This is a genomic window from Actinoallomurus liliacearum (genome assembly GCF_039542035.1).
GTDB classification, from domain to species: Bacteria; Actinomycetota; Actinomycetes; order Streptosporangiales; family Streptosporangiaceae; genus Actinoallomurus; species Actinoallomurus liliacearum.
The window spans coordinates 1-57,671 of record NZ_BAABHJ010000027.1; the positions used below are offsets into that span (position 1 = coordinate 1).

49 protein-coding genes and 1 riboswitch (1 of these 50 running past the window's edge) are annotated in these 57,671 nt (G+C 70.9%); of the genes, 25 read left to right on the forward strand and 24 right to left on the reverse strand.

Going from position 1 to position 57,671, the window contains the following annotated elements; translation table 11 throughout:
• Positions 1-69 precede the first annotated feature (69 nt).
• Positions 70-549 (reverse strand): MarR family winged helix-turn-helix transcriptional regulator, encoded by a 480-nt coding sequence (locus ABD978_RS31595; protein ID WP_345362981.1) that lies wholly within the window; start codon positions 547-549, stop codon positions 70-72.
• 203 nt (positions 550-752) lie between these two features.
• On the opposite strand from ABD978_RS31595, the gene ABD978_RS31600 reads away from it, so the two are divergent.
• Positions 753-2,531 (forward strand): ABC transporter ATP-binding protein, encoded by a 1,779-nt coding sequence (locus tag ABD978_RS31600; RefSeq protein WP_345362984.1) that lies wholly within the window; start codon positions 753-755, stop codon positions 2,529-2,531.
• Between the two features lie 33 nt (positions 2,532-2,564).
• Here ABD978_RS31600 and ABD978_RS31605 read toward each other — a convergent pair whose 3' ends face one another.
• The 6 genes from ABD978_RS31605 to ABD978_RS31630 form a co-directional block, all read right to left on the reverse strand.
• The gene (locus ABD978_RS31605) at positions 2,565-3,125 is read right to left on the reverse strand and encodes a hypothetical protein (protein WP_345362986.1); all 561 of its coding nucleotides are present in this window, start codon (positions 3,123-3,125) and stop codon (positions 2,565-2,567) included.
• A 47-nt stretch (positions 3,126-3,172) separates the two neighbouring features.
• Positions 3,173-3,421, reverse strand: a complete 249-nt coding sequence (locus tag ABD978_RS31610; RefSeq protein ID WP_345362988.1) for a non-oxidative hydroxyarylic acid decarboxylases subunit D — start codon at positions 3,419-3,421, stop codon at positions 3,173-3,175.
• Entirely contained in the window at positions 3,418-4,839 is a 1,422-nt protein-coding gene (locus ABD978_RS31615; protein WP_345362989.1) for a non-oxidative hydroxyarylic acid decarboxylases subunit C, read from the reverse strand. Before ABD978_RS31615 ends, ABD978_RS31610 begins: the two co-directional genes overlap by 4 nt.
• Positions 4,840-4,912: 73 nt before the next feature.
• Entirely contained in the window at positions 4,913-5,524 is a 612-nt protein-coding gene (locus ABD978_RS31620) for a UbiX family flavin prenyltransferase (protein WP_345362990.1), read from the reverse strand.
• Positions 5,525-5,638: 114 nt separating this feature from the next.
• Entirely contained in the window at positions 5,639-6,274 is a 636-nt protein-coding gene (locus ABD978_RS31625; RefSeq protein WP_345362992.1) for a UbiX family flavin prenyltransferase, read from the reverse strand.
• A gap of 173 nt (positions 6,275-6,447) precedes the next feature.
• Positions 6,448-6,957 (reverse strand): MarR family winged helix-turn-helix transcriptional regulator, encoded by a 510-nt coding sequence (locus tag ABD978_RS31630; RefSeq protein WP_345362994.1) that lies wholly within the window; start codon positions 6,955-6,957, stop codon positions 6,448-6,450.
• 263 nt (positions 6,958-7,220) lie between these two features.
• On the opposite strand from ABD978_RS31630, the gene ABD978_RS31635 reads away from it, so the two are divergent.
• Complete coding sequence (locus ABD978_RS31635; RefSeq protein ID WP_345362996.1) at positions 7,221-9,944, forward strand: lectin; 2,724 nt, start codon at positions 7,221-7,223, stop codon at positions 9,942-9,944.
• Positions 9,945-10,035: 91 nt separating this feature from the next.
• Here the strand turns inward: ABD978_RS31635 and ABD978_RS31640 are convergent, their stop codons facing one another.
• Positions 10,036-10,653, reverse strand: coding sequence for a TetR/AcrR family transcriptional regulator (locus ABD978_RS31640; protein ID WP_345362998.1), 618 nt, complete (start codon positions 10,651-10,653; stop codon positions 10,036-10,038).
• Positions 10,654-10,787: 134 nt separating this feature from the next.
• Here ABD978_RS31640 and ABD978_RS31645 point away from each other — a divergent pair, with 134 nt between their 5' ends.
• The 4 genes from ABD978_RS31645 (at position 10,788) to ABD978_RS31660 (ending at position 14,613) form a co-directional block, all read left to right on the forward strand.
• Positions 10,788-11,879 carry a phenylacetate--CoA ligase family protein gene (locus ABD978_RS31645; RefSeq protein WP_345363000.1) on the forward strand — a complete coding sequence of 364 codons (1,092 nt, stop codon included), beginning with the start codon at positions 10,788-10,790 and terminating at the stop codon, positions 11,877-11,879.
• Positions 11,879-13,252: an aldehyde dehydrogenase family protein gene (locus ABD978_RS31650; RefSeq protein ID WP_345363002.1), complete on the forward strand. Its 1,374-nt coding sequence runs from the start codon at positions 11,879-11,881 to the stop codon at positions 13,250-13,252. The genes ABD978_RS31645 and ABD978_RS31650 overlap by 1 nt, the downstream gene beginning before the upstream one ends.
• A gap of 303 nt (positions 13,253-13,555) precedes the next feature.
• A complete protein-coding gene (locus ABD978_RS31655) occupies positions 13,556-13,963 on the forward strand; it encodes a hypothetical protein (protein ID WP_345363004.1) in 408 nt (135 codons plus the stop codon).
• Positions 13,964-14,139: 176 nt separating this feature from the next.
• Positions 14,140-14,613, forward strand: a complete 474-nt coding sequence (locus ABD978_RS31660) for an NUDIX domain-containing protein (protein WP_345363006.1) — start codon at positions 14,140-14,142, stop codon at positions 14,611-14,613.
• A 112-nt stretch (positions 14,614-14,725) separates the two neighbouring features.
• Here ABD978_RS31660 and nrfD read toward each other — a convergent pair whose 3' ends face one another.
• The 4 genes from nrfD to ABD978_RS31680 all read right to left on the reverse strand — a co-directional run bounded on the left by nrfD (position 14,726) and on the right by ABD978_RS31680 (position 20,845).
• Positions 14,726-15,778 carry an NrfD/PsrC family molybdoenzyme membrane anchor subunit gene (gene nrfD, locus ABD978_RS31665; RefSeq protein WP_345363008.1) on the reverse strand — a complete coding sequence of 351 codons (1,053 nt, stop codon included), beginning with the start codon at positions 15,776-15,778 and terminating at the stop codon, positions 14,726-14,728.
• On the reverse strand, positions 15,775-16,638 hold the full coding sequence (locus ABD978_RS31670) for a 4Fe-4S dicluster domain-containing protein (protein WP_345363010.1): 864 nt from the start codon (positions 16,636-16,638) through the stop codon (positions 15,775-15,777). The genes nrfD and ABD978_RS31670 overlap by 4 nt, the downstream gene beginning before the upstream one ends.
• Before the next feature lies 1 nt (position 16,639).
• Positions 16,640-19,867, reverse strand: coding sequence for a formate dehydrogenase (fdh, locus tag ABD978_RS31675; protein ID WP_345363012.1), 3,228 nt, complete (start codon positions 19,865-19,867; stop codon positions 16,640-16,642).
• A gap of 171 nt (positions 19,868-20,038) precedes the next feature.
• Positions 20,039-20,845: a polysaccharide deacetylase family protein gene (locus ABD978_RS31680; protein ID WP_345363014.1), complete on the reverse strand. Its 807-nt coding sequence runs from the start codon at positions 20,843-20,845 to the stop codon at positions 20,039-20,041.
• A gap of 165 nt (positions 20,846-21,010) precedes the next feature.
• Between ABD978_RS31680 and tatA the strand changes: the two genes are divergently transcribed.
• On the forward strand, positions 21,011-21,307 hold the full coding sequence (tatA, locus tag ABD978_RS31685) for a Sec-independent protein translocase subunit TatA (RefSeq protein WP_345363016.1): 297 nt from the start codon (positions 21,011-21,013) through the stop codon (positions 21,305-21,307).
• Positions 21,308-21,322: 15 nt separating this feature from the next.
• Here the strand turns inward: tatA and ABD978_RS31690 are convergent, their stop codons facing one another.
• From ABD978_RS31690 to ABD978_RS31705, 4 genes are all read right to left on the reverse strand, one after another.
• Positions 21,323-21,760, reverse strand: coding sequence for a nuclear transport factor 2 family protein (locus ABD978_RS31690; protein ID WP_345363018.1), 438 nt, complete (start codon positions 21,758-21,760; stop codon positions 21,323-21,325).
• A gap of 193 nt (positions 21,761-21,953) precedes the next feature.
• Positions 21,954-23,441 carry a flavin-containing monooxygenase gene (locus ABD978_RS31695; RefSeq protein WP_345363020.1) on the reverse strand — a complete coding sequence of 496 codons (1,488 nt, stop codon included), beginning with the start codon at positions 23,439-23,441 and terminating at the stop codon, positions 21,954-21,956.
• A gap of 136 nt (positions 23,442-23,577) precedes the next feature.
• Positions 23,578-24,531, reverse strand: coding sequence for an ATP-binding protein (locus ABD978_RS31700; RefSeq protein ID WP_345363021.1), 954 nt, complete (start codon positions 24,529-24,531; stop codon positions 23,578-23,580).
• Positions 24,528-25,454, reverse strand: coding sequence for an MEDS domain-containing protein (locus ABD978_RS31705; protein WP_345363022.1), 927 nt, complete (start codon positions 25,452-25,454; stop codon positions 24,528-24,530). Before ABD978_RS31705 ends, ABD978_RS31700 begins: the two co-directional genes overlap by 4 nt.
• A 413-nt stretch (positions 25,455-25,867) precedes the next feature.
• On the opposite strand from ABD978_RS31705, the gene ABD978_RS31710 reads away from it, so the two are divergent.
• Both ABD978_RS31710 and ABD978_RS31715 read left to right on the forward strand, forming a co-directional pair.
• A complete protein-coding gene (locus tag ABD978_RS31710) occupies positions 25,868-27,001 on the forward strand; it encodes a polysaccharide pyruvyl transferase family protein (RefSeq protein WP_345363023.1) in 1,134 nt (377 codons plus the stop codon).
• Positions 27,001-28,644 (forward strand): right-handed parallel beta-helix repeat-containing protein, encoded by a 1,644-nt coding sequence (locus ABD978_RS31715; RefSeq protein WP_345363025.1) that lies wholly within the window; start codon positions 27,001-27,003, stop codon positions 28,642-28,644. Before ABD978_RS31710 ends, ABD978_RS31715 begins: the two co-directional genes overlap by 1 nt.
• 89 nt (positions 28,645-28,733) lie before the next feature.
• Here the strand turns inward: ABD978_RS31715 and ABD978_RS31720 are convergent, their stop codons facing one another.
• Positions 28,734-29,165, reverse strand: a complete 432-nt coding sequence (locus ABD978_RS31720; RefSeq protein ID WP_345363027.1) for a DUF2267 domain-containing protein — start codon at positions 29,163-29,165, stop codon at positions 28,734-28,736.
• Between the two features lie 401 nt (positions 29,166-29,566).
• On the opposite strand from ABD978_RS31720, the gene ABD978_RS31725 reads away from it, so the two are divergent.
• From ABD978_RS31725 to ABD978_RS31770, 10 genes are all read left to right on the forward strand, one after another.
• On the forward strand, positions 29,567-30,412 hold the full coding sequence (locus ABD978_RS31725) for an LLM class F420-dependent oxidoreductase (protein WP_345363029.1): 846 nt from the start codon (positions 29,567-29,569) through the stop codon (positions 30,410-30,412).
• Between the two features lie 107 nt (positions 30,413-30,519).
• Positions 30,520-30,969: a DUF1931 family protein gene (locus ABD978_RS31730; protein WP_345363031.1), complete on the forward strand. Its 450-nt coding sequence runs from the start codon at positions 30,520-30,522 to the stop codon at positions 30,967-30,969.
• Between the two features lie 143 nt (positions 30,970-31,112).
• Positions 31,113-31,553: an Hsp20/alpha crystallin family protein gene (locus ABD978_RS31735; RefSeq protein WP_345363033.1), complete on the forward strand. Its 441-nt coding sequence runs from the start codon at positions 31,113-31,115 to the stop codon at positions 31,551-31,553.
• 67 nt (positions 31,554-31,620) lie between these two features.
• Positions 31,621-33,564, forward strand: coding sequence for a molecular chaperone DnaK (dnaK, locus tag ABD978_RS31740; protein ID WP_345363035.1), 1,944 nt, complete (start codon positions 31,621-31,623; stop codon positions 33,562-33,564).
• Positions 33,557-34,054: a nucleotide exchange factor GrpE gene (locus ABD978_RS31745; protein ID WP_345363037.1), complete on the forward strand. Its 498-nt coding sequence runs from the start codon at positions 33,557-33,559 to the stop codon at positions 34,052-34,054. The genes dnaK and ABD978_RS31745 overlap by 8 nt, the downstream gene beginning before the upstream one ends.
• Positions 34,038-35,006: a DnaJ C-terminal domain-containing protein gene (locus ABD978_RS31750; protein ID WP_345363039.1), complete on the forward strand. Its 969-nt coding sequence runs from the start codon at positions 34,038-34,040 to the stop codon at positions 35,004-35,006. Before ABD978_RS31745 ends, ABD978_RS31750 begins: the two co-directional genes overlap by 17 nt.
• Positions 35,003-35,317, forward strand: a complete 315-nt coding sequence (locus tag ABD978_RS31755; RefSeq protein WP_345363042.1) for a chaperone modulator CbpM — start codon at positions 35,003-35,005, stop codon at positions 35,315-35,317. Before ABD978_RS31750 ends, ABD978_RS31755 begins: the two co-directional genes overlap by 4 nt.
• Positions 35,308-37,893, forward strand: a complete 2,586-nt coding sequence (gene clpB, locus ABD978_RS31760; protein WP_345363044.1) for an ATP-dependent chaperone ClpB — start codon at positions 35,308-35,310, stop codon at positions 37,891-37,893. The genes ABD978_RS31755 and clpB overlap by 10 nt, the downstream gene beginning before the upstream one ends.
• A gap of 10 nt (positions 37,894-37,903) precedes the next feature.
• Entirely contained in the window at positions 37,904-38,329 is a 426-nt protein-coding gene (gene trxA, locus ABD978_RS31765) for a thioredoxin (RefSeq protein WP_345363046.1), read from the forward strand.
• Positions 38,313-39,896, forward strand: coding sequence for an FAD-dependent oxidoreductase (locus ABD978_RS31770; RefSeq protein WP_345363048.1), 1,584 nt, complete (start codon positions 38,313-38,315; stop codon positions 39,894-39,896). Before trxA ends, ABD978_RS31770 begins: the two co-directional genes overlap by 17 nt.
• A 14-nt stretch (positions 39,897-39,910) precedes the next feature.
• Here the strand turns inward: ABD978_RS31770 and ABD978_RS31775 are convergent, their stop codons facing one another.
• Positions 39,911-42,727 (reverse strand): ATP-binding protein, encoded by a 2,817-nt coding sequence (locus tag ABD978_RS31775; protein ID WP_345363050.1) that lies wholly within the window; start codon positions 42,725-42,727, stop codon positions 39,911-39,913.
• Positions 42,728-43,111: 384 nt separating this feature from the next.
• Here ABD978_RS31775 and ABD978_RS31780 point away from each other — a divergent pair, with 384 nt between their 5' ends.
• The 5 genes from ABD978_RS31780 (at position 43,112) to ABD978_RS31800 (ending at position 48,253) form a co-directional block, all read left to right on the forward strand.
• Positions 43,112-43,960 (forward strand): SAM-dependent methyltransferase, encoded by an 849-nt coding sequence (locus tag ABD978_RS31780; protein ID WP_345363052.1) that lies wholly within the window; start codon positions 43,112-43,114, stop codon positions 43,958-43,960.
• Between the two features lie 252 nt (positions 43,961-44,212).
• Entirely contained in the window at positions 44,213-45,190 is a 978-nt protein-coding gene (locus tag ABD978_RS31785; protein ID WP_345363054.1) for a hypothetical protein, read from the forward strand.
• Between the two features lie 20 nt (positions 45,191-45,210).
• On the forward strand, positions 45,211-45,975 hold the full coding sequence (locus tag ABD978_RS31790) for a class I SAM-dependent methyltransferase (RefSeq protein ID WP_345363056.1): 765 nt from the start codon (positions 45,211-45,213) through the stop codon (positions 45,973-45,975).
• Between the two features lie 179 nt (positions 45,976-46,154).
• Positions 46,155-47,087: an SRPBCC family protein gene (locus ABD978_RS31795; RefSeq protein ID WP_345363058.1), complete on the forward strand. Its 933-nt coding sequence runs from the start codon at positions 46,155-46,157 to the stop codon at positions 47,085-47,087.
• Positions 47,084-48,253, forward strand: coding sequence for a zinc-dependent alcohol dehydrogenase (locus ABD978_RS31800; RefSeq protein ID WP_345363059.1), 1,170 nt, complete (start codon positions 47,084-47,086; stop codon positions 48,251-48,253). Before ABD978_RS31795 ends, ABD978_RS31800 begins: the two co-directional genes overlap by 4 nt.
• Before the next feature lie 72 nt (positions 48,254-48,325).
• On the opposite strand, the gene ABD978_RS31805 is transcribed toward ABD978_RS31800, so the two are convergent.
• Positions 48,326-48,562, reverse strand: coding sequence for a hypothetical protein (locus ABD978_RS31805; protein WP_345363061.1), 237 nt, complete (start codon positions 48,560-48,562; stop codon positions 48,326-48,328).
• Between the two features lie 622 nt (positions 48,563-49,184).
• Here ABD978_RS31805 and ABD978_RS31810 point away from each other — a divergent pair.
• The gene (locus ABD978_RS31810; RefSeq protein ID WP_345363063.1) at positions 49,185-50,270 is read left to right on the forward strand and encodes an RDD family protein; all 1,086 of its coding nucleotides are present in this window, start codon (positions 49,185-49,187) and stop codon (positions 50,268-50,270) included.
• Between the two features lie 215 nt (positions 50,271-50,485).
• On the opposite strand, the gene ABD978_RS31815 is transcribed toward ABD978_RS31810, so the two are convergent.
• The 5 genes from ABD978_RS31815 to ABD978_RS31835 all read right to left on the reverse strand — a co-directional run.
• Positions 50,486-51,637, reverse strand: a complete 1,152-nt coding sequence (locus ABD978_RS31815) for a phosphoribosylaminoimidazolecarboxamide formyltransferase (protein WP_345363065.1) — start codon at positions 51,635-51,637, stop codon at positions 50,486-50,488.
• A 29-nt stretch (positions 51,638-51,666) separates the two neighbouring features.
• Positions 51,667-51,749: riboswitch (ZMP/ZTP riboswitch) on the reverse strand.
• A gap of 246 nt (positions 51,750-51,995) precedes the next feature.
• A complete protein-coding gene (locus ABD978_RS31820; protein WP_345363067.1) occupies positions 51,996-53,144 on the reverse strand; it encodes an acyl-CoA dehydrogenase family protein in 1,149 nt (382 codons plus the stop codon).
• Positions 53,141-54,073, reverse strand: coding sequence for a hydroxymethylglutaryl-CoA lyase (locus tag ABD978_RS31825; RefSeq protein WP_345363069.1), 933 nt, complete (start codon positions 54,071-54,073; stop codon positions 53,141-53,143). The genes ABD978_RS31820 and ABD978_RS31825 overlap by 4 nt, the downstream gene beginning before the upstream one ends.
• A 3-nt stretch (positions 54,074-54,076) precedes the next feature.
• A complete protein-coding gene (locus tag ABD978_RS31830) occupies positions 54,077-56,062 on the reverse strand; it encodes an acetyl/propionyl/methylcrotonyl-CoA carboxylase subunit alpha (protein ID WP_345363705.1) in 1,986 nt (661 codons plus the stop codon).
• Between the two features lie 2 nt (positions 56,063-56,064).
• Positions 56,065-57,671: the 3' portion of a carboxyl transferase domain-containing protein gene (locus tag ABD978_RS31835; protein WP_425550787.1), read on the reverse strand. Its footprint extends 1 nt past the window's final position; the window shows 1,607 of its 1,608 coding nt (coding positions 2-1,608); its start codon straddles the right edge of the window (only 2 of its three bases are visible, at positions 57,670-57,671); it ends in the stop codon at positions 56,065-56,067.

The window sequence follows — 57,671 nt, forward strand, 5'->3', positions numbered from 1 at the left end:
TCAAAGCCCGACACAAGATCGACCTCAGCCGAACGCCAAGATCTACCGGACAGGCCCTAGGCCGGTGGGCTACTTCCCGCTTCCCCGATCGGACACGAGGTCGCCTGCCGTCCGCCGTTCCCCCAGCCCGTCGTCCAGCGCGAACAGCAGGTCGATGAGGCTGCGGCGCTGGTCCGCGGACAGCGGCGCGAACAGGTCCTCGCTCGCCTGCCGGCGGGCCTGACGCATCTCCTCCCGTACGGCCAGCCCCGCGTCGGTGAGGTGCAGCCGGATCGCGCGCCGATTCGCCGGATCGACCGCGCGCCGGACGAGGCCGGCCTGCTCCAAGGAGTCGATCACGGTGGTGACCGACCGGGGCACGACGCCGAGACGGTCGGCCAACTCGGTCATCCGCAGCGGCTCCTCGCTGCGAGTGATCATGCGCAACGCCCGCTCCTGGGCGGGCGTGAGACCCAGCGGGGCGAGCCGGGCCAGCTGAGCCCGCCGCAGGCGCTTGGTCAGCCGCTGGAACAGGTCCGCGAGCTGCGCCGACGACTCCTCTTGATCCATGGCGCCGAGCATACCGGACAGTACTCATACTGAGCCTGGCACATTGTGAGTGTTACTCTGCTATGGCCCGAGAACCACCGAATCGTGAGGCGCCCTTGAACCTCCACTTTCACGAACGTGATCGCCCCTCCCCGCCGGACACCGGCGACTCCGGCGGACCGGCTGCCGGGGACACCGGCGGATCGGCCACATCCGCGCCGCGTGTGCCGCTGCGCCGGATCGTCCGCCTGTTCGGTCCGTACCGCTGGAGCCTGACCTTCGTCGGCCTGCTCGTCGCCGCGTCGTCGCTCGTCTCGCTGCTGAACCCGTTCCTGATCCGCGAGGTGATCGACGTCGCGCTGCCGAAGGGACGCGTGGGCCTGCTCACCGTGCTCGCCGCGGGAATGATCGTCGTGTCCGTCGCGAACAGCTGCTTCAGCGTGTCGCAGACGTACGTGTCCACGAAGGTCGGACAGCGGGTGATGCACGATCTGCGCACCGCGGTCTACGCCCACCTGCAGCGGATGTCGCTCGCCTTCTTCACCCGCACCCGCACCGGCGAGGTCCAGTCCCGCATCGCCAACGACATCGGCGGCATGCAGGCGACGGTGACCACCACCGCCACCACGCTGGTGTCCAACCTGACGACCGTCGTCGCCACGGTGATCGCGATGGCGGCACTGGACTGGCGGCTGACGCTCGTGTCGCTGATCATGATGCCGGCCTTCGTGTGGGTCAGCCGCCGCGTCGGCCGGGAGCGCCGCCGCGTCACCCGGATGCGCCAAGCGCAGCTCGCCACGTTGGCCTCGATCGTCCACGAGTCCCTGTCGGTCAGCGGGATCCTGCTCGGACACACGATGGGCCGCTCCCGTACGCTCACCGACGCGTTCGCCGCCGAGTCGACGACGCTGTCGGATCTGGAGGTCCGCGCGAACATGGCGGGCCGGTGGCGGCAGTCCATCATCCAGATCGTCATGTCCTCCATGCCCGCGGTGATCTACTGGGCGACGGGCCTGACCGGCCGGAACGGCCACATGCTGATCTCCATCGGGACGCTGGTGGCCTTCACGACGCTCCAGCAGAGCCTGTTCCGGCCCACCGTGCAGCTCCTCCAGGTGGGGGTGGACCTGCAGACCTCGCTCGAGCTGTTCGGCCGCATCTTCGAGTACCTCGACCTGCCCATCGACGTCGCCGAGCCCGAGCGTCCCGTACGGGTCGGCGAGATCCGCGGTGACGTGCGGCTCCGCGAGGTCGGGTTCCGCTACGGAGCCGCCGAGGACGACACGCTGAGCGACGTCGACATCGCCGTGCCCGCCGGAAGCAGCCTGGCGGTCGTCGGCGAGACCGGTTCGGGGAAGACCACCCTCAGCTACCTCATCCCGCGCCTGTACGACGTGACCTCCGGCAGCGTGACCATCGACGGCGTCGACGTGCGCGACCTGTCCTTCGACGACCTGGCCCGCGCGGTCGGCGTCGTCTCGCAGGAGACCTACCTCTTCCACGCCTCCGTCGCGGACAACCTGCGGTTCGCCAAGCCGGACGCCACCGACGCCGAGCTCGTCGAGGCGGCGCGCGTCGCGCAGATCCACGAGCACATCGCCGCCCTGCCGGACGGCTACGACACCCTGGTCGGCGAGCGCGGGTACCGGTTCTCCGGCGGGGAGAAGCAGCGCCTGGCGATCGCGCGGGCCGTGCTGCGCGACCCGCCGATCCTCGTCCTCGACGAGGCGACGAGCGCGCTCGACACACGGACCGAGCGGGCCGTGCAGGAGGCGATCGACGCGCTGTCCGCCGGACGCACCACGATCACCATCGCGCACCGGCTGTCCACCATCCGCGGCGCCGACCAGATCGTGGTGCTCGACCACGGGCACGTCGTGGAGCGGGGCACCCACGAGAGACTGCTCGCCCTCGGTGGCCGCTACGCCGCCCTCACGCGCCGCGACGCCCGCCTGACCGACGACCCCGCACTCCGCGAGGAGACCGAGGCCCGCTCCGCCTGAGCACCGGCGCGCCGCGCCAAGAGGAAACCCCGGTCACCGACCGTCCCCCGGCGCGGCGGGCTCCCCTGGCGCGGCCGGATCCCGGAGCGCGGCGGGCTCGCCCGCCGGATCCGCCGGGGCGGCCGCGCGTGCAAGGATCTCCCGTTGCCGGCGCCAGGCCGTGAGGGTCGTCGCGCGGTCGGGCTCGTCGGGCCGGAACATGATGCCGCTGGTGACCGGCATGCCGACGTGCACGTCGGACTCGACACCGGTCACGGTCAGCTCGAAGCAGTCCGGTCCGGTCGGCTCCGGCAGTGTCAGGTGACGCGGCGTGGCCCGTACGTAGATCACGGACCCGGGCGAGACGGCTCCGAGGAGTACGGTGCCGCCTCGGCCGAGGTTGCGCGCGGTCCGCGTGCCGCGCCACAGCGCCACTCGGAGCGTTCGCTCGTCCCGTACGAACAGCTCGCCGACGCTGAGCATGCAGATTCGCGGCGCTCCGTCCGGATCCGTGGTGATCAGCAGGAAGGCGGGCTGGTCCGGCGCGACGAGCGCTTCGTCGCCCAGCGCCTGAACGAGCTCGTCCGGAAGGCGGTTTCCGAGCGATTCGGCCATGTCGATCGGTCCCTCACGTCCATCGTACGGGCCCGGGACCCCCCGGCTCAGCGGCGTCGCGGCGGGACGGTCGGGATCGCGGGGAGGCTCGGGATCTCAGCTGGATCGATCTTGAACTCCGCCGGGTAGCTCTGCGGGTCGGTCGCCGAGCGCGGCTCGGTCGAACGCCAGCTGTAGATACAGGTGTCGCAGATGTACATCGTCCACCGGCCGGGCACGGGCGAGGTGGTCAGGATCCGGACGTTCTCCGTGTCACACCGCGGGCAGGTCGTGACGTTGACGGTGGCGTCGGTCATTTCAGCAGTCCCTTGATGATGTTCTCCCAGTCGGCGGTGCCCTCGGGGTCGCCCACCACCTGGGAGTAGTGACCGCGCTCCTCAGGCGCGATCGGGGTGGTGGCGTCGAGGATGACCTTGTGAGTGATCCCGGCCGGGTCGGAGCTGGGATCGAGCGCGAGCACCGAGAGATTCGGGATCGTCACGGTGTCGTGCAGCGGGTGGTAGTGCACCGACAGTGCCCACATCACCTGCGCGAGGTTGAACGGGTCGATGTCGTCGTCGACCAGGATGATCACCTTGCAGTAGGCAAGGCCGTGCGGGACGGTCATGGCCCGCATGCCGACCGCCTTGGCGAACCCGCCGAAGCGCTGCTTGACCGAGATGATGCCGAGCAGGCCCTGGGTGTACATGGCGTTCACCGCCGCCACCTCGGGGAACTCCGCCTTCAGCTGCCGGTACAGCGGCACGCTCGTGTTCAGCGCGAGGGTGTAGTCCATCTCCGTCCACGGCATGCCGAGGTACAGGTGCTCGAAGATCGGGTTCCGGCGGTGCGTCACGCGTTGCACGCGGACGACCGGCTGACGCCGCGCGCCGGAGTAGTGCCCGGTGAACTCCCCGAACGGCCCCTCGATCTCCCGCTCCCCGGCGAGGATCTCGCCCTCGATGACGACCTCGGAGCCCCACGGCACGTCCAGGCCCGTCAGCGGCGCCTTGGTGATCCGGTACGGAGCGCCCTGGATCGCGGCCGCCATCTCGTACTCGGACTGGTCGTAGGCGAGCGGCATGCCGGCCACCGTGGTGATCACGGGCTCGTTGCCGAGGGCGATCGCGATGGGCAGGTTCTCGCCGCGCTCCTCCGCCCGCTGCAGATGCAGTCCGAGATCGTGCGCGGCGAGCGGCTGGATGCCGAGCCGGGCCTTGTCCTTGACCTGAATCCGGTAGATACCGACGTTCTGCTTGCCGAAGTGTTCCGGGTCGTCGGGGTCCCGGCTGACGACGGCGCCCTTGTCGATGTAGCAGCCGACGTCGTAGCCGTTAAGGCGGAACAACGGCAGCAGGTGGAACAGGTCGATGTCCTCGGTTACGGTCACCTCCTGCCAGGGCGCGTCGTCGCGCCGCTCGACCGGGCCGGGAAACGCGTCCCAGCGGCCGGCGAACTCGAAGAACTGGTCCTTGACCGAGGTGCTCTTGTCCAGGCCGAGCATGAGGGCGTGGTTCGGCCAGGACCCGACGACGTTGAGGGCGACGCGCGCGTTGCCGGGCTCGTACCCGTTGATGTTGTCGAACAGCAGGGCCGGACCGCGGTCGGTGAGATTGGCGGTCGCGCGGGCCGCCGCGCCGAGGTCGGGTTCGGGGTCGACGCGTTCGGAGTAGGTGAGCAGTTGACCGTCGCGATCGAGTGCCCGGAGGAACTCGCGCAGGTCGGCGTAGGCCATTGTTCGGATCTTCCTTTACATGAGGGAACCGTCACCTGGGCGGTCGTTCCGGTGAGGCGGTGGAGCGGCCTGTTCAGGCGGTCGCGGCCACGGGGTCGTCGTTCACCGCGCCCCGGCGCGGGTCCGGTCGCATTCCGGACCACCGGCGGACGGTCGGCAGTTCGAGTCCGAACTGATCAAGCGTGCGTCCGACGATGTGGTCGACGACCTCGGCGAGGCTCGACGGATGGTTGTAGAACGCGAGTGCGGGCGGCAGGACCGTCGCGCCCATCTGGGACAGCGCCAGCAGGTTCTCGAGGTGGATGGTCGACAGCGGCGTCTCGCGGGCGAGCAGGACCAGCCGGCGACGTTCCTTGAGCGTGACGTCCGCGGCCCGGCCGATCAGGCCGTCGGCGTAGCCGGTCCGGATGCCGGCGACCGTCTTCATGCTGCACGGCGCGACGATCATGCCGTCCGTGCGGAACGAGCCGCTGGAGATCGCCGCCCCCTGGTCGTCCGGCGAATAGCTGACGTCGGCCAGGTCGGTCACCTGGCGCACGGTGTACGGCGTCTCCTCCGCGATGGTGGCGCGAGCCCAGCGGCTCACCACCAGATGGGTCTCCACGTCGAGATCACGCAGGGCGGACAGGAGGCGCACCCCGATGATCGCGCCGGTGGCCCCCGTCATGGCGACGACGAGTCGCACGGCAACCTCCCAGGTGCAGATGTGCGACGCACAGTTAGTACGTGTACGTCCTAACTCGGTCCACGATACTCCGTGCACGTCCTATTACCAATTCGGCCCGGAAACCGCGTCCGCTCAGGGCGTCCCGGTGTGCTCGCGGCGGGCGGGCGTGCTGACGCCGTCCCAGCGGTACCGCTCGGTATGCTGCAGCCCGAGCAGCTGGAGCAGCCGCTCGACGAGCTCATCCTGCAGCTCGGCCAGCGTCTCCGGCACGTTGTAGTACGTGGGGATCATCGGATAGACGATGGCACCCGCCTCGGTGACCGCGACCATGTTGCGAAGGTGGGCGAGGTGCAGCGGGGTCTCCCGCAGGCAGAGCACGAGCCTGCGGCGCTCCTTCAGCGTGACGTCGGCGGCGCGTTCGATCAGGTCGAGCGCCAGCCCATGGGCGATCCGGCCGAGCACCCCGGCGGCGCACGGCAGGATCACCATCGCGTCGGACGGGTAGCTCCCGCTGGTCACCGGGCCGGAGAGATCCGCCGGATCGAGCAGCCGCACCTTCGGCGACGTGGCCCCCAGCGCCTGGACGACCGAGTCGGGGTCCTCCTGCGTACCGAACTCCAGCGCCGCCAGCTTGCGGCCGTTGGCCGACACGAGAAGGTCGACATGGGTGACGCGGTCGTCCTCCTGGAGGGCGGCCAACAGCCGCTTGGACGCGCCGACTCCGCCGGCGCCGGTCACCGCGACCGTGATCCTCCGGTTCTCGGGCATGATGTCCGCTCCCCCATGAGCACAGGAAGATGCCTCCGCGGAGGCCGACCTCGCAAGGGTTCCCGCGCGCGAGCCGGCGAAAACCTGCCCGCCCACACCTCAGAGGCGCCCTGACCAGCGCAGAGGCATCCTGCAGCGGGCCGTGGCCCCGGGGGCCACCGAGCACGCGGGGCCTACTGTGGTCCCTCCACCTCTACGTTCAGCACGCGGTGCGCGATCCGGAAGAACCCCTCGCGTTCGTCCGCGGTCAGCGTCGCGAGCAGGCGCTCGTCGACCTGTGCGGCGAACGGCGCGGCTTTGATCACCATCTGCCGGCCCTCCGGGGTGAGGTCCACCAGTTTGCGCCGGGCGTCGGCGGAATCCCGCCTGATCACGAGAAGACCGCGCCCGCGCAGGCGTTCGACGATGGGGGCGGCCGTGGACTTGTCGAGCCCCGCGTGCTGCCCGAGCGTGCCCTGGTCCATGCTGCCGTGCCGGTACAGCGTGCCGAGCACCGTGAACTGCGGGCCGGTGAGGTCGCAGGGCATCATGTCCTGCCATATCCGAGTGCGGAGCTGGAACAACCGCCGGATGAGGTGACCGGCGCCGCTGGTCCCCTGATCGACCAATGACCGCATCTCCGCGTCGCCCCCGGCCGCCGCATGGGGACCGGAAGCCGCGGGCCCGCCGTCCGCACCGGTCATGCGGCCACTCCTTCGCTCATCGGACGTGCACGGAGTATAGAGGGCGGGCTCTTCGGCGAGGCCGCCCGGAGGGCGGAACCGCGCCACCCGCGGACGGCCTTCCGGCGATCGCCGGGTCGGTTCTCCCTCATGGCCGACTCATGACAAATGCCTTGACGCACCCTGAACCCTGGCATAAGAACCAGGCGACAACGTTGTCATCGCCCTATCTCCCTCCGCGAAAGGGCAGCCGGATGGCACTCCCCCGCCTGTCGCGTGCTCTCATGCCCGCTCTCCTCCTCCTAGGCGCGCTCTTCCTCCCCGCCACGGCGAGCGCCGCCGCGCTCGTCTCCGACCCCGCCTCCCTGGTCAACCCGCTCCTCGGCACGACCAACGGCGGCAACGACTTCCCCGGCGCCGACGTTCCGTTCGGCATGCTGCAGTGGAGTCCCGACACCTCCAGCCGCGCCCTGGGCGGCGGTTACTCCTACAACAGCTCCACGATCACCGGGTTCAGCCTCACCCACATGGCCGGGCCGGGCTGCGGCGCGTACGGTGACGTGCCGATCATGCCGACGACCGGCGCGGTGAGCAGTCCGGGATCGGCCAGTTCGTCGTACTCGCACGCCAACGAGTCGGCGTCCCCCGGGTACTACGGCGTGACGCTCGGCAATGGCGTCAAGACCGAGCTGACCACGACGACCCGGGGCGGCATCGGCCGCTTCACCTTCCCGTCCACCACCCAGGCGAACCTGCTGTTCAAGCTGACCGGGAGCCAGAACGGCGACTCCGCGACCACCTGGCAGACCGTCGGGAACACCGAGGTCGTCGGCTCGGTGACCAGCGGCCGGTTCTGCGGTGCCGGCAACGCCTACACGCTGCACTTCTCGGTGGCCTTCGACCACCCGTTCAGCACCGGAACCTGGCTCGCGTCCGGTGTGCGGACCGGAGCCGAGCGGCTGGCCCAGAAGTCGACCGCGCGGGCGACCCGCACGACCGTCTCGCCGCACGCGGCGGACCGGCCCGACAAGCCCCGCCTGCACGGCCCGGCGGGGACCACGGCGGCCCCGCTGGCGGCCCCGAACGGCGGATACCTGACCTTCGACACGACCGCGAACCAGGTGGTCACCGCACGGGTCGGCATCTCGTTCACCTCCGACGCGAACGCGAAGGCGAACCGGGACGCCGAGGTGCCGAACTTCGGCTTCGACGCCACGCGTACGGCGGCGCACAACGCGTGGAACAACATGCTCGGCAAGATCCAGACGGCCGGCGGCACCACCGCGCAGCAGCACGTGTTCTACACGTCGCTGTACCACGCGCTGCTGCACCCCAACGTGTTCAGCGACGTGAACGGCCAGTACATGGGGTTCGACAACGCCGTGCACACCGCCGCGTCCGGGCACGCGCAGTACGCCAACTACTCGGGCTGGGACATCTACCGCAGCCAGGCCCAGCTCATCGGCATGATCGCGCCCGCGCAGGCGAGCGACGTGGCGCAGTCCGCGGTCAACGACTACGCGCAGGGTGGCCAGTTGCCGAAGTGGGCGCAGGCCAACGGCGAGTCCTACGTCATGGTCGGCGACCCGGCCGCCTCGATCATCGCCGACATCTACGCGTTCGGCGGCCGGAACTTCGACACCACCGCCGCGAAGAACGCGATGATCCACCAGGCGACCGTCACGAACAACGACCGGCCCGGCCTGAACTACCTTTCCAGCATCGGCTACCTGCCCAGCGACGGGACGTACGGCTGCTGCAACTACTACGGGTCCGTCTCGACGACCCTGGAGTACGACACGGCCGACTTCGCGCTCGGGGCGTTCGCCGGCGCGCTCGGTGACACCGCGAACCAGAAGAAGTTCGTCGACCGCGCCCAGAACTGGAAGAACCTGCTGAACACCTCGAGCGGGTTCATGCAGCCGCGTACGGCCAGCGGGCCGTGGGCGGGCGGCTTCTCCCCGACGAGCGGCACCGAGATGGTCGAGGGCACGTCCTGGCAGTACACCGGGATGGTGCCGTTCAACGTCCGTGGCCTGGCGGACGCGAAGGGCGGCAACGCCGGGATGGTGAGCTATCTCGACCACGTGCTCGCCGCGTACGACGGCAGCGGCGGCGACCACGCCGACCTCGGCAACGAACCGAGCGTCGAACTGCCCTGGGAGTACGACTACGTGGGCCGGCCGTGGCGCACGCAGGAGGTCATCCGGAGCGTGCAGAACAAGCTGTGGCCGGACTCCCCGACCGGCTGGGGCGTCGGAAACGACGACCTGGGCACGATGAGCGCCTGGTACGTCTGGTCGGCGATGGGGATGTTCCCCGAGACGCCGGGCACCGCCGACCTGGCCCTGGGCAGCCCGCTGTTCACCCAGGTGGTCATCACGCTCAGCACCGGGAACACGTTGACCATCAACGCGCCGCAGGCCGCGACCGACGCGCCGTACGTGCAGAGCGCGACCTGGAACGGCGGTGCCTGGAGCAACGCGTACCTGCCCGCCTCGGCGGTGACGTCCGGCGGGACGCTCGGCTTCACGCTCGGCACGACGGCGAACACCTCGTGGGCGACCGCCGCCTCGTCGGCTCCCCCGTCGTACCCGGGCAGTGGCGGCACGACGCCCCGCACCGGGGCGATCACCTCCGGCATCGCCGGGAAGTGCGTCGACGTGGCGAACAGCTCCGCGGCGAACGGCGCGCACGTCCAGCTCTACGCCTGTAACAGCAGCAACGCGCAGAAGTGGACCGTGCAGGGGGACGGTACCCTGACGGCCTTCGGCAAGTGCATGGACGTCTCCAACAGCGGCACGGCCGACGGCACGAAGGTCCAGCTGTACGACTGCAACAACACCGGCGCGCAGCAGTGGACCTACGACTCCACGGCCAAGGCGCTGACCAACCCCGAGTCCGGGAAGTGCCTCGACGACCCGAACAGCACCACCACGGACGGCACCCAGTTGCAGATCTACACCTGCAACAAGACCGCCGCCCAGCAGTGGACGCTGCCGGGCTGACGCACCGCGCGGCGTGCGGGAGCCCCGCCCCCGCACGCCGCGTTCCACCGGCACCTCAGCCGGCCAGGTGGTCGTCGTCGCCCGGGGGAGATCAAAGCTTCTCCGGCCGGGCCGCGATCGCGGGCCAGAGAGTGTCGACCACGCGCGTCGGCAGCTCCTCGTCCTCTCCCCCGCGGATGAACGCCGCGTAGTAGCTGCCGATGCACATGTCGGCGACGGCGTCCAGGTCGACGCCGGAGCGAAGGTCCCCGCGCTCCTGGAGCGCCTGAAGCGTGTCGAGCAGCAGCCGCCGCCGGGGCAGCACGGCGTGGGTCCGCACCATCTCCAGGAACTCGGGGTTGTGCTCGGCCTCGGCCATGACATGGCCGACGAGCATGATCCCCGTCCGGTCGGGCGTCCGCAGGTCGAGGCGGCGGACGGCCTCGGTGACGGCCTCGCGCGCCGTGAGCCGCTCGAGGTCGACCGGTGGGGCCGCCTCCTGCAGGGCGCGGAAGCCATGGTCGAGCGCGTCGACGACCAGGTCGTGCTTGCTCTCCCAGCGCCGGTACACCGTGGGCCGGGTGACGCCGGCGTCGGCGGCGACGTCGCCGATGGTCATCCGGGAGTAGCCGTCGACGGCGAGCCGGCGGCGCGCCGCCCGCAGGATCGCCTCCTCGATCAGCGGGTCGCGCGGGCGCCCCCGTTGCTTTCTAGGAGCCTCCGCCACCATCAGATACCTCCTGACCTGCGGGAACGATCATTTCTTTACTTGACAGTACCGTAATAAAAAATACTCTGGAAGGAGAACGAAGACAACCCACGAACCGCCTGGCCGCCCGTCGCGGCCAAGGAGGGTGTGCCAAAGTGAGCGAAAATATTCTGGATCTTCCACTCGACGCCCGGCCGGACCCCGATGAGTTCGTCCGCGCCGCGATGGAGTGGCACTTCAACCCGGAGACCGGCTCTGCGTACTGGCTGCGGAGGGCGGAGACGCTCGGCTTCGACCCGCGCAGGGACGTCAAGACCGTCGAGGACCTGGCCCTGTTCCCCAACATCATCAACGAGCTGCGCGAGGTCCGCGCCGAGGACCTCATCCCACGGGGCTACGGCCCGGAGCCGGACGTCGTCGGCGTGTACGAGAGCGGCGGCACCACCGGCGCCCCGAAGCGCGTGGTCATCCTGCGGGACTGGTGGAAGCGGATCATGGCGTGGATGAACGCCGGGATGGACGCCGCCGGGTTCCCGAGGGACGTCGACTGGCTCGTCGTCATGCCGAGCGGGCCGCACATGGCCGGCAAGATGTCCGAACAGCACGCCACCGACCGCGGTGGCATCAGGTTCACGGTGGACATGGATCCGCGCTGGGTGAAGAAGCTCGTCGCCGCGGGCAAGGCCGAGGAGGCCGAGGCGTACGCCGAGCACCTCGTGGAGCAGGCCGCGTTCGTACTACGTACCCAGGACGTCGGCGTCGTCATCACCACGCCCCCGCTGCTGGAGCGGATCTCACGGCACGACGACCTCGTCGACCTGATCAACGAGAAGGTCAAGGGCATCGTCTGGGGCGGCGCGCACATGGACGCCGACACCCGCTACCTGTACCGCACCGAGGTCTTCCCGGGCATCAAGCTCCGCGGCACCTACGGGAGCACGATGATCCTCGGCGGCTCGAACGAGCGCCTCGACCTCGCCCATGACGACGCGTGCGTCTTCGACCCGCCCGCCCCGTGGGTCACCTTCCGCGTCGTCGATCCCGACACCGGCCGGGCCGTCGAGTACGGCGAGCGCGGCCAGGTCGTGATGAACCACGTGACCAAGAACATGCTGCTGCCCAACAACCTGGAACGAGACCTCGCCACCCGGGTCGAACCGCTCGCCGGCCGGGCCGGTGACTCGGTGGCCGACGTCTCCCCCGTCGCCCATTTCGACGACGAGGCCGTCATCGAGGGGGTGTACTGATGAGCGAACCCATCTTCATCGACGCGCTGGGACCGAACGGCCCCTACCGCGCGCGCAACCGGCTGACCGTCTCCGACGTGGCCGGGAACCCGCTGGTCGAGCTCAGCCTCGTTCCGAGGCTGTTCGTCACCCGCGCCATGTCCGCGCTGCACAAGGCCGAGACCCTTCCCACGGAGGAGCGCCTGGCCGCGCTCCGCGCGGCGGGCGAGCTGTTCGCGACCGGAGTGGTCGACGGCATGTCCGCGGCCGACTACCAGTACACGGTGAGCCGGATCTCCGGCACCCCGCTGCCGATCGTCCAGCGCGCGGTACGGGCCATCGCCCGCAGCGCCGCCGGCTCGTACGACAGCGCTCAGAAGGCCCGGCCCGTCGGCGCGGTGAACGACTGGCGCGACCCGAAGGCCCAGGAGGGCACGGCGGTGTGGATCCGCCGCGGGGACGTCTTCGCGGTGCACGCGGCCGGCAACCACCCCGGCGTTCACAGCCTGTGGCTGGAGGCCCTCGCGCTCGGATTCCGGGTGGCCGTACGGCCCTCGCGCCACGAGCCGCTCACGCCGTACCGCCTGATCTCCGCACTCCGCGCGTCGGGGTTCGGCGACGACCAGATCGTGCTGCTGCCCACCGACTACGCCGAGGCCGACGAGATCCTGCGCCAGGCCGACCTGAGCATGGTGTACGGCGGGCAGGAGGTGATCGACAAGTACGCCGCGGACACGACGGTCCTGCCGAACGGGCCCGGCCGGTCGAAGATCCTCATCACCGCCGACTCCGACTGGCGCGACCACATCGACATGATCGTCGACTCGATCAGCCACGAGGGCGGGACGGCCTGCGTGAACACCACGGCCGTCTTCGTCGAGGGCGACCCGGCCCCGGTGGCCGAGGCGATCGCCGCCCGGCTCTCGGCCATCCCGAGCCTGCCGCCGGAGGACGACAAGGCGGTGCTCACCGCCTACTCCATGCCGGCCGCCCGGAGGATCGAGAGCTACCTGCGGGCCAAGGCCGCCGGCACCAGGGCCCACCTCGGCGGCGACGGCGTGGTCGACGAGCTCCCCGACGGCAGCGCCGTACTCCGGCCGGCCGTGCACGAGCTCGCCGACCCGTTCGCCGAGCAGGCCGGCGTCGAGTTCGCGTTCCCGTGCGTGTGGGTGGCCCCCTGGACCCGGGAGGCCGGGCCCGCGGTGTTCCACGACACGCTGGTGCTGACCGCGGTTACCAAGGACGAGAAGCTCCTCGACGTGCTGCTCGCCGACCCCACGATCAAGAACCTCTACATCGGCGACCACCCGACCTACTGGATGACCCCCGGCGTCCCGCACGACGCCTACCTAGGCGAGTTCCTGATGCGAACGAAGGCCGTAATCCGCGACTGACCACTGCGCGGAGCCTTTGTGCCGAGGATTTCCGTCGCTATGACGACGGAAATCCTCGGCGCAAAGCCCGACTGGGCGCAGGACCCAGAACTCGTTGCCCTCCGGGTCGGCCAGCACGACCCAGGGCACGTCGGAGGGTTGTCCGACCGACGCCTCACCGACGCGGCCGGAACACGGCTGGCGGGTGAGAGCTCCTGCTGGTCCGGCTTCCGCGCGAGCCCGCACCGGCGGTGACTGCCCGATACTGGGGTGATGGATCTACGCCCGGAGCTGCTTCCTCCAGCAGTTGGCCACCAGCGTCTCATGGAGATCAGCGAGGAGATCGAGCGGATCTCGGACCTGGTCTGTCAAGGCAGGCGATCCGCGGCCGATGAAGCGGTGGCAGCCTTCAACGCCAGAACCGGGCACACCTACGCAGTCCCCGATTTCGTCGAGTATGACGCCTCACGGAGCCTTGAGGAATTCGCTCTCGAGGCCGCTCGCCCGGCACGACCACCGGTCAGTGACATCACCCGGCCAGAGCTCGCCGAAATCGTTCGCAAGATCATGGCCGGAGACCCGGAGACCGACTACTACCTGCGGCTACTCGGGGTCAACGTAGCCCATCCCAGGGCACGCGATCTGATCTTCCATCCCCCAGCCGAACTGCAGGACGCTTCCGCCGAGACCATCGTTGATGCAGCACTGTCCTACCGTCCGATCGCGTTGTGACCACACCAACGCAGAACAACTTCTCAAATACGCACTCAGATCGGGGTCGGCCTGTGACGCAGAACCATGAGCGAACGATGCGCCGACAACCGGTACTCCGTCTGCACAGAGCCGCCAGCAGCAGACACGAGCGCAGATCGGCCGCTTCGACCCCGCGCATGAAAGCCCTCTGAGCCGTGGCCACCGACTCACCGGACAGCTTCGCCCGCCCGCACGTCGCCGCAGGAGTGCTCTTCTTCGACGAGGAGGATCGAGTCTTGCTCGTCGTGCCCGCTTACAAGGACTATCGCGAGATACCCGGCGGCTACCTCGAACACGGCGAATCACCCAAAGAAGCCGCCGCCCGCGAGGTGGAAGAGGAATTAGGGATCAGGCCGCCGATTGGACGTCTACTGGTAGCCGACTGGGCACCGGACGAGCGCGAAGGCGACAAGCTACTGTTTCTCTTCGATGGCGGACGGCTGTCACCCGAGCATCGCGACCACATACAACTCGCACCCGATGAGCTGACCGACTACGCGTTCCATGACGTAGCCCGGATTCAGGAACTGACCATCGCCAGGCTTGCCCGTCGGATCGTCCAGGGGTATGCAGCCCGCCAAGACGGTAGTACTCGTTATCTTGAGCACGGCCGACCGATATCCAGCTGAAAAAACACGGCTGGGACGTGCAAGTCGTCGCTACCCCCTCGGCTCTGGACTTCATCGACGTGCCACGGCTTTACCGAGCATTTCGCCTGGTCCGACGGGGGACAGCACCTGCTCAGCGGGGGTGGAGGCGGTCGCGTTGGGGGATGACGGTGTACTTCGGGTCGGAGGAGGAGATCATTCCGGCCTCGAAGACGCCGAAGCGTGTGAGCGCGGAGCCGGCGAGGAGGGCGGCGCCCGCTGCGGCTGAGACCCAGCGGCTGCGCCAGCCGAGGGCCGCCGCGACGGCACCCGTGCCCGTCAGCGCCTCGGCCGCGCGCATGAGCACACGGGCCCGGCCGGTCTGGTACGCCTCGGCGACGACGCCCATCCGGGCCCGCATGAGGCGGGCCACCAGGAGTTCGGCGGCGCCGCCCGCCACGCCCAGCCGGCGGGCGGGGGACGTCTCCTCCAGCGGCGCGACCAGCAGGCCCAGCCCGCCTCCAGCGGCAGCGGCGGAGGACACGAACAGGTAGGGCAGCTCCCGATGCGCCTCGTGCCAGCCGGGCACGGCGGTGTCCGCGATGAGGACGCCGGTGTACGCGGCGACGGCCGGGCCGGCCACGGCGGCGGCCATCGCGCCCGCCGTGCCGATCCGTGGCAGCCGGCCGGTCGCGGCGGACACGGCGGCGACTCCGGCGGCCGGGGCGTACGCGCTGAGCAGCCAGGAGCCGACGCTCATCGGCGAGGTCCACTTCAGCACCCGGAGCATGTTGACGAAGCGCCCGGGGCGGCCGAGGTCGTGCACGAGGGCGACCATGCTGACCGCGATCGCGCCGGCGGCGCCGATCCGGGCGCCGCGGGCCAGGTGAGGCCGGCCCGTCACCTGGGCGCCGGCGGCCAGCACCGAGGAACCACCGGCCAGACCGCCGAGGAACAGGTACCCCGCGATGTCGAGCGCCTTCCAGACGGGCTGCTTGAGCACCGGTCTGCCGTAGTAGGACGTGAACTCCGGCTCGGGCACCACCGCCCGTTCGCGGCGGCGACGGCGGCGAGGGCCGGCGGTGCCGGTGAGCGCGTCGCGCGCGTGGTCCTCCCCGCTCAGCGCGCGCCGCGCGCGTACCTCCTCATCGATCGCCTCCTGGCCGGCGGTCTCTTCGTCGTCCCGCCCCTGCGCCTCCTCGGTCATCGCGACCTCCCCGCGAATGCCAGCAGGCCGGCGCCGAGCAGGCCCGCGGCGGCGACCGCGGCGTGGCGCCACATGGCCGGCAGGTCGCGGGTCGTGGCGATCGGGTCGGGGGGCAGGCCGTACACCTCGGGGTCGTCGAGGAGGAGGAAGAAGGCGCCCGCTCCCCCGATCCCGTCGTCGGTGTCCGCGAGGTAGAGGTGGGCGTCGTCGACGCCCGCGTCGTTCAGCGTGGCGACCCGTGCCGCCGCGCGTTCGCGCAGCTCGTCCAGGGGCCCGTACTGGATCGAGTCGGTCGGGCAGGCCTTGGCGCACGCGGGTTCCAGGCCGTCGCCGATCCGGTCGTAGCACAGCGTGCACTTCCAGGCCCGTCCGTCGTCCTTGCGCTGGTCGATCACGCCGAAGGGACAGGCCGGGATGCAGTAGCCGCAGCCGTTGCAGACGTCGGACTGGACGACGACGGTGCCGAACTCGGTACGGAACAGCGCGCCGGTCGGGCACACGTCCAGGCAGGCGGCCACCGTGCAGTGCTTGCACACGTCACTGGACATCAGCCAGCGCAGGTCACCGCCCTCCCCCGGCGTCATCGGGGTCATCGGCGCCGCCTCGGGCGGGGTGCTCAGCGGGGGCACCGGGCCGGTGTGGTCCACCCCCGGCTCCTGCCGGGCCAGCGGCTTACGCTGCTCGATGAAGGCGACGTGCCGCCAAGTGTCGGCGCCGAGCTTCTCGGTGTTGTCGTAGGACATCCCGGTGAAGTTGAGGCCGTCCTCCGGTAGGCCGTTCCACTCCTTGCAGGCCACCTCGCATGCCTTGCAGCCGATGCACACCGAGGTGTCGGTGAAGAAGCCCATGCGCTGCGCCATGTCAGATCTCCATGCCGGTCCGCTCGGTGATGCCCGCCCGCCGCCGGTACTCCCGGACCAGCTCCAGCGCCGCCGGTCCGCGCGGCCGCCGTCCGGGGCGAATGTCGCAGGCCATCGCCTTGACCTCCTGGATGTGGATGTTCGGGTCGAGGGCGAGGTGGGCCAGTTCGTTGGCCGAGTCGCCCCGGCTGTAGCCGTTCCTCCCCCAGTGGTACGGCAGGCCGATCTGGTGCAGTCGCCTCCCCTCCACGACCAGCGGGGTCATCCGCTCGGTGACCAGCACCCGGGCCTCGATGACGGCGCGCGCCGAGACGATGGTGGCCCAGCCGAGGTGGGTCAGGCCGCGCTCGGCCGCGAGTTCCGGGGAGATCTCGCAGAAGAACTCCGGCTGCAGCTCGGCGAGGTACGGCAGCCAGCGGGACATTCCGCCGACGGTGTGGTGCTCGGTGAGGCGGTAGGTCGTGGTGACGTAGGGGAAGACCTCCGATCCCGGCTTGCCGTCGCTGGGCTGGTACCGGTTGAGCGGATGCTCGATGAGCTCTCGGGCCGGGTTGCGCCCGTACTTGTAGAGCAGGTTGTCGGACGGCGACTCCTGGGGCTCGTAGTGCGTGGGCAGCGGGCCGTCGACGATGCCGGCCGGCGCGTACAGCCACGCCCTGCCGTCCGCCTGCATGATGAACGCGTCGGTGCCCGAGAGCGCGTCCGGGCCTGTGGCGTCCGGCGGCGGCCGGTAGTCCGGGGGCCGGGTCGGCGGGAAGTCGGGCGTGTCAGGGCCCGTCCAGCGCCGGGCCTCCGGGTCCCACCGCACGTACGCCTTGCGGTCGCTCCAGGGCCGGCCGTCGGGGTCGGCGGACGCGCGGTTGTACAGGATCCGCCGGTTCGCCGGCCAGGCCCAGCCCCATTCCGGCGCCACGTGGTCCTGCTCCCAGCCGGGTTTGCGGCGGGCGGCCTGGTTGACGCCGTCGGCGTAGACGCCGCAGTAGATCCAGCAGCCGCAGGACGTGGAACCGTCGTCGCGGAGCTCCTCGTAGGAGCCCAGGTGCCGCCCGTCCGGCCCGAACCCGTTGATCTCGGCCAGCACGGCCTCCGCGGACGGCTCGCTCTGCGTGCCCTCGGTCGGGTAGTCCCAGGTCAGGTGCTTGATCGGCAGGTCCATCGGGTCGTCGGAGTCCGCCAGCCTCTCCCGGATCAGCCGGCCGAGGTGGTACACGAACCACAGGTCGCTGCGGGCCTCCCCGGCGGGCTCGACGGCCTGCTCCCGCCACTGCAGCAGGCGGTCGGTGTTGGTGAAGCTGCCCGACTTCTCGGTGTGCGCCGCGGCGGGCAGGAAGAAGACCTCCGTGCGGATGTCCTCGGTGCGCATCTCCTCCGTCTCGATCTCCGGGCCGTCCTTCCACCAGGTCGCGCTCTCGATCAGGGAGAAGTCGCGGACCACCAGCCAGTCGAGATTGGCCATACCCGTGCGCTGGTACCGCGAGTTGGACGAGCCGGCGGCCGGGTTCTCGCCCATCAGCAGGTACCCCTTGCAGACGCCCTCCATCTGCCGCAGGACGGTGTGGTACGTGCTGTGGTTGCCGGTCAGCCGGGGCAGGTAGTCGAAGCAGAAGTCGTTGTCGCGGGTCGCGTGCTCGCCCCACCAAGCCTTCAGCAGGCTGACCATGTAGGCGGACATGTTGCCCCAATAGCCCTTGCCGGCGGCCTCGTCCTCGAGGTAGGCCGCGAGCCCGGCGTTCTGCCTCAGATGCGGCATGGGGATGTACGCGGGCAGCAGGTCGAACAGCGCGGGGATGTCGGTGGAGCCCTGGATGTTGGCGTGCCCGCGCAGCGCGAGGATGCCACCGCCGGGACGTCCGATGTTGCCCAGGAGCGACTGCAGGATCGAGGCGGCGCGGATGTTCTGCACGCCGGTCGTGTGCTGCGTCCAGCCGACCGCGTACGCGATGGCCGTCGTACGGTCGGGGCCGGAGTTGTCGGTGATGAGCTCGCAGACCCGGTCGAACGACTCCCGGGGGACGCCGCAGATCTGCTCGACGATCTCCGGCGTGTACCGCGCGAAGTGCCGTTTGAGGATCTGGAAGACGCACCGTGGGTGCTGCAGCGTCTCGTCGGTGTGGATCTCACCGGAGACCTCTGGACCGCCGGAACCATGCGCCTCGACGCGCGCGGTCTCGGTCAGCAGCAGGAGCTCCTCGTCGACCTCGCCGGCGGGCGCGGGCATCTCGCTTCCCGCGTACTGCCAGCTGCGGGGGTCGTACTTCCGGTGCTGCTCGTCGAAGCCAGAGAAGAGACCGTCGAGGTCCTCGGTGTCCCGGAACTCCTCTCGGACGATCGTCGCCGCGTTGGTGTAGGCGAGGACGTACTCGCGGAAGTACTTCTCGTTGTCCAGGACGTAGCGGATCAGCCCGCCGAGGAAGGCGATGTCCGTGCCGGCGCGGATCGGCACGTGCAGGTCGGCCAGCGCGCTGGTCCGGGTGAAGCGCGGGTCGACGTGGATCACGACCGCGCCCCGGGCCTTGGCCTCCATCACCCACTGGAACCCGACCGGGTGACATTCGGCCATGTTCGAGCCCTGGATGAGGATGCAGTCGGCGTTCCGGAGGTCCCGCTGGAACGTCGTGGCGCCGCCGCGGCCGAAGCTGGTCCCCAGACCGGGGACGGTCGCGGAGTGTCAAATACGGGCCTGGTTCTCGATCTGCAGCGCTCCGAGCGCGGTCCACAGCTTCTTCAGGAGGTAGTTCTCCTCGTTGTCCAGCGTCGCTCCGCCCAGGCTCGCGATGCCCAGCGTGTGCCGCACGTTCCGGCCCTCGTGCTCCCAGACCCAACCGTCCCGGCGGGCGGCGATCATCCGGTCGGCGATCATGTCCATCGCCCGGTCGAGCGGAAGCCGCTCCCAATCGGTCCCGTACGGCCTCCGGTACAGGACCTCGTGCATCCGCGAGGAGCCGGTGGTGAGCTGCAGGCTGGCCGACCCCTTGGGGCAGAGCCGGCCACGGGAGATCGGCGACTTCGGGTCGCCCTCGATCTGGATGACCTGCTCGTCCTTGACGTAGACCTTCTGGGCGCAGCCGACCGCGCAGTACGGGCAGACGGAGTTGACCACCTTGTCCGCGTCGCGGATCCGGGGGCGCAGCCGGGCGGTGCGCCGGCTCTTCGCCGCGTCGCCCCGTGGATCGCCGCCTCTGAGCTGGCGGAGGACCGGCCATGACGCGACCAGCTCGCGCAAGGTCATGTCACCCGCCTGCCCGCGGCCGGTCCCGTTGATTCGTCCCTTTACCGGACGAGGCCCCGCCCCAGAGCGGATCGTTACCGCGCAAAGGAGTCACCGCGCAATGGAGTCACCGCGCACGTCACAGCATCACCTCACCGTGCCGCGTCACGGCGTCGCCCCCGCGCCGCGTTCTCACAGTGCCACGAACGTCAGGCCGCGCTGTTTGAGGGCCGGGAGCACGGTCCGCAGCGCCTGGATCGTCTCCGAACGGTCCCCGCCGCCATCGTGGCACAGGATGATGTCGCCGGCCTTGCTGCCGAGCATGCTCCTGGTGATCGACGTCGTGCCGGGACGCGCCCAGTCGCGCGGATCGACCTCCCAGTCGATGCAGATCATCCCGTGCTCCGCCGCGGTGTCCATCACCTGGGCGGACCAGTTGCCCCCGGGGGCGCGGAAGTACCTCGGAGCCACGCCCGAGGCCTGCGCGATACGGTCGTGCGCGCCGCCGATCTCCTCCTTGATCTGGCCGGCGCCGAGCCCCGGCAGGTTCAGCGGGTGGGTGACGGTGTGATCGCAGACCTGGTGCCCGGCGGCCACGATCCGCTCGACCAGCTTCGGATACTCCGCGACCTCGCCCGCGATCAGGGAGAACGTCGCCGGCACCTGGTGTTCGGCGAGCAGATCCAGCATCATCGGCGTCCAGCGCGGGTGGGGACCGTCATCGATGGTCAGCGCCACGGTGTTCGGCGGAGCGGCCGGCGTCAGGTCGCGCAGACTGTGCACCGGCCTGCGCAGCGCCCGCGGCGATCCGTGCGCGTAGCCGGGATCGCGTCGCGGCGGACGCCCGGCCGCGGACGGACGCGTGTGCGGCGCGGGCTTCTTCCCGGGCCGCGCGTCCGGCCGTACCAGCCGGATCAGCTCGGGGACGCCGCCCGCCGCCAACCCCGCACCGGCGACGGTGGCTGCCAGCAGGGCTTGACGCCTGGTCGGTCTACGCATGCCTCCTCCATCCGCCGATTCCGTCGTGTACGTACCCATCACACCGTCAACAGGCGTCAAATCGGATCTAGCGGGCGACTCAAGCTTCGACGGACGCGACAGTACGATGGGGATACGAAACCAAGCGTGTTGTGACCCGGCGTCCTGGTCAGTGAGGAGAGGGCGATGGGCGAGTTGTCCATATGGCACTGGCTGATAGTGCTCGCGGTGGTCATCCTGTTGTTCGGATCCACCAAGCTGCCGCAGGCCGCGCGGTCGCTGGGGCGGTCGATGCGCATCTTCAAGTCCGAGACCAAGGGCTTGATGACCGATGACGAGGAACCGGAGTCCGCGCGGGGGCTGCGGGAGGAGGCCGCGCGGCTGCGGGAGGAGGCGGCCCGCCTGGAGAGCCAGGCCGAGCGGCCGCAGGAGCTTCCGGCCCCGGACCGCGACGCCCCGCGCGGCGGAGACCGGAAACCCTGACCCGCGCCTGCGTTCCTAATCGGCCAGCCACGGATACCGGGCGGTGTCCGCGTCCGCGTAGTCGGGGTCGAGGTAGACGAACAGCCGCTGGATCTTGAAGTCGCGGATCTCGAAGACGTCGCACCAGCGGCCGGCGTGGGTGACGCCGGCCCGCCACTGCGCGCCGGACGCCGTACGCCCGGAAGAGGTGCCCTCGACGACCAGCAGGTCGCCGTTGTAGGCGAAGTTGAGATAGGCGTAGTCGTGCTCGATCGCGGCGAGGATGCCGCCGACGTCGGCGAACAGCCGCTTGATCTCCTTCATGCCGGTCGCGACGCCCCACTTGGGGAAGTAGACCTGCGCGTCGTCGGCGAACAGGTCGAAGAAGTCGTCGCCGCGGTCGAGGCGCTTGAGGTACTCCAGCGCCACCGCCTTGCGCTGTTCATCGGTCATCGTCTGAGCGCTCAGCGCCATTCGTCTTCTCCTAACGCTTCCCCGCCGTCCGGCCGGGAGGGGTGGATTCGAGCCTTCCTGCGGTCGATCTGCGTCGGAGGCGATCCCGTTACCCGGCCGGCGTGGTTCGCCGCGAATCCCGGCCGGCGTGGCCGCTTCGCCGCGGAGCCCGGCCGGCGTGGCCGTTTCGCCGCGGAGCCCGCTAGGCGGGAGGTCAGCCGGCGCGGCGGCCGGCCGTGGAGGCGGCGGGCCGGCGGGAGAACCGCAGGGCGCCGTCGTCGATGGCGCGATACCGAAAGGTGATCAAGTCGTGCGCGTAGCTCATGCCGAGCCGCCATGGGGCCCGCGAGCCCGCCTTGGGGAACTCGTCGACGGAGCGCAGCACGTAACCGGACTGGAAGTCCAGAAGGGGGCGTGGGGTGACCGTCGGATCGTCGTTGCGCGGCACGCACTGGTCATAGCCGTGGGCGTCGAGGTGCCGCAGCAACCGGACGACGTACTCGCTGACGAGGTCGGCCTTGAGGGTCCAGGAGGCGTTCGTGTAGCCGATGGTGAAGACGAAGTTCGGCACGCCGCTGAGCATCATGCCCTTGTAGGTCATCGTCTCCGGCAGCCTGACCTCGCGGCCGTCGACGGCGAGCCGTACGCCGCCGAAGGCCAGCAGCCGCAGACCCGTGGCGGTGACGACGACGTCCGCGTCCAGCTCGGCGCCCGATTCCAGGCGAAGCCCCGTCCGGGTGAACTCCGTGATCCGGTCGGTGACCACCGAGGCGCGCCCGCGACGGATGGCCCGGAACAGGTCGCCGTCGGGGACGAAGCACATCCGCTGGTCCCAGGGCTGGTAGCGGGGCGTGAAGTGGGTGTCGACGTCGTAGCCCGGCGGCAGCCGCCGGAGCAGCCCCTTCCGGATCACCGACTTGACGAGCCGCGGACGGCGGCGGCTGAGCCGGTAGAGCAGCGTGATCACCACGACGTTCTTCCACCGCACGATCGGGTACGCGCGGCGGCTCCCGATCAGGCGCCGCAGCCTGTTAGCGATGGGATCCTCGGCCGGCAACGCCATGATGTAGGTGGGCGAGCGCTGCAGCATCGTCACGTGCTCGGCCTGCTCGGCCATGGCCGGCACCAGCGTGACCGCGGTCGCGCCGCTGCCGATCACCACGACCTTCTTGCCGGTGTAGTCGAGGTCCTCCGGCCAGTGCTGGGGGTGCACCACCGTGCCGCCGAACCGCTCCACGCCCGGGAACTCCGGCATGTGGCCGGCGTCGTAGCGGTAGTAGCCGCTACAGGAGTACAGGAAACCGCAGGTGAGCCGGACCGGCGCGCCGTCGTGCACGGCCTCGACCGTCCAGCGGGCCTCCTCGCTCGACCACTCCGCGGATACGACCCGGTGCCCGAAGCGGATGTGCCGGTCGGCCCCCGCCTCGGCGGCGGTGTCGCGGATGTAGCGCAGGATCGACGCCCCGTCCGCGATGGCCTTCGCCTGGCCCCAGGGCCGGAACCGGTAGCCGAGGGTGTGCATATCCGAGTCCGACCGGACGCCGGGGTACCGGAACAGGTCCCAGGTCCCGCCGATCGCGTCCCGTGCCTCCAGGATCCGGTACGTCTTGCCGGGAAACGCCTCCTGGAGGTGGTGGGCGGCACCGATGCCGGACAGCCCGGCACCGATGATCAGCACGTCGACGTGCTCGACCTCGGTCATTCCCGCTCCTCCCGTCCAGGGATACGACCCGCACGGTACGCCGATATATCCGAGTCTGCGACGTCCCGCCGACGGCGTGAGCCGTCGTGACAGGGACCGTTCCCTGCGGCCGTGGACCTCGACCGGCGCCGGAGGTTCAGCGCGCCGGGCCGGTGTCCTCCGCCGGTTCGGCGGGGCCGTCGGCAAGGTCGGCGCCATCCTGGTCGGCGCCGTCACCGAGGTCACCGAGGTCGGCGAGGTCGGCGAGGTCGGCGACGAGGACGAGCCGGTCGGCGAGGCCGGCGTACCGGAGGCGCTCGCGCAGCGAGGATTCCCCCAGGACGACGATGAGCCGCGCGGCCGGGTCCTGCTCGACGCGGTGCTGCAGACCGGACAGCGTGGCGATTCCCGCGGTGTCCCAGTAGGCGACCGCGCGCAGGTCGAGGATCAGCTCCGCGCGGGAGTCGGCCATCAGGTCGGTGGCGGTGCCGAGGAGTTCGGCTCCCGCCTTCCGATCGAAATCTCCGGTCGCGGTGAGGATCAGCCGCGGCCGGCCCGCCGGTGTGCCGTCCCGCACCGCTCGGGTGGTCAGGCGGAACGGCGGGCGGGGCCCGGGCTCGGGCAGCGCGAACGTCAGGACGACGTGGGTACCGGTCCGGTCGGAGCGGAGGCTGACAGCGTCGGCGGCGCAGCGGATCAGCCACAGGCCGTGCCCGCGCTGGTAGGGCCACCGGTCGGTGGGGTCGTCGGGAGGCGGTGACGCCGCCGACGGCGCGCCGTCGTCGTCGACCTGGCAGCGGAGTCGCCCGGAAAGGCGCCAAACGCGTGCTCGTCCGGTCCCGGCACCGTGCCGGATGGCGTTGGTGGCCAGCTCGTGCACGCAGATCACGGCGTCCTCCGCCCGGCCCTGCGGCATGCCCGCCGCGACCGCGTGCGCCTCGACCGCCGAACGCAGCGCGTACAGGGAGTCGCCGTCGAAGACCTGGTCCAGGATCGGCGGCTCCGGCGGCTCGGCCTGCTCCGGCGCCGCGCCGACCGTACTCGATGGTTCGCTCTTCTCCCCGCTCCCAAGGTCGGGGCGGCGGGGATCGTGCGGAGCGTCGTGCGTCATCGTCGGCTCACATCGACATTCGGCAGGTCGGCGGCGCCCAGGATCACGAACCGGGACTCGATCGCCGGGTGGCAGTGCAGGACCATGCGGCGGGACCGCGGCATGCTGCGGGCCGCCTCCAGGATCAGGCGGGTGATGGACACGTCGATGAAGGTGAGATCCGCCATGTTGACGGTGATGTCGCCGTCGACCCGGATCGCCTCGGCCAACGCCAGCGAGAGCGGCTCCTGGGCCTGCACGTCGATCTGGCCGGCGATGCGGATCCCGGGCGGCGCGTACTGGCGGCAGATCCGCAGCAGTTCGTCGTCGTGGTAGGTGGCCGCCGCGACCGAATGCGTGTGGAACGGCGCGACCGAGGCGAGGGTGACGGGGTCGAACCGGTCCCGGTCGTACTGGCACAGCACCGACAGCGCGCCGGTGGTCTCGCTCCCGGCACCGCGGCCGTCGGCCGTCCGCTCGGCCGGCTCGCCGACCAGCGCGGCGATCTCCTGCTCGAAGGCGGGGAGCTGCTCGATGCCGGCGATCGGCCGCAACGCCCATCCCATGTCCAGGGCGATCCGCAGCGCCGGATAGCCCTTTCGGCGGGTCAGCTCCACCTGTTCGCGCAGCCAGCCCACGGCCCGTCCGACGTCGAACGCGCGACCGGCCGTCAGACCCTCCTGGCAGCCGACCACCGTGATCGGCCCGATCCCGTCCGCGGCCGGCCGGCCCGGGACGTCCGTGGGGTCGAATCCGCGCCGGCCCAGCTCGGCCGCCGCCTCGTGCGGGGTGTCGCTGAGCCAGATCACGCGTGCTCCCCCCGTCAGTCCGTCGCGGACGAACGCGGTGGTCAGATCGGCGAGCTCTTCGGCCTCCCCGAAGGTCAGGCAGGCGTGATCATGGACGGTCAGATCCGTGATCTGAGCCTCTGTGTCCGCGCCCACCGACCCACCTCTTCCGCCGTGCACCGGCCCACCACGATCCCTGACGCGGTGAAACCATAAGAATCTAGTCTCTCGCAGGACTCCGCCGCGTCGAGAACGCGGGTCCCGCGACGCCCTCGACGAGCGCCCGGGTACGGCTCCCGTCGCGCGGCGCACGCGCCGGCCCACCGGCCCTTGTACGGCGCGGCGCCCGGCCGCGCCGACGGTCGCCCTCCGGAGCGCGGGGCTACCTGAAGTGAGGATGTGGCGGCACACCGCTGCCGTCACCATGGTGTGTGTGCTTCCGTCCCGGTCGGCGCGGCCGTACGCCGACCGTGGCCCCGGCGCCGGAGGCCGCCGAGCCGCCGCCGACGCCTCTCGTATCACACCGTGTCCCTCGTCCGGCTGACCGGACCTGAGGGGAGGTGAACCGAATGTCGGATGATGACCGGCACGAACTCCGGATCGGAGTGCTCGGATCGTACGGGGGCCTGAACCTCGGCGACGAAGCCATCCTCGCCTGTGTTCTGGACAGCCTTCGGCAGATACGACCGGCTGCGGAAAGGGTCGTCTTCAGCCGTCACCCAGAACACACCCAGAACCGTTTCGGCATCCCGGCGGTGGCCTACGCCGGGGTCTCCCAGGGGCAGCTCCTCGAGGCGGAGGCCGGGCTGGACCTGCTCGTCCTCGGCGGTGGCGGAATCCTGCACAACGGCCTCGCGGCCTCGGTCATGCGGCCCGTACGCCTGGCGCACCAGTTGGGCATCCCCACGTTCGGCTACGCGATCGGGGCCGGACCGCTGACCGGCCACGAGGAGATCGACGTCGTGCGGGAGGTCATCGACCGGATGACCGACCTCACGGTCAGGGATCAGGAGTCGATCCTCGTCCTGGAAGGGATGGGGATCACCCGGCAGATCTCGGCGACCGCCGACGCGGCGGTGCTGCTGGAGCCGGAGGAGTTCACGGAGGAGATGCTGATCCGCGAGGGGATCGACGCTCAGACGCGTCTCGTCGGGATCTCGGTGCGCGAACCCGGGGGCGCGGCCGACAACCTCGACGAGAGGACCTACCACGGTCTGATCGCGGAGATCGCGGACTTCATGACCTGCAGATACAACGCCCAAGCGGTGTTCGTTCCGATGGAGCGGGGCGACATCGCCCACGCGCACGCGGTGCTGTCGGCGATGAGCGCGCCGGAGAACGCGCGGATCCTCAACCGCCCCTACAGCCCCGGCCAGATCGCGGGGCTGATGCGGCACCTGGACTTCGCGGTCGGCATGCGACTGCACTTCCTGATATTCGCCGCCTGCGCCGGGGTGCCGGTGCTGCCCCTGCCTTACGCCGGCAAGGTCTTCGACTTCGCGCAGACGGTCGGCGCGCCGGCGCTCACCGGCATCGCGAAGAGCCAGGCCGGACCGCTGCTGGCCCAGCTCGACCGGCTGTGGGACGAACGGCACGCGTGCACCGACCGACTGCGGCAGCGCTTCCAGTACCTGCGCGAGCGCGCGCGGGAGAACCAGGAGCGGTGCCGCACCCTCATCGACCGTCTGGATCCGGTTTCCTGATGTCCACAGACCCTTTCTTCCACAACGCGCTCGAGCACGGGCTGGTCGGTGACGGAAAGGCCAACGACCAGCCCGCCCTGCAGGACCTGGTCGACAAGCTCGGGGACGCCTACCTGGACGATGGCCAGCCGCGCACCATCTTCTGCCCGGCGGGCCGCTACTCGATCCGCGACCGGGGCACCGTCTGGCGCAGCGGCATCTCCCTGATCGGGGCCGGCCCGGCGGCCACACGGTTCTCCCTGGCGAACCCCGGCGACCCGACCACCGCCACCCCACTGGCCTACTTCACCACGCTGCAACACGGCGCCGGTCGCCACAACCACGTCGCCGACTGCACCTTCGCGCACTTCGAGATCGACGGCTCCGGCGTGATCCTCTCCGAGTACGACGTGCTGGCCAAGGGACTCGGCCTGCAGTACGTCCTCCGGGGGAGATTCCGTGATCTTTACATCCACGACACTCCGGCCACCGGGTTCGGCTGCGACTTCCTGCAGGACACCTTCGTCGAGAACCTGCTGGTCGTCCACTGCGGGCGGCTTGAGCGCAGCGGCGAGTGGCTGGGTGGTGCCGGCATCGGCATCGGCACCGGCGGCTGGGGCTCCGTCGAACGCTGCACGGTCTCCTCATGCACCACCGTGCGCAACGGCACCAATGGCATCTTCTTCGAACTGCAGAACCGGGAGTGGCCGCGGACCCGCGGCATACGTGTCATCGGCTGTCACTCGGAGAGCAATCGCTTCGGCCTCTCCGACTGGGGCACGGACGGACTGGTCGTCTCCGGCTGCACCCTGATCGGCAATCACCAGGCCGGTTACGACGTCTCAGCCCTGGGCACGTCCGCCGTCGCCGGACGCGGCGGGGTCATCACCGGCTGCGTCATCGAGCACAACGTCTGGGATGGTGTCGCGATCGGCAATACCCCGGGCCCCTACACGTTGGCGGGCAACCGCATCAGCCGCAACGGCCGTTACGGGTACTGGCAGCACAACCTGGCCGCGGGCCCTCAGGAGGCGGCCGACAACATGATCATCGATGCCAACGAGTTCTGGGACAACGGCCTCGACGGCATCTTCGTCGACTCGGCGCTCGCCGACCCGGACATCGCCGGCAACCGCATCCGCAGCAACGGCCGGCAGTGCGAGCCGGCGGCGGAAGGTCAGGGCGACACGGTGTTCTACACGGCGCACTCGTTGATGGACACCTCGGCCGCCTGGCGCACGGACGGGCACATCGGCAAGTGGGTCACTGCCGGCGGCCAACAGGCCGTCGTGATCGGCAACACCGCCACCGAACTCATCCTCGCGCCCTCCCGTCCCGGTGCCGCCACCGCATGGTCCGAGGGCACACCGAATCCCGGCGTACCGTACAGACTGCCCTACGCACCCGAGGTCAGAGCCGGCATCACGCTGGCCGCAAGCGTGCACAGTCCCTCGATCCACGACAACCGCGTATGGGACGGCGAAGCTCGCAAGACCCAGACCCACGGGCTGGTCATCACCGATCGCGGGACCTGCGGTGTCGCGTGGGTCCACGACAACGACTTCGGCGGGAACGGCGTCGCCGCCGTACGCTTCGACACCGAGCCCTCCGGTGGTTGCTGGCACCACAACCACGGCCTGGACGAATGTCCCAACAGCGCATGAGCCCGTCCGGCCCGCCGGACGCATCAAAACCCTGTCCTGGCCGCCGGGCGCATCCCCACATCGGGCGGGTCGCCGGACGTCCCGGTCCGCTAGGGCAGCATGGCGGCGAGGTCCTTCGGCAGCTCCGCCTTGATGTCCTCCCACTCGCCCTCGGCGATGTAGATCCTGAGCGCCTCCACGACCGCGCGTACCAGATCCTCCGTGCCGCCGTGGATCTCGTACGGCGGCATCTCCGCCCGTACCTGGTCGAGGAACTCGTTCTTGTGCATCTTCTTCGGCACCTGGCTCGGGCGCCATCCGTCGTAGTACATCCCGCGCACGAGCATCGGCAGCTGGGCTGCGAAGTCGACGGCCTCGTCGACCGTCAGTCGATCGCGCAGCGCGTGCAGTACCGCGCGCAAGGCGTTGTAGGACTGGTTACGCCGTTCCTTCGGCCAGTCGTAGGACTCTTCGATCAGGTGCAGGATGCGATTCGTCTTGTCGACGGTGGTGTCGATGGAGTGGTATCCGGTCTGGGGCATCGCAGCGCCTCCGTTCCTTCGGCGTCGCACCGCCCTCCATCGCGCCGCCCTTGCCCTCGGTCACCTGCAGCAATCGTGGGCAACCGTCTCTTTTGCCGGATTTTTCCTCCCCGTCGGGCAGTCCTCCCACGGACGAACGTGGTGCCGACGTCGTCCTGCACGTACTGCACGTCATAGTCGGCGATCCAGCGGTGACCGCAGCGTCCGCAGACGAACCTGAAGCGCTCCACGGCGACATCGACCAGCATCGTCGTCGCGTCACCCGCAGGTCTCGAACGTCCCTTCGCACCATTCTCGCCCCCGGCCGCCCGCGGACGAAGCCGGGCGGAGCCGCGCGGGCTTGTCGGCGTTTGCGGGCGCGTTGAGCCTGGAAGAGGTTCACCGAGGGGAACGGGGGCCTGATGAAGTTCGGAGTCGCGACATTCGTCACCGACGAGGGGATCGCGCCGGCGGACCTGGGACGCGTGCTCGAGGAGCGCGGTTTCGAGTCCCTGTTCGTCGCCGAGCACACGCATATTCCGGTGAACCTGGAGTCGCAGTGGCCGGAGGGCGACGAACTGCCCCGGAAGTACTACCGGACCTTGGATCCCTTCGTGGTCCTCACGTCCGCGGCCGAGGCGACCGAGCGGCTTCTGGTCGGCACCGGCATCCTCCTCCTCGTCGAGCGCGACCCGATCGTGACGGCCAAGGAGATCGCGAGCCTGGACCGCGTCTCGGCCGGTCGCGTCGTCGTCGGAGTCGGCGCCGGGTGGAACCGCGAGGAGATGCGCGACCACGGTACCGATCCCAGGACCCGCGTCGAACTGCTGCGGGAACGGATCCTCGCGATGCGGGAGATCTGGACCCGGGACGAGGCCGAGTTCCACGGCCGGTTCGTGAACTTCGACCCGATCTACTGCTGGCCCAAACCGGTGCAGCGGCCGCATCCGCCGATCCTCGTCGGCGGCAGTGGGCCAACGACGTTGGACCGGGTCCTGGAATACGGCGACGGCTGGATGCCGACCTACGGGCTGGGCACCGACGAGATCGCCCGCAGGACCGCCGAGCTGGAGCAGCGCGCGACGGAGGCCGGCCGGGGGCACCTCCCCGTGTCCGTCTACGCCGTGCCCGCCGATCGTGAGGTGGTCGCCCGGCTGGCGGAGGCCGGCGTCGAGCGCGCGCTGTTCGACCTGCCGACGGCCCCGGCCGAGGAGACCCGGCGGGCCCTGGACGAGTTCGCGCGGATCGCCGGGTCGTTCCGGGACTGAGACACGCCGGCACCGACCCGTACCCGACACGGGCCTACGACCTACCCGGATGTGGGATGCCGGGCGCGGCCCCCGCGGTCCAGGCTCGACACTGGGAGGTGGTATCCATGCCCCCGACCGGCATACCCCAGTTCCAGCGTCTCTTCCGAGCGGCGGCGAGCCTGGACGTCGACAAGGACGATCTCAAACGTTACGACGACTTCATCGACGGCAAGACCCACGACCTGCTCCTGATCGGCCAGGCGCACGCCAGGGCGAACGCCCGTGACGTCATCCAGCCACACGACCTGCCCGTGACGAAAGGGCTGCAGGAGTGCGTCCACGAGTTCCGCAGGCTCGACGAGGGGATCGACGTCGAGTCCCTGCTCGAACGGCTCGCGAAGCGCCCTCCGCTCGAACTGGCCGTCGCGGAGGAGACCGAGGAAAGGCTTCCCGAGCTCGCGGGCGGGCTGACAGTGGCGCTCGCCCGCGCTTTCAAACTCATCGACACGAACTTGAAGAACCCGCACACCGAGCACTGGGAGCGAGTCACCCGCGTGTTCGATCTCCTGCTCTAGACCCGCGCCGGCCACGACCGCTCCGGCCGGAGGCGTGATGTCTACCAGGTCGGAGGATGTGGCGGTCCTGTTCGAAGAGCGAGTTTCGATAGTGAAGGCGCTTTCAGCCAGGAGGCCAGGAGGTCTGAGCCATGGCACCGCCGATGACACGCCGGCATCAGCCCGGCACCGCCCTCTCGGGCAGGTCAGGGGAGTTCGCCGACGTCTACGACCAAATGGGCGAGCTGCTGAACGCCGCGTTCGGCGGTCTCGGGGAAGAGCTCCCCTGGGTGCCGCTCGCGGACGTGTACGAAACCAAGGACGCGTACGTCATCGAGGCCGAGCTGCCCGGTGTGCGCAAGGACGCGGTCGACATCGAGCTGGAGGACCGCGAGCTCGTCATCACGGGCGACATCGTCGAGCGGGAGGGACGTGGCCTGTTCCGCCGGAGAGAACGGCGGACCGGCAGGTTCGAGCTTCGCACGCACCTGCCCGGCGAGATCGATCCCGACGGCGTGCAAGCGAGCCTCTCTGAGGGCGTGCTGACCGTGCGCGTTCCCAGGTCGACGACGGAGAGGCAACGGCGAATAGAGATCTCGGACTGAGCGATGCGGCCGGTCCCGGCGTTCGGCCGAAGGCCGGGAACCCGCCGGACCGGTCGAGGAGGAAGGAATGGCTAAGGCAGTCGGAATCGATCTCGGAACCACGAACTCGGTCATCGCCACGACCGAGGACGGCCACCCCACGGTGATCCCGAACGCCGAAGGGTCCCGTACGACGCCGTCGGTGGTCGGCTTCACCGAACAGGGCGAGCGCCTGGTCGGGCAGCTCGCGCGCCGACAGGCGATCCTCAACCCCAAGGGGACGATCTACTCTGCGAAACGGTTCATCGGCCGCCGGTACGACGAGGTGGCCAGCGAGATCAACGCGGTCTCGTTCGATGTGGTGGCCGGTCCGGACGGCGCGGTCCGTTTCGACGTCCGGGGCAAGATGTACGCTCCGGAGGAGATCTCCGCGCTGGTGCTGCGCAAGCTCGCCGACGACGCCGGCAAGTTCCTCGGTGAGCGGGTGACCGAAGCGGTCATCACGGTCCCCGCCTACTTCAACGACGCCCAGCGCCAGGCGACCCGTGACGCAGGGAAGATCGCGGGCCTGGAGGTCCTGCGGATCATCAACGAGCCGACCGCCGCGGCGCTGGCCTACGGGCTGGACAAGGGCGCGAACGAGACAGTGCTGATCTTCGACCTGGGCGGCGGGACGTTCGACGTGAGCCTGCTCAGCATCGGCGAAGGCGTCGTGGAGGTCCTCGCGACCGCCGGCGACGGGCACCTGGGCGGCGACGACTTCGACCGCCGCATCGTCGACCACATCGCCGACGAGTTCCAGCGGGACACCGGCATCGACCTGCGCCAGGACCCCCAGGCGCTGCAGCGCCTGTTCGAGGCGGCGGAGAAGGCGAAGGTGGAGCTGTCCTCGGTGACCCAGACGACGATCAACCTGCCGTTCATCACCGCGGACGCGACCGGCCCCAAGCACCTGAACACCACCCTGATGCGCTCGACCTTCGAGCAGATCACCGGCGACCTCATCGAACGTACCAAGGGCCCGGTGCAGACGGCGATGGCCGACGCGAAAGTCACCGCGAACGACATCGACGAGGTCATCCTCGTCGGCGGGTCCACCCGCATCCCGGCCGTGCAGGCGCTCGTCCGCAGGATGACCGGCGGCAAGGACCCCAACATGACGGTCAACCCGGACGAGGTCGTCGCCCTCGGCGCGGCCGCTCAGGCCGGCGTGATCAAGGGGGAGGTGGAGGACGTCGTCCTGCTGGACGTCACTCCCCTGTCGCTCGGCCTGGAGACGCTCGGCGGCGTCATGACCAAGATCATCGAGCGGAACACCACGATCCCGGCCCGCCGTACGGAGACCTTCAGCACCGCCGAGGACAACCAGACCGCGGTGGACGTCGTCGTCCTGCAGGGCGAACGGGAACGCGCCGCCGACAACCGGGTCCTCGCACGGTTCCGGCTGGAGAACATCCGGCCCGCCCCGCGCGGCGTACCGCAGATCGAGGTGACCTTCGACATCGACGCCAACGGGATCCTCAACGTCTCCGCGCGGGACAAGGACACCGGCGTCGAGCAGACGGTCACCATCAGCGAGACCACCAACCTCGACCAGTCCGAGATCGAGCGGATGATCCAGGACGCCGAGCAGCACCGCACCGAGGACGAACGCCTGCGCGAGACGATCGACGCCCGCAACGCGCTCGACTCGGCCGCGTACCAGGTGGAGAAGCGGGTCCAGGAGTTGGGGGACGCCGTGCCGGCGCACGAGAAGGCGCGGGCCGAGATGCTCGTGATGGACGCCCGCGAGGCGATCAAGCTGGAGGTGCCGATCGAGCGGCTCCGGTCCCTGACCGCCGAGCTCCAGCAGGTCTACTACGGGCTCGGCGCCGCGACGGCCGGCGCCGGACCGGGCGCCACAGGGCCGGGAGGTTCCGGCGGACCCGGTGCTCCGGGGGCTCCAGGCGGTCCGGGCGGTCCCGGCGCCGGTGGCGGAGCCGCCGGAGGCGACGAGGACGTGATCGACGCGGAGTTCACGACCGATGAGTGACATGCGGCCGGAAGAACCGGCGGAAGAGGACGGCGGCCTGGCGACGAAGCTCGCCGAGCTGGAGGACCGCTGGAAGCGCGCGCTCGCGGACCTGGAGAACTACCGCAAGCGCGCCGCCCGCGACGCCGAGCGGCTGCGGTCGGACGAGCGGGCCCGGACCGCCGCCGAGTGGCTGCCCGTCGTGGACAACCTCGAACGGGCCATCGAGCACGCCGGCGCGGAGCCCGACGTCCTCCTCGACGGGGTACGCGCCGTCCGCGACCAGGCGCTCGCGCTGCTCGCACGGCTCGGCTACCCACGCCAGGACGACGCGGGGCGGCTGTTCGACCCGACCCGGCACGAGGCGGTGGCCACCGTTCCCGACGCCGACGTCCCGGAGGGGACGATCGTGCAGGTGACCAGTCCCGGTTACGGCCACGGGGAGAACCAGTTGCGTCCGGCGCAGGTGGTGGTCTCGAAGGGGCGGCAGGCCGATGGCTCCGGCCCGTGACTTCTACGAGATCCTCGGTGTGCCCAAGACGGCCGGTCAGGACGAGATCCAGCGCGCATACCGCAAGCTCGCCCGTAAGTACCACCCCGACGTCAACAAGGCCCCCGACGCGGAGGACCGCTTCAAGGAGGCCTCGGAGGCGTACGCCGTGCTGTCCGACCCCGAACAACGCAAGCGCTACGACGCCTTCGGCGAGGACTTCCGGCGGGTGCCGCCGGACGTCGACCCGGAGACCTGGGCGCGGGCCCGTGCCGGCGCAGGCGCCGGCGGGCGGGCCCGCGCGGGAGCCGGGGCCGGGGGGTTCGGCGGCTTCGGCGGGTTCGGTACGGGGGGCGAGGAGGTCGACCTCGAGGACCTGCTCGGCGGCATCTTCGGAGGACGCGCCGGGCGGGGACGCCGTCCAGGCGGTTTCGGCTGGGGGCCGATGCCCGGCGCCGACCAGGAGGCCGAGCTGGAGATCGGCCTCGACGAGGCGTACCACGGCGGGCATCGCACGATCCGCCTCAACGGCCGGACCATCGACGTCAACATCCCGGTCGGGGTCACCGACGGCCAGCGGATCCGGCTCGCCGGGCAGGGCGGCCGCGGCGGCGAAGGCGGGCAGCCGGGCGACTTGTACCTGATCGTGCGCATCACGCCGGACCCGAGGTACCGCGTCGACGGCCGTGACGTCACCGTACGGCTACCGCTCGCCCCCTGGGAGGCGGCGCTCGGCACCACCGCCCCGGTCGGGACACCGGGCGGCGACGCGAAGGTGAAGGTGCCGCCCGGCTCGTCGTGCGGCAGGAGGCTGCGGCTGCGCGGCCGCGGCCTGCCCAACCCACACGGTGGTCCGGGGGACCTGTACGCCGAGGTCCAGATCAAGGTGCCGCCCCAGCCCAGCGCCGAGGAGAGACGGCTCTTCGAGGAGCTGGCCGCCAAGTCGTCGTTCGATCCGAGGAGACGATCGTGAGGTACGCGCTCATGCGGCCGGTACGGCTCGATCTGGAGACCTTCGCCCGCGACGCCCACGTCCATCCCGATCTGGTCCGCCGGTTCGTCGCGCTGGGCATCGTCGACGCCGACCGTGACGTCTCTGGCGGACTGTGGTTCTCCCCCGAGCAGCTCGCCGCCCTCGCACGCGTGCAGCGGCTCCGCACCGGGTTCTCGCTCAACTACGCGGCGGTCGGCCTGGTCTGCGACCTGCTCGACCGCATCGCCGCCCTGGAGGCGGCCCAGAGACATCGCGCTCAGCAACGCACCGGAGGTCGATCATGGACCTGAACCGACTGACCGAGAAGTCCCAGGAGGCCCTGCACGACGCGCAGACCAAGGCCCTGCGCTTCGGGCACACCGAGGTGGACGCCGAGCATCTCCTGCTCGCCCTGCTCGACCAGCCGGACGGGCTGGCGCCCCGGTTGCTCGCCGGGGCGGGAGTGAACCTCGACCTCCTGCAATCTGAGACCGCGGCCAAGCTGAACAAACGTCCCCGGGTCACCGGCCCGGGCGCCGCGCCCGGCCAGGTCTACGTCACCCAGCGGCTGTCCCGCCTGCTCGACATGGCCGACCGGGAGTCCAAGCGGCTGAAGGACGAGTACGTCTCGGTCGAGCACCTTCTCCTGGCCCTCATCGAGGACGGCGTCATCAAAGGGGTGAGCCGCGACCAGTTCCTCCAGGAGCTCACCAAGATCCGCGGCAGCCAGCGGGTGACCTCGGCCACGCCCGAGGCCGCCTACGAGGCGCTGACCAAGTACGGCCGGGACCTGGTCGCCGAGGCGAAGTCCGGCAGGCTGGACCCGGTCATCGGCCGGGACGGCGAGATCCGCCGAACCGTGCAGATCCTGTCCCGCAAGACCAAGAACAACCCGGTCCTCGTCGGCGACCCGGGCGTCGGCAAGACCGCGATCGTCGAAGGGCTCGCCCAACGCATCGACCAGGGCGACGTCCCCGAGGGCCTGCGGGACAAGACCGTGTTCCAGCTCGACATGGGCTCGCTGGTGGCCGGCGCGAAGTACCGGGGAGAGTTCGAGGAGCGTCTCAACGCCGTGCTGAGCGAGGTCAAGTCCGCCGAAGGGCGGATCCTGCTGTTCGTCGACGAGCTGCACACGGTCGTCGGGGCGGGCGCGGCCGAGGGCGCGATGGACGCGGGCAACATGCTCAAGCCGATGCTCGCCCGCGGCGAGCTGCACATGATCGGCGCGACGACGGTCCAGGAGTACCGCAAGCACATCGAGAAGGACGCCGCCCTCGAACGCCGGTTCCAGCCCGTCCTGGTCGACGAGCCGTCCGTCGAGGACGCCATCTCGATCCTCCGGGGCCTGCGTGAACGCCTGGAGGTCTTCCACGGCGTGAAGATCCAGGACTCCGCGATCGTCGCGGCGGTGACGCTCAGCCACCGGTACATCTCCGACCGGTTCCTGCCGGACAAGGCCATCGACCTGGTCGACGAGGCGGCGGCGAAACTGCGCACCGAGATCGACTCGATGCCGGCCGAACTCGACGAACTCACCCGGCGGGTGACGCGGCTGGAGATCGAGGAGGCCGCGCTGGCCAAGGAGGAGGATCCGGCCAGCCGGTCGCGCCTGGAGGACCTGCGCAAGGAACTGGCCGACCTCAAGGCCGAGGCCGACGCGATGCGCGCCCAGTGGGACGCCGAACGGCAGACCCTGCGCAAGGCCCAGGAGCTGCGGTCGGAGATCGAACGGGTCCGCCGGGAGGCGGAGCAGGCCGAACGCAACTACGACCTGAACCGGGCCGCCGAGCTGCGCCACGGCCTGCTGCCGGAACTGCAACGCAGGCTGGACGCCGAGGAGGAGCGGCTGTCCGAAAAGCAGGGCGGCCGGCGGCTGCTGCGCGAGGTCGTGACCGAGGACGAGATCGCCGACATCGTGTCCCGCTGGACCGGGATCCCGGTGAGCCGCCTGAAGGAGGGCGAGCGGGAGAAGCTGCTCCGGCTCGACGAGGTCCTGCACGAGCGCGTCGTCGGCCAGGACGAGGCCGTGCAGGCCGTCACCGACGCGATCATCCGGGCCCGCGCCGGGATCAAGGACCCGCGCCGCCCGATCGGCTCGTTCATCTTCCTCGGCCCGACCGGGGTCGGCAAGACGGAACTGGCCAAGGCGCTGGCCGAGGCGCTCTTCGACACCGAGGAGAACATGGTCCGGCTCGACATGAGCGAGTACCAGGAGCGGCACACCGTCAGCCGCCTGGTCGGCGCCCCGCCCGGGTACGTCGGCTTCGAGGAGGGCGGCCAGCTCACCGAGGCCGTCCGGCGCAAGCCGTACTCCGTGGTGCTGCTCGACGAGATCGAGAAGGCGCACGCCGACGTGTTCAACACGCTGTTGCAGGTTCTGGACGACGGCCGGCTCACCGACGCCCAGGGCCGTACCGTCGACTTCCGCAACACCGTGCTGATCATGACCTCGAACATCGGCTCGGCGTTCCTGCTCGACGGCGTCACCGGGGAGGGCGAGATCAAGCCCGACGCCCGTGAGGCCGTGATGAGCGCGCTGCGCTCGCACTTCCGGCCCGAGTTCCTCAACCGCGTCGACGACATCGTGCTGTTCAAGCCGCTGACGCAGCGCGAGATCGAGCAGATCGTCGACCTGATGTTCGACGATCTGCGGTCCCGCCTCGCGGACCGCCGGATGACCCTGGAGGTCACCCCGGAGGCGTGCGCCTTCATCGCCCGCCAGGGCTTCGACCCGGTGTACGGCGCCCGCCCGCTGCGGCGGTTCATCGCCCGCGAGGTCGAGACACGGATCGGCCGCGCGCTGCTGTCCGGGGAGATCCTGGACGGCGCGGTCATCCGCGTGGGTCTGGAGAACGGCGAACTCAAGGTCTCCTACGAGAACCAATGAGGGGGCATCGATGATCGTCCAATGCCCGCACTGCGGCACGAAGAACCGTGTGCCTGCGGTGGCCGACGGCGTCCCGAACTGCGGGAACTGCCACCGGCCGCTTCCCTGGATCGCCGACGCCGGCGACGACGACTTCGCCGACGTCGCCGAACGCGCCTCGCTGCCCGTCGTGGTCGACCTGTGGGCGACCTGGTGCGGCCCCTGCCGCATGGTCAGCCCGGCACTCGAACAGCTCGCCCGCGAGATGGCCGGCCGGATCAAGCTCGTGAAGGTCGACATCGACCGGGCGCCCAAACTCCAGGAGCGCTTCGCCGTCCAGGCCGTGCCGACCCTGCTCGTCCTCCGCGACGGAAAGATCGTCGCCCGCCAGGCCGGCGCCGCACCGGCCCCGGCCCTGCGCGCGTGGGTGGAGAAGGCCCTTGCAGGAGACGCCTGACCTCAATGGCGCGTACCCGCGCCTGGAGCCCGAGCAGATCGAACGCCTGTCCGGGTACGGGGAGCGCATGCCGACTCGGCGGGGCCAGTTCCTGTTCCGCCAGGGCGAGCGCGGCTACGACTTCTTCGTGGTCCTGGAGGGCAAGGTCGCGATCCTCGACGGTGACACGGTGATCCGGGTCCACGGACCCGGCCGGTTCCTCGGCGAGATCAGCCTGCTGTCCGGACACTCGATCCTGGTCGGCGCGGTCGTCGACGAGCCCGGCGGGGTCCTGCGGGTCCCGGTGGAACGCCTGCGCGCGCTGGTGGCCCGGGACCCGATTCTCGGCGACCTGGTCCTGCGTGCCTACTTCATCCGGCGGTCGCTGCTGATCGAGCAGGGCGCCGGTCTGCGGATCATCGGCTCGCGCTTCTCGCCGGACATCCGGCGGCTACGCGACTTCGCCGCGCGCAACCGGCTGCCACACCGGTGGATCGACCTGGAGGAGGACGAAGAGGCCGAAAAGGCCCTGCGGCGTCTGCACATCACGCCGGCCGACACGCCGGTGGTGATCCTGAACGGCCAACGCTTCCTGCGCAACCCGAGCAACGCCGAGTTGGCCCGGCTGGTCGGGCTGGCCGCGCCGGTCGAGGAGGACATCGCCGACCTGGTGATCGTCGGAGCCGGTCCCGCCGGACTGGCCGCGGCCGTGTACGGCGCGTCGGAAGGCCTGCACACGGCCGTCCTCGACGCGATCGCCACCGGCGGCCAGGCGGGCACCTCATCCCGCATCGAGAACTACCTCGGCTTCCCCTCTGGAATCTCCGGCGCCGAACTCGCCGAGCGCGCGGTCATCCAGGCCGAGAAGTTCGGCGCGCGGCTCGGCGTCCCGGTGGAGGCGACCGGCCTGGAGATGCTGGACGGACAGTACGCCGTCTCGGTCGGAAACGGCGGACGGATCAGGGCCCGCACGGTGATCATCGCAACCGGCGCTCGCTACCGCCGGCTCGACGTTCCGAACCTGGAGCGGTTCGAAGGGTACGGCGTCTACTATGCCGCCACCGAGGTCGAGGCACTGATGTGTGAGCGGCTGCCCGTCGCGATCGTCGGGGGCGGCAACTCGGCCGGCCAGGCGGCGCTGTACCTCGCCAAGCGCGCGAGCCGGGTACGGCTGTTCGTCCGCGGCGACCATCTCGGCAGGAGCATGTCGCGCTACCTCGTCGACCAGCTCGAACGCTCGCCGAACATCGAGATCCACCTGAACACCGAGGTGCGGGAACTGGTCGGCGACGACACGCTGCGGGTGGTCGTCGCCGAGAACAACGAGAGCGGCGAGCGGCGTGCCTTGGACGCCCGCGTCCTCTTCGTCTTCATCGGCGCCGACCCGTGCGTCACCTGGCTCGGCGGTCAGGTGGACCTCGACGAGAAGGGCTTCATCCGCACCGGCGGCGCGTTGCCGTTGGAGACGAATCTGCCGGGCGTGTTCGCGGTGGGCGACGTAAGGAGCGGGTCGATCAAGCGCGTCGCCTCCGCGGTGGGCGAGGGCGCCATGGCGGTCCGGCTGGTCCACGAGCGGCTGAGCGGCTGAGCGGCCGGCGGATGTCAGGTGTCCGCCTCCATGGTCAGCCGGGTCAGCTCGACCCGGGACGTCACCTCGAGCTTGCGGAAGATGTGGCGCAGGTGGAAGGCGACCGTGTGGGCGCTCATGAACAGCTGGTCCGCCACCTGGCGGTTCGTCAGGCCCTGTGCGACGAGCGCGGAGACGCTGCGTTCGGTGTCGGTGAGGCTCGCCCAGCCCGAGACCGGCCGGTCGGCCTGGTTCCAGTGCCGGCGCCGGATGCCCAGCCGCCGCAGTCGGCGGCGCACCCGCGCCGCGTCCCGGGCCGCCCCGAGAGCCGTGTAGGCCATGAGCGCCGTGTCCAGGCCCGCGACGGCGTCCCGACGCAGGGTGGGGCACTCCTCCGTGATCAACATGCCCAGGTCCTCCGCCGCCGAGGCGCGCGCCCACGGATCGGCGTGCTCGGCGGCGGCGCGCTCGAGCGCTCCTCGGTCCCGATCGAGCAGGCCATGGGCGTGCGCGGCGGTGATACCGATGCCGGTGAAGGCGGGATGGTCGCCGGCCAGCCGGTCCATCGCCGCGACGACCGTACGGGCGCGCCCCCGGTCGCCCAGGGCGAGCACCGTCCGTACGAGCCATGGCGCTGCGGTGGGTTCGCTGATCAGCGTCAATCGCTGCGTCGCGAGATCGTCGCAGAGCCGCCCGACCGTCTCCGCCGCCGCGGCCGCGCCCTCACTGGCCACGGCGACCTGCGCCCGGGCCAGGAGGAGCCGCGCGTCGGCGTACGCTGAGCCGCAGTGGCACAGCGGCGGCCGCTCTCCTTCGGCGTAGCTCCGGGCCACGCGCAGGTCACCGGCCCGCAGCGTCGCTGTGGCCAGCACCGAGAGTAGGTGCGAGGTGAGCACGTGCGGTCCGAGCGGGCTGGTGATCGCCAGGCCCGCCTCTGCCTCGGCGGCGGCGTCGTGGAACCGCCCCGCGGCCAGGTGCATGCGGGCGCGAAGGACCGCGGGCGCCGCCGCCCAGGCCAGGTGGCCGGCGGTCTCGGCCTCCTTCCCCGCGCTCTCCATCACCGCGCGAGCCTCCTCGATCCGGAGGACGTCGATGAGCAGCATCGCCAGGATCATCCGGGGATGGAGACGGCGCGCGTCCGCCGACCTCGCGTGCCGTACGGCCTCGCGGGCCAGCCGCAGCCCGTCGGCCAGCCGCCCCGATCCCCACTCCGACAGGGCAAGGGTGATCAGCGCCCCGGTGAGCAGGGCGTCACCGTGGCCGCCGGCCGCGGACACGATCCGTTCCGCGCGGGCGCGGGCACCGGCGTCGTCGCCCATCCCCGCCTGCGTGTTGAGCAGCACGAGTTCGGCCTCGTCGCGGAGTTCACCGCACAGCCCCGGTGTGGTGAGGAGGGCGCTCGCCTCGGTGGCGGCCTCCTTCGTACGGCCCGTCAGGGGCAGGATCGCGGACCGCAGGCACCGCAGCCGGACGGACGTCTCGCCGGGCAGGGGCGTCATCAGCGCCGAGTCCACGAGACCGAGGGCCTCCTGCAGCCGGCCCGCCATGCTCAGCGCCCGGACGGCCGTCACGGTGCGCGCGGGCCAGGCCGGATCGGTCGGATCGGTGAGCCGGAGGGCGTGCGCGGCCAGCGCCGCCGCGGCCCGTGGCGACTCCAGGAGCACCTCGGCGGCCGCCCGGTCGAGGGCCGCCAGGGCCCGTGAGTCGCCCACCCGAACCCCCTGCATGAGGTGTGAGGCGGCGGCCGGGACCGCGCTCCCGCCCCGCGCCATCAGGAGGTCCCCGATCTGCCGGTGCAGCGCCCGCCGGACCGGCGCCGGCACCGCGTCCGTGACCACCTGCCACAGCAGGCCGTTCCGGAACGCCAGTTCCTCCGGCGCGGCAACGAGGAGCCCCTCGGCGAACGCCTCGTCGAGCTGGGGCAGGAGCGCGGCCGGTGTCGTGCCGAGCACCTCGGCGGTGTCCTCCAGGCAGAACGAGCGCCCGAGGACCGCGCCCACGCTCAGCAGGTGACGCGTTCCCGGGCCGACCTGGCCCAGCCGGTGCCTGAGGTCGGCCCGGATCCGCTGCGGGATCCGGGGGGTCACCAGGCGTGCGCGCCCGTCGACGACCTGTACCGTCTCCTCGTCCCGCAGCCCGGTCAGCAGCTCGGTCAGCAGGGCCGGGTTGCCGCCCGTCTCCGCCGCCAGCGCCAGCAGATCCGGGTCGGGCACCGCTCCCAGCATGTCGATCACGACCTCCCGCACGGTCGCGTCGTCGAACGGGTCGAGCGTGAGCCGCGTCGCGCCGTCGCGCTCGAGCAGGTCGAACAGGCGGTCGGCCCCGATCGCGCCGCCGGTCGTGCGGCGGGCCAGCAGCCATACGACGGGACAGGAGACGAGCGTCCGCGTCAGCGTGTGCACCGCCGCGAGCGTGGCCGGATCGGCCCGCTGCAGGTCGTCCACGCTCACCAGCACGGGTCCTTCGCCGCCGCGTCGCTCCAGTTCGGCTCGGAGTTCGCCCACGATCCGCAGCCGCCGGCCCGGCCGGCCGCCCGGTCCCGCGTCGCCGACGGCCGCCAGGCCTACGAACGCGGACAGCAGTGGCTCGAGTGGCACCACCTCCCCGAACTCCCCCACTCCGCCGGCCGCCGTCGAGAGCCCCAGTGCCGCTGCCGTGCGGACGGCACTCGCGAGCAGGAGGCTCTTGCCCGTTCCCGCCTCGCCCTCGATGAGCACGACGCCGGGCCGCCCGGCCTGGGCCGACCGCAGCAGTGCCATGATGGCGTCCCACGCCCGTCCGCGGCCGCGCACCGTCCTTACGTGGCGCGGCGTCTCGGCCCACGAGCGCAGAGTGGCCATAAAACTGGACATACCCGCTGCGCAGCCCGGGCGACCACCGGGGCTACCTGGTGGTCGGCGCGGCCGCCGAACCCTCGTCCGGTGAGACCTGGCCGACCCGGACGCTGTTTCGACCTCCAGCCCGCCGCTCGCACCCACGCCCACGCCTACGCCCGCCGCCCGCGCCCGCGCCCGCGCCTGGCAGACCCTGCAGGCCCTCCGCGCCGACCGGACCCAGGAAACGCGTATTTCGGTAACGGCCTTTCTCCAGCCACAGATAGACCGTTACCGGGCCCCTCAGTCGGCTCCGGTTCATCGGAACGACCCCACACCGGTCAAGCCGCAGCGTGCCATGGGGGTTTTGCACGCACGCAAGGACCCATGACGGAATTCTTCGGACGCGTAAGGCTGTCTGTCATGGGATCGGTCGTCAGTATGCGGCGCTCAGCGTTCGACCGGGCGTGGCCGTACGAACCGGAAGAGGCGTACGAGGACGCCGCCGCGAGCGGGATCGACGCGGCCGCGCCGAACGTCGCCCGCGTGGACAACTATTACCTCGGGGGCAAGGACAACTTCGCGGTCGATCGGGACCTGGCCGAACGCGCGCTGCGCGAGGCGCCCGTCATCGCCAGGCTGGTGCAGGTGAACAGGGGCTTCCTGCACCGTACGGCCCGTTTCCTGGCCGCGGAGAGGGGCATCCGGCAGTTCCTCGACATCGGCTGCGGGCTGCCCACGGAGATCAACCTGGACGAGACCGTCCGGGAGATCGACCCGGACTGCCGCATCGCCTACGTCGACAACGATCCCATGGTGCTGACCCACGCACGTGCCCTGATGGCCGTGGACGGCGGTGTCGGGGTGTACGAGGCCGACCTGCGTGAGCCGTCGACGGTGCTCGGCGATCCGGACCTGCTGCGGCTGCTCGACCTGACCGAGCCGGTGGCCGTGTTCCTGCTGAACGTCCTGCCCTTCGTGCCGGGGAACCCACGCCGGATCGTGGACGAGCTGGTGCGCTACCTGCCCACCGGCAGCCACGTGGTGGTCTCCCACGTCGAGCGCACGCCGGACCTGGAGGCGGTCGCCGACCTGTATGAGGAGGCGGGGCTCTCGTTCATCCCGCGCAGCCGCTTCGAGATCGCGCGGATCGCCCACGGCCTCGATCCGGTCGCCCCCTACCCGGCCGGCCTACCGCTGTCGCGCTCCGGAGGAGAGCCGGACGCGGCCGACGCCGTACCCCTCATCGGCTGCGTGGGCCGCAGGCGTTGAGGACCGGACGGCCGGGGTGGCGCGGTTCCGGGTCAGAGCCACGTGCCCTGACTTCCGCCGGGAACGCCCAGGTGGGAGGGTTCCCCGGAAAGCGCTCAATAGTGATTCGGGCGGATTCATCGTGCTATCCGCAGATGCCGGATAGGATCGATGCGCCAGCGAGTGCGACTTCCCGAGCGCGTGATGCCAGCCGAAAGCGACCCGAAGCCTCTCTCCGAAATCGCGCAGGACATCGGGCTGACGATGTCCGATGTGGCGGTTTTCTCCGGGCTCGACGAGAGCACGATCTTTCGTTTGTGGGACAACGGCGACTGGCTGGATCGCGTCAGCGGCCGGTCACTGCAGAGCCTGATGTCGTCGGTGCCGGGGATCGCCGAATACGCGATGGCGCACGCGCTGCTGAAGCGGCGCACGACGCTCATCGCGAACCTCCAGGCCGAAGGGCTCTCCGTCAACCTGGACGCGCTGGAGAACTCGACGGTCTCCCGCCAGCTCCTGCTGAACGCCCTCGAGGCCGCGCTGTACATCGTGCGCGACGGCCCGAGCCAGCGGGTCTCCTCGTATCTCGCCCGCTTCTGGGGCCGGGAGCAGGACCGCGCGCTCGAGGCGCTGTTCTCCGCCGAGCCGGGACAGGGTCTGCTGGGCGATCCGCGCCGCCTCGTCGAGGCGTCGATCGACCTGGCCCCGCGGCTGGGCCGCAAGACCTACTCGTTCCACTCGCTGCTCACCCTCAACATCCTCATCCACCAGGTCAGCAAGGTGGCCGGCGCGCCGGACGCCGACCTGGCGCTGCAGACGCCCGGCCGCCAGAGCGCCCTGATGATGCGCGGGGTGGTGATGGGAGCGCTGATCAGCTCCAATGACGTGGAGCTCGCCGAGAAGTACCGTCTGGAGCTGGAGCGCACACCGGTGTACGCCGCGCTGGAGGAATGGTCCTTTCCGACCTACACGCGGGACGGCCGGATCAGCTCCGACTTCACTCTGCCCAGCTCACTCCTGCTGCGGAACACGGCGGTCGAGGTGTTGCGGGAGATCAAGACCTACAACGACGCGTACCTGTACTACCTCGTGTCGACGTACCTTCCGCTCGCGCTTCGCCGCGACCCGACCTTCGGGCGGCGGATCACCGAACTGATCACGACACTCCAACAACGCGCCGCCGGTTGCCAGGACAAACGAATCCGGGCCGCCTGCAATGATCTGGTGCGGCAGCTCAAGGGCGTGGTGTGACCATGCCAGAGGGGGGACGAATGGGCAGGACGTACCAAGACGTCGCAGACTTGACCCGGGAGCGGTGGGAGGCGAACACCGATTACTGGGTGAAGGTGATCCGGGAGAGCCGTGACCGGTACCGCACCGAGCTGACCGACCGTGCCGTCCTCGACGCGATCGGCCGCTGCGCGGGCCTGCGGGTCCTGGACGCCGGCTGCGGCGAAGGGTACCTCGCCCGCACCCTGGCGTCCCGTGGCGCCCAGGTCATCGGTGTCGACGCCTGCCAGGGCCTGATCGACGCCGCGGACGATCTGCCGGTCGAGGGCACCGGCTCCGCGTCGTTCACCCGGGCGAGCGTCGACGAACTGCCGTTGGAGGACGAGTCCTTCGACCTGGTGGTGTGCAACCACCTGTTCAGCCACCTGCACGACCCGTCCCGGGCGATCCGGGAGTTCGGCCGGGTGCTCAGGAGCGGCGGCCGGCTGGTGATCCTCACGCTGCACCCCTGCTTCTACACCGGGAACGCCGAGCGCGGCGCGAGCACGAGCGTGCCCGCGGCGGAGTACTTCGCCGGGCGGGGCATCGATCAGCACTTCATGGTCGACGGGCTCCGCTCGCCCTCGAAGATCACGTCCTGGCTCCGCCCGCTGGAGTTCTACTCCAAGACGCTCCGGGACGCCGGGTTCGTCATCGCGGACCTGCGGGAGCCGCACCCGTCGGACGAGCAGCTCGAGAACGACCCGTGGTGGCGGACGGGGTTCCCAACCGCGATCTTCATGCTCCTGGTGGCCGAGCGCCGGTGACCGCGGATTAGCCGATCTTTAAGCAATCCACCCACTAAACCGACATAACGGGGGGTAGGGCCGGGTTTCGTAGGCTCCATTTTCTTCTCTGGAGCGTCTCCGGCCGTGGGCCGACGACCTGAGCCGCGGCCGGCCGCGGCGAACCTGCCGCGATCACGGCGAATCGGCAGGTGAAGAACATGACTGATGAAGATCGGCGCAGAGCCAATCGCCTCGCTCGCACCCTGGGACTGGCCAGCCTCGGTCTGGGCATCGCCCCGCTGACCGCCTCCGACGTCGTGAGCCGGATCTGCGGCGTGGACGACTCGAGGACGGGGCGCGCGATGGTGCGCCTGGTGGGCGTACGACAGCTGGCGCACGCGGCGCTGCTGCTGGGCAGCCGCCTGCCCGGCCCGCTCGTCTGGACCCGGGTCGCGGGCGGTGTCCTGGACCTGACCACCCTGGGCCTGGCGGCCTCGAACCGGACGGGCCTCCGGCGCAACCGAGCCCTGGCGGTGACCGCGGGGGTCGTCGGGATCACCGCGGTCGACCTGTACGCCGCGGTGCGCGGGATCCGGCGCCGGGATCTGGAGCGCGTCCGCAGGAGCACCGTGCAGGCCGTCATCACCGTCAACCGGCCGCGTGACGAGGTCTATCGCTTCTGGCACGACGTGGAGAACCTCCCCGAGTTCATGATCCACCTCGTCACCGTCCGTGACCTCGGCGACGGGCGGTCCCACTGGAGGGCCACGGGCCCGCTCGGCAGGACCCTCGAGTGGGAGGCCGAGATCATCGACGACCGCCCGAACGAGCTGATCGCCTGGCACGTGACCCATGGGCTCATCGCCGGCAACAGCGGTACGGTCGGCTTCACCGACGCGCCCGGCGACCGGGGCACGGAGGTCCGGGTCACGCTGCACTACGCGCCGCCCGGAGGAGCGGCCGCCGCGGCGTTCACCCGCCTCCTGGGCGAGCACCCCGACCAGCTCGTCCGTGACGACCTGCGCAGGTTCAAGCAGGTCATGGAGACCGGCGAGGTCGTCCGCTCCGAGAGCGCGCCGGAGGGCACGCTCACGAAGCGGCAGCTCAGACAACGTCCGGCCCAGCCCATGGCGAGAGGAGCACTCCGATGAGAGCCAACTGCTGGATGGGCCGCGGGAAGGTCCAGGTACGGGACGTCCCGGACCCGCAGATACTCAACAGCCACGACGCCATCGTGCGGGTCACCTCGACGGCGATCTGCGGATCCGACCTGCACCTGTACGACGGCTTCATCCCGACGATGGAGAAGGGCGACGTCCTCGGCCACGAGTTCATGGGCGAGGTCGTGGAGGTCGGTCCGGAGGTCCGCGACCTGCGGCCGGGCGACCGAGTGGTCGTTCCCTTCCCGATCGCCTGCGGGAACTGCTGGGCCTGTGAGAACGAGCTGTTCTCGATCTGTGAGAACTCCAACCCCAACGCGGGGATGGCCGAGAAGCTCATGGGGCACTCCCCGGCCGGGATCTACGGCTACAGCCACATGCTCGGCGGCTTCCCCGGTGGGCAGGCGGAGTACGCACGGGTGCCGTTCGCCGACGTCAACCCGATCAAGATCGAGGACGACCTGCCGGACGAGAAGGTGCTGTTCCTGTCCGACATCTTCCCGACCGGATGGATCGGGGCGGAGATGGCGGACATCAAGCCCGGTGACGTCGTCGCGGTGTGGGGCGCCGGTCCGGTCGGCCAGTTCACGATCGCCAGCGCCTTCCTGATGGGTGCCGAGCGGGTCATCGCGATCGACCGGTTCCCGTACCGGCTGCACCGTGTCGAGGAGATGGGCGCGGAACCGCTCGACTACGAGGAGGGGATCGACGTCCCGGACGCGCTGCGCGACATGACGGGCGGGCGCGGCCCGGACTCCTGCATCGACGCGGTCGGCATGGAGGCGCACCACGCCACGCCGATGTACGCCTACGACCGGGCCAAGCAGGCCACCCGGTTGGAAACCGACCGGCCGTTCGTCCTGCGCGAGGCGATCATGTCCTGCCGCAACGGCGGAACCATCTCGGTGATCGGCGTCTACGGGGGGCTGGTCGACAAGTTCCCGATGGGCTCCTTCATGAACCGGTCGCTGACCATGCGGGGCGCGCAGTGCCACGTGCAGAAGTACCTGCGGCCCCTGCTGGACCGGATCCGGCGCGGGGACATCGACCCCAGCTTCGTGATCAGCCACCACATGAGCCTGGACGACACTCCCCGCGGCTACCGGATCTTCCGCGACAAGCAGGAGCAGTGCAACAAGGTCGTCCTACACCCCTGAGCGTCCGCGACGCGACCCGCCAACGGGGTCACCGGATCGACGGGGTCAGTGTCGAACGCGCGGGCTCTTGAGTCACCGCTCCGGAGCCGGAGCGATGCGCAGGACGGCGTTGCCGCTGGCGATCGCGACCAGCGTGATCGCAAGGCCGTTCATCACGGAGGTCGCGCCGGCGTTCCCTGCCAGTTGGACGCTGAGGGACGTGCCGGGGGCGGTCCCCTGCAAGCTGATGCCCTCGCCGGTGATGGCGGTCACCTTCAGCTCGTCCACCCCGAGCCTGGCCGGCACCGGGATGCGATCGTGCGGGGACACCTGGACCTCGCATCGTCCCCTCCGGCAGGCGCCGAGATCGGTGCCGTTCGCCGCGCGGGGCAACCGCGTTCCGGACCCCGCCGAGGTCCGCGGCACCGGCCAGGGCGGCGACGTCGGGCCGCTGGGCGGTACGGGACCTCCACGGGGCGGCATCGGCTCGGCCGGCCGCGTCGCCGGTGAGGCGGCCGGCGACGTCGGGCCCGTCGGGGCGCCGCCTCTCGCCCCCCGTGACGAAGCCGTACGCGACACGCCGTCCCCGCCTCCACAGCCGGTGGCGGCCAGCGCGACGACCACCGCGAGCATCGCACGCCCGATCCCGCCCATCGCCGCCCTCCCGGAGGTACCCCGCGACCCGAGCACCCTGCCCGAGCCCACATCAGATCCCTACCCTGTGCGACGACTCGCTCACCCGGCGCTTTCGGTGAGTGCCCATCACCGCCGGAGGCCGGAGCCGAACTTCCGGCCGCGCGGCCCGGTCACCGCCTCGCATGACTCCTCGCCACCCACACCATCCCGCCGGGGGTACCGCGCCGCCGCCGCGAATTCGACCGGTTCGGCCAGGTCCGGCCGTTTCTCGTCTGGAGGCCTGACAAGATCATTACCGATCTCTACACTCCGGCGCGTGTACGCCGCTCCCCCGCCTCCGCCGCCCCCGTACTCCGTGCCGCCACTGCCGGAGGGGCCACCGCCGGCCGACCGCGCCGCTCCGCGAGTGCGGCGGTTGACGGCCTGGGGCATCGACACGCTGCTGCTGTGGGGCGCGGCCGTCCTGCTGGCCGTCATGACATGGGCTCGGCTGCACGGCCAGTTGGTGGACGACCTGCCCTACAAGGGGTTGTCCGCGGCCGGTGGCCTGCTGCTGTCCGGTGGGAACGTGGAGAAGGCGGCCACCGACTTCGGCACCGGGCTGTGGGACACGTTCGTCCTCGACGTCGAGCAGGCCCTCATCCTGCTCATTCTGATCCAGTTGCTGTACCAGTTCGCCATGCACGCCTGGCTGGGGCGCACGCTCGGCAAGGCGGCGATGGACCTGCGCGTCCGCGCGGTCACCGGCGACGACCGCCGCCCCGGCCGGGGGAACGCCTTCCGCCGCGCCGTCGTCACCACCGCGGGCGGTACCGGGCTGTACTGCGCGGCCTGGATATTCCTCCTGGAGGGCCTCTTCTTCCTGGCGCTGGTCACCTGGCTGCTCGCCGTCGCCGCCTTCGCCGCCACCAGCCTGCCCGCGTTGTTCGGCGGCCGCCGCCGTACGCTCGCCGACCTGTTCGCCCGGACCGCCGTCGTCCGCGCCCGTACGTACCAGCGCGTCGCGGCGACCGCGCGGCAGGGCGCCGCCCTGGCCTGGGACGGCGCCCAGGCGGCCGGGCAGGCCGCCCGGGACACGGCGCGCGAGCAGGCCGCCCGCCTCGCTCAGGCGGAGAACATGCGGCGCGCTCTGAACTCAGAGCGCGCGGACCAGGTGCGGGGCATGGGCAGGCGGCTCGGCGGCCGGCTCAAGGACACGTATCGGGAGCGCGCGTCCGGCCGGTCGCCCCGAGAAGCGCCACCGCTCCCGAACCCCGGCCCGACGCCGGCCCTGCCGCCGCCGCGACCGCGATACGACCCGCTCCAGGGCTCGTACGACCTGCGCGCGCCGCAGGCACCGTACATCCCGCCGCAAGCGCCGCCCCCGCCCCCCGAGGAGCGGCCCCACCCGGACGACCGCTGACCAGAGCCGCCGAACACGGCGACACGGACGCCCGCGGGCGCGGCGACGCGGGACGCGGCGGACACAACGCTCGGTGAACACATCATCGACAGCGCGACAAAACGACATAAATAACTATGATTTGGAGCGCGTCGATCAGCTTCACCGAGCCTTCGTGCCGGCCACCGGACACCCGTCGCCGGGTCATCGGTCATCGGCGGGGTGCGGAAGCCTCGTCAGTGATGAAACAGCCTCAGGCCGGTGCGGACGAGCGTGATCCGGTGCTCGCGGCAGGCGGCCTCGACCTCGTCCGACCTGATCGATCCGCCGGGCTCGGCGATGTACCGAACGCCGTGGCGACGGGCGTGGTCGACGTTGTCGCGGAACGGCAGGGCCCCGTCGGAGGCGAAGGCGACGCCGTCGAGGCGGCGGAGCCACCGGGCGCGGTCGTCGGCGCTCAGCTCCCCGGCCGGTGCGGACAGCGCCTGCGCCAGGCGCTCGCCCTCGTCCGGGGTGAGGTCGCCCTCGATGAAGCGGAGCCGCCAGTTGATCCGGTCCTGGCGCCGGACGTCGGGTCGGAAGGCGAGGGCGCGAACGGCCGAATGGCGGCGCAGCCACCAGGTGTCGGTCTTGGCCCCGGCCAGGCGGGTGCAGTCGACTCGGGACTGCTGGCCGGCACCGATCCCCAGCGTCATGCCACCACGCAGGTAGCACACGGAGTTCGACTGGGTGAAGCGCAGGACCGCCAGGCCCAGCAGCAGATCCTCCGCCGCCTCCTTCGGAAGCGCGCCGTCCGTCTGGTCCAGCAGGGCGGTGGAGAGTCGGACATCGTCGCGGTCCTGGCCGAGGCGCAGGCCGAAGATCTCCCGTTCCTCCCGGGGCGGAGGAACGAATGTCTCGTCAGCCTCGATGACGATGAAACGGCCCTTCTTCTTCCCGCTGAGCCGCTCGACCGTACCCGGCTCGAAGCCGGGCGCGATGATGCCGTCGCAGAACACGCCGGCCAGAAACTCGGCGAGTTCGGTGTCGACCGGATGCGAGACGGCGGCGAAGTCGCCGTAGGACGATCTCGGGTCGGCGTCCCTGGCGCGCAGATAAGCGCTGGTCAGAGCACCGATGCCGGTTCCGGCCAGGCCGTAGGGTTCTGCGGCGACCTCGTCGACGGGCCCCGCCACCGCGACGCCCGCGGGTGAGACGTGCTTGAAGGACGCGGCCGCCGGCCTGCCGAGGGCCCGGCTCGCCTGCCGCACCAGTTGCCACCCGTTGAGCGCGTCCAGCAGGTTGATGAAGGACGGTTCTCCGTGCAGTACGCGCACCGGCCACCTGCCGGGCGCCAGGGGTACGGCGCGCGCCGTCTGGTGCGGGTTGGTCCCATAGCGCAGCTCCACGTCATGGCCTCCTCAGCGGACATCGCTGACGGAGACGCCCAGGCGGTCGACGCTCACATCGGGTCGGCCGCTCCCCGGTGGTCGTCCACCCTCGCCAGTCGCGGCCCGGCCCACCCTACTGGCAGAGCGCAGGAGTGGTCACGCCGCCATAGCCGGAGGGAGGCCACCGGACGGAACGCTCGGTGAAGCCTCGGACGGCGGCCCCCGAACTGGGACAAAGGACCCCGTCCGGGAGCCTGTCGGTCGACTTCACCGAGCCTTCGGGCCACAGGCCGACGGCGAGAAGCGCCCGCCCCAGCCACACGAACGCCGGGGACGGCGGCACGCGGCCCCCGGGGTACGTCGGCGGTGGTGTGGGTCAGCGGGCGGGGAGGCCGAGGTGGCGGGCGATGAGCATCCGCTGGACCTCGGAGGTGCCCTCGCCGACCTCCAGGATCTTGGCGTCCCGGTAGAAGCGGCCGACCGGGTACTCGTTCATGAAGCCGTAGCCGCCGAAGATCTGCGTCGCGTCGCGGGCGTTGTCCATGGCGGCGTTGGAGGCGACCAGCTTGGCGATCGCCGCCTCCTTCTTGAACGGTTCGCCGGCGAGCATCCGCGCCGCCGCCGCGTAGTAGGCGAGCCGCGCCGTGTGCGCCCGCGTCTCCATGTCCGCGACCTTGAACTGGATCGCCTGGTACTCCCCGATCGCGCGGCCGAACGCCATGCGTTCGCGCACGTACTTCAGGCACTCGTCCACGCAGCCCTGGGCGAGACCGACCGACAGCGCGGCGATGGCGATGCGGCCCTCGTCCAGGATCCGCAGGAACTGGGCGTAGCCCCGGCCGCGCTCGCCGACGAGGTTCTCCTCCGGGACGCGGACGTCGTCGAAGGACAGCTCCCGGGTGTCGGAGGCGGACCAGCCGACCTTGGAGTACTTCTTGCCGGCGGTGAACCCCGGCGTGCCCGACGGCACGATGATCGTGGAGATCTCGCCGTCGCCGGTCAGCGCCGCCACGGTGACCGCGGCGGTGACGTCGGTGCCCGCGTTCGTGATGAACGCCTTCGACCCGTTGATCACCCAGTGCCCGTCCTCGAGGCGCGCGGTGGTGCGCATGCCGCCGGGCACGTCGGTGCCGCCGCCGGGCTCGGTCAGCCCGAACGCCGCCAGCCGCTCCCCCGAGCACAGCCGGGGCAGCCACTCGCGCTTCTGCTCCTCGGTGCCGAACCGGTGGATCGGCATCGCGCCGAGGGAGACGCCGGCCTCCAGCGTGATCGCGACGGAGGAGTCGACGCGGGCCAGCTCCTCCAGCGCGATGCACAGGGCGAAGTAGTCGCCGCCCATCCCGCCGTACTCCTCGGGGAAGGGCAGCCCGAACAGCCCCATCTTCCCCATCCGGGCGACGATCTCGTACGGGAACGCCTCGCGCTCGTAGTAGTCGCCGATGACCGGCGCCACCTCGTCCCGGGCGAACGTCTCGACGGTACGGCGCAGCGCCTCGTACTCCTCGTCGAGGGTGAATCCGATCATTGGTCGCTCCCTTGTTCTCGGGACAGGGCCTGGACGACGCGGGACGGGCTGGGGCGTCCGAGGCGTTCGGCCATCCAGAGGCTCGTCTCGGCGAGGCGGTGTACGTCGACACCGGTCTCGATGCCCAGGCCGTCGAGCATCCACACGAGGTCCTCGGTGGCCAGGTTCCCCGTCGCGCTCTTGGCGTACGGGCAGCCGCCCAGGCCGCCCGCCGAGGCGTCGACAATGGTGACGCCGCAGCGGAGCGCGGCCAGGGTGTTGGCGAGCGCCTGCCCGTAGGTGTCGTGGAAGTGCACGGCGAGCCGCCCGGCGTCCACGCCGGACTCCAGCAGCGCGCCGATGAGGGCGGTGACGTGCCCTGGAGTGGCCACGCCGATCGTGTCGCCCAGGGACAGCTCCGTGCAGCCGAGGTCGAGGAGGCGGGTGGCGACCGAGACGACCTGCTCGATCGGCACGTCGCCCTCCCACGGGTCGCCGAAGCACATCGAGACGTACGCGCGCACGTCCAGGCCGCCCGCGCGGGCCCGCTCGACGACGGGCGCGAACATCTCCACCGACTCGTCGACCGTCCGGTTGAGGTTGCGCCGGGCGAACGTCTCGGTCGCGCTGCCGAAGATCGCGATCTCGGTGACGCCCGCGTCGAGGGCCCGGTCGAGGCCGCGCTCGTTGGGGACCAGCACCGGGTAGCGGACGCCCGCCGCGCGCTCCAGCCCGCCGAGCAGTTCGGCGGCGTCGGCGAGCTGCGGCACCCACTTCGGGTGCACGAAGCTCGTCGCCTCGATCACCCGCAGCCCGGCGCCGGCGAGGCGGGTGATGAACTCCCGCTTCACCTCGACCGGGACGACCGCCGATTCGTTCTGCAGGCCGTCGCGGGCTCCGACCTCGTAGACCGTGACCTTGGCGGGCAGCCCGTCGAGTGGCACGCGCATCGTTCAGTCTCCCTTCGGGGTGACGACGGCGAGGACCTCGTCCAGGGCGACCTGCGCGCCGGGCTGGACGGTCAGCTCGCCTACCACGCCGTCGACCGGCGCGGTGACGGTGTGCTCCATCTTCATCGCCTCGACGATCACCAGCGGCTGGCCGGCGACGACCTCGTCCCCGTCGGCCGCCTTGACGGCCGCGACCGTGCCCGGCATGGGGCTGCGCACGGCGCCGGCCGCGGCGGTGGTCTCGGCGGTCCGCGCGGCGAGCGGCTCGGTCTCCTTCAGCGACCAGACCCGCCCGTCCCGGCCGAGCCAGCACACGTCTCCGTCGCGGACGCACGTGAAGCGCGTACGGTCCCCGGCGTGGTCGACCAGCAGGTGCGCGCCGTCGCGGCGGGCCGCGACCCGTACCGGATCGCCGCCGTCGACCGAGACCTGCGCGTCGGCGGCGCGGCCGCGGATCCGCACCTCGCGGCCGGCGATCCGCCAGGTCGTCCAGGCGGGCTCGCCGAGCCGCCAGCCGTCCAGGACGTCCCACGGGCCGGGGGCGGGCACCTCCAGCGCGAGCATCCGCTCCAGCGCGGCCGCGGCCAGGACGTCCCCGGGGATCTCGCCGTCCGCCGGGTCGGCGGGGCGGCGCTCCACCAGGCCGGTGTCGAGCCGGCCCGCGGCCACGTCCGGATCGGCCAGCAGCGAGCGCAGGAACGCGATGTTCGTCCCGACGCCCAGCAGCGTGTACGAGGCCAGTGCCCGGTCGAGCCGGCGCAGCGCGCTCGCGCGGTCCGGCCCCCGGGCGATCACCTTGGCGAGCATCGGGTCGTACGAGCCGCCGACGACCGCGCCCTCGTCCAACCCGGAGTCGACCCGCACGTCGAGACCGTACGGCTCGTCGAGCAGCAGCACCCGGCCGCCGGTGGGCAGGAAGCCACGCGCGGGGTCCTCGGCGTACACCCGCGCCTCGACCGCGTGCCCGTCGAACGCCACGGCGTCCTGCCCGAATGGCAGCGGCTCGCCCGCCGCGACCCGCAACTGCAGTTCCACCAGGTCCAGGCCCGGCCGGCCGTCGATCGCGACCGCGCCCTCGGTCACCGGGTGCTCGACCTGCAGCCGGGTGTTCATCTCCATGAAGAAGTACTCGTCGGGGCGGTCGGCGGAGACGATGTACTCGACCGTGCCCGCGCCGACGTAGCCGACGGAGCGGGCGGCGGCGACGGCGCTGGCGCCCATCGCGGCCCGGATCCGCTCGCCGTCCGGGCCGGCGAGCAGCGGGGACGGCGCCTCCTCGACGATCTTCTGGTGGCGGCGCTGGAGGCTGCACTCGCGCTCGCCGAGGTGGACGGCGTTCCCGTGCGCGTCGGCGAACACCTGGATCTCGATGTGCCGGGGCTGGTCGATGTAACGCTCGACGAGGAGCGTGTCGTCGCCGAACGCCCCGCGCGCCTCCCGCCGGGCCGCCGCGATCGCGTCCCGCAGCGCGGCCGGGTCCTCGACCCGGCGCATGCCCTTGCCGCCGCCGCCAGCCGACGGTTTGAGCAGCACCGCCGCGCCGGAGTTCAACCCGACCTCCATCGCGGCCTCGGCCAGTTCCTCGTCGGTCAGCCCGGCCTCGTCGCGGCCCGGGACGACGGGGACCCCGGCGGCGGCGACCGTGCGCTTGGCCCGGATCTTGTCGCCCATCGCGGTGATCGCGTCCGGCGGCGGGCCGACGAAGACGATCCCGTGGTCGGAGCACGCGCGGGCGAGGTCGGGGTTCTCGGCCAAGAACCCGTAGCCGGGGTGAACGGCCTCGGCGCCCGTCCGCACGGCCGCCCCGACGACCTCCTCGACGTCGAGGTAGCTGCTCACACGTACGGCGGCGTCGGCCTCCCGTACGTGCCGGGCGTCCGCGTCCGCGTCGGTGTAGGTCACCACGGACCGGACGTCGAGCCGCCGCAGCGTACGGATGATCCGGCAGGCGATCTCGCCGCGGTTGGCGATCAGGACGGAGTTGAACATGGTCACATCCGGAAGATGCCGTAGCCGACGGGTTCGAGTGGAGCGTTCGCGCAGGCGGCGAGGGCCAGGCCGAGCACCCGGCGGGTGTCGAGGGGGTCGATCACACCGTCGTCCCAGAGGCGCGCCGTCGAGTAGTACGGGCTGCCCTGCCGCTCGTACTGTTCCCGGATCGGCTTCTTGAACTCCTCTTCCTCCGCGGCCGGCCACTCATCGCCGAGCTGGTCGCGGCGCACGGTGGCCAGCACCGACGCGGCCTGCTCGCCGCCCATCACGGAGATCCGGGCGTTCGGCCACATCCACAGGAAGCGCGGCGAGTAGGCCCGGCCGCACATCGCGTAGTTGCCCGCGCCGAACGACCCGCCGATGATCACGGTGAGCTTCGGCACCCGCGCGCACGCGACGGCGGTGACCATCTTGGCCCCGTGCTTGGCGATGCCCCCGGCCTCGTACTCCCGGCCGACCATGAAGCCGGTGATGTTCTGCAGGAACACCAGCGGGATCGAGCGCCGGTCGCACAGCTCGATGAAGTGCGCGCCCTTCAGCGCCGACTCACTGAACAGGATGCCGTTGTTGGCCACGATCCCGACGGGCTGCCCGTGGATGTGCGCGAACCCGGTGACGAGCGTCGTCCCGTACCGCTCCTTGAACTCGTGGAACCGGCTGCCGTCGACGATCCGCGCGATGACCTCGCGCACGTCGTACGGCGTCCGGGAGTCGGGCGGGACGATGCCGCGCAGCTCCCCGGGGTCGAAGGCGGGCTCCTCGGCCGGGATCGTCGGCCACGGCGCGGGGCCCGGCGGCTCCAGCGTCGAGACGATCGACCGGACGATGCGCAGCGCGTGCGCGTCGTCGTCGGCGAGGTGGTCGACGACGCCCGAGACGCGCGAGTGCACGTCTCCGCCGCCCAGGTCCTCGGCGCTGACGACCTCCCCGGTCGCGGCCTTCACCAGCGGTGGGCCGCCGAGGAAGATCGTGCCCTGCTCTCGGACGATGACGGTCTCGTCGCTCATCGCCGGGACGTACGCGCCGCCGGCCGTGCACGACCCGAGCACCGCGGCGATCTGCGGGATGCCCTGCTGGGACATCGTCGCCTGGTTGTAGAAGATCCGGCCGAAGTGCTCCCGGTCGGGGAAGACCTCGTCCTGTTTGGGCAGGAACGCTCCCCCGGAGTCGACGAGGTAGACGCACGGCAGCCGGTTGTGCAGCGCGACCTCCTGGCCGCGCAGGTGCTTCTTCACCGTCATCGGGTAGTACGTGCCGCCCTTGACGGTCGCGTCGTTGGCGATGATCACGCACTCGCGCCCCGACACCCGCCCGACGCCGGCGATGACGCCCGCGGCCGGGGCCTCGTCGTCGTACATGCCCGTGGCCGCCAGCGGGGACAGCTCCAGGAAGGGCGAACCCGGATCGAGCAGCGCGTCCACCCGGTCCCGTGGGAGCAGCTTGCCCCGCGCGACATGCCGCTTGCGGGCGCGCTCGGAGCCGCCCTGGGCCGCGCGGGCCAGGCGCTCGCGCAGCTCGGTGGCGAGCGCGAGGTTCTCCTCGGCGTTGCGCTCGAACGCCGCACCGCGCACGTCGACGCGGCTCACCAGCCGCGGAGCTTCCGACA

Coding starts and splice junctions, on each gene's coding strand:
- ABD978_RS31595 (WP_345362981.1), bottom strand. CDS start 549: ATGGATCAAGAGGAGTCGTCGGCGCAGCTCGCGGACCTGTTCCAGCGG.
- ABD978_RS31605 (WP_345362986.1), bottom strand. CDS start 3,125: ATGGCCGAATCGCTCGGAAACCGCCTTCCGGACGAGCTCGTTCAGGCG.
- ABD978_RS31610 (WP_345362988.1), bottom strand. CDS start 3,421: ATGACCGACGCCACCGTCAACGTCACGACCTGCCCGCGGTGTGACACG.
- ABD978_RS31615 (WP_345362989.1), bottom strand. CDS start 4,839: ATGGCCTACGCCGACCTGCGCGAGTTCCTCCGGGCACTCGATCGCGAC.
- ABD978_RS31625 (WP_345362992.1), bottom strand. CDS start 6,274: ATGCCCGAGAACCGGAGGATCACGGTCGCGGTGACCGGCGCCGGCGGA.
- ABD978_RS31630 (WP_345362994.1), bottom strand. CDS start 6,957: ATGACCGGTGCGGACGGCGGGCCCGCGGCTTCCGGTCCCCATGCGGCG.
- ABD978_RS31635 (WP_345362996.1), top strand. CDS start 7,221: ATGCCCGCTCTCCTCCTCCTAGGCGCGCTCTTCCTCCCCGCCACGGCG.
- ABD978_RS31640 (WP_345362998.1), bottom strand. CDS start 10,653: ATGGTGGCGGAGGCTCCTAGAAAGCAACGGGGGCGCCCGCGCGACCCG.
- ABD978_RS31650 (WP_345363002.1), top strand. CDS start 11,879: ATGAGCGAACCCATCTTCATCGACGCGCTGGGACCGAACGGCCCCTAC.
- ABD978_RS31655 (WP_345363004.1), top strand. CDS start 13,556: ATGGAGATCAGCGAGGAGATCGAGCGGATCTCGGACCTGGTCTGTCAA.
- nrfD (WP_345363008.1), bottom strand. CDS start 15,778: ATGACCGAGGAGGCGCAGGGGCGGGACGACGAAGAGACCGCCGGCCAG.
- ABD978_RS31670 (WP_345363010.1), bottom strand. CDS start 16,638: ATGGCGCAGCGCATGGGCTTCTTCACCGACACCTCGGTGTGCATCGGC.
- ABD978_RS31680 (WP_345363014.1), bottom strand. CDS start 20,845: ATGCGTAGACCGACCAGGCGTCAAGCCCTGCTGGCAGCCACCGTCGCC.
- tatA (WP_345363016.1), top strand. CDS start 21,011: ATGGGCGAGTTGTCCATATGGCACTGGCTGATAGTGCTCGCGGTGGTC.
- ABD978_RS31690 (WP_345363018.1), bottom strand. CDS start 21,760: ATGGCGCTGAGCGCTCAGACGATGACCGATGAACAGCGCAAGGCGGTG.
- ABD978_RS31695 (WP_345363020.1), bottom strand. CDS start 23,441: ATGACCGAGGTCGAGCACGTCGACGTGCTGATCATCGGTGCCGGGCTG.
- ABD978_RS31700 (WP_345363021.1), bottom strand. CDS start 24,531: ATGACGCACGACGCTCCGCACGATCCCCGCCGCCCCGACCTTGGGAGC.
- ABD978_RS31710 (WP_345363023.1), top strand. CDS start 25,868: ATGTCGGATGATGACCGGCACGAACTCCGGATCGGAGTGCTCGGATCG.
- ABD978_RS31715 (WP_345363025.1), top strand. CDS start 27,001: ATGTCCACAGACCCTTTCTTCCACAACGCGCTCGAGCACGGGCTGGTC.
- ABD978_RS31720 (WP_345363027.1), bottom strand. CDS start 29,165: ATGCCCCAGACCGGATACCACTCCATCGACACCACCGTCGACAAGACG.
- ABD978_RS31725 (WP_345363029.1), top strand. CDS start 29,567: ATGAAGTTCGGAGTCGCGACATTCGTCACCGACGAGGGGATCGCGCCG.
- ABD978_RS31730 (WP_345363031.1), top strand. CDS start 30,520: ATGCCCCCGACCGGCATACCCCAGTTCCAGCGTCTCTTCCGAGCGGCG.
- ABD978_RS31735 (WP_345363033.1), top strand. CDS start 31,113: ATGACACGCCGGCATCAGCCCGGCACCGCCCTCTCGGGCAGGTCAGGG.
- dnaK (WP_345363035.1), top strand. CDS start 31,621: ATGGCTAAGGCAGTCGGAATCGATCTCGGAACCACGAACTCGGTCATC.
- ABD978_RS31745 (WP_345363037.1), top strand. CDS start 33,557: ATGAGTGACATGCGGCCGGAAGAACCGGCGGAAGAGGACGGCGGCCTG.
- ABD978_RS31750 (WP_345363039.1), top strand. CDS start 34,038: ATGGCTCCGGCCCGTGACTTCTACGAGATCCTCGGTGTGCCCAAGACG.
- clpB (WP_345363044.1), top strand. CDS start 35,308: ATGGACCTGAACCGACTGACCGAGAAGTCCCAGGAGGCCCTGCACGAC.
- trxA (WP_345363046.1), top strand. CDS start 37,904: ATGATCGTCCAATGCCCGCACTGCGGCACGAAGAACCGTGTGCCTGCG.
- ABD978_RS31775 (WP_345363050.1), bottom strand. CDS start 42,727: ATGTCCAGTTTTATGGCCACTCTGCGCTCGTGGGCCGAGACGCCGCGC.
- ABD978_RS31780 (WP_345363052.1), top strand. CDS start 43,112: ATGGGATCGGTCGTCAGTATGCGGCGCTCAGCGTTCGACCGGGCGTGG.
- ABD978_RS31790 (WP_345363056.1), top strand. CDS start 45,211: ATGGGCAGGACGTACCAAGACGTCGCAGACTTGACCCGGGAGCGGTGG.
- ABD978_RS31795 (WP_345363058.1), top strand. CDS start 46,155: ATGACTGATGAAGATCGGCGCAGAGCCAATCGCCTCGCTCGCACCCTG.
- ABD978_RS31800 (WP_345363059.1), top strand. CDS start 47,084: ATGAGAGCCAACTGCTGGATGGGCCGCGGGAAGGTCCAGGTACGGGAC.
- ABD978_RS31820 (WP_345363067.1), bottom strand. CDS start 53,144: ATGATCGGATTCACCCTCGACGAGGAGTACGAGGCGCTGCGCCGTACC.
- ABD978_RS31825 (WP_345363069.1), bottom strand. CDS start 54,073: ATGCGCGTGCCACTCGACGGGCTGCCCGCCAAGGTCACGGTCTACGAG.
- ABD978_RS31830 (WP_345363705.1), bottom strand. CDS start 56,062: ATGTTCAACTCCGTCCTGATCGCCAACCGCGGCGAGATCGCCTGCCGG.